Raw genomic sequence first — 56,321 nt, forward strand, 5'->3', positions numbered from 1 at the left:
TATGCGAGCCTGAGGATCGACTTTCGCGGCTCGGGCGAAAGCGAAGGAAAATGGGCTGACACCACCTTCTCCGGTCAAATCAAGGATGGCATCGCGGCTGTGGACTGGCTGAAGGCCAGCGACAAGATAGACAACTCCAGGATATCGATCCTCGGATGGAGCCAGGGCGGTCTCGTCGCGGCCCATGTGGCAAGGGCGCGACCGGAGGTCAAGTCGGTGACCTTATGGGCACCCGTGGTGACGCCGCTCTATACCTACGGCGGTCTCCTTGGCGCAGACAATGTTGCGAAGGGATTGACCAGCCCGCCGGACACCGAGATCACCGCCAAATTGCCTTGGGGCGCGGATACTACGCTGAAGGCTTCCTTCTTCAAGGAAATGCCGACCACCAGCACCATCGCGGCGATCGCGCATTACCCCGGCCCGTTACAAGTCATTGTTGGCAGCAAGGACACGACCGTCACTCCGCAACCGGCCTCCGGCCAGGCCCTATTGGACTATCACGATGGCGAAGAGCGCCTTGACGTCTTTGACACCGATCATGTTTTCAGCGCCTTCACCGGCCCGGAAGTGATCGATAACCACATGGTTCCAGCAACGCTGGAGTGGCTAAAGAAATTCAATCCTTGATGGGATCGCAGCCGTAAGCGGTTAATCAGCAGCGGCGAAGTCACCGCCGATGGCGTTATCAAGCTGTCGCTCGGCGAGAAGAAGCACATTCTAGTCCGGCCGGCCTTTTTGTGCACCAAATGCTGGTACGTTGTTCGCATTTGACAACCGGATAATATGCAGATGACCTTATCGAAATTGCACCTCTGCGTACAAAGCATAAACTTTGCGAAGTCTACGCGAACATGCAATCAAAAGTAACGAAACAACTAATGATTGTAGATGGCAATCAGAAGAATTTAGGTCTCAAAATGACGCCGATACAACCAGATGGAAAAGAGTTGCTCGCAGGTCTTGGGCATTTAGTTGCCAAGCGATTCGATATCACGATTCGAAATCTAAAACGCAAGCTCACCAATCGAGAGCATCCATCTGACGCTGCATTTCACGAGTATATGGATACTTTATCCAACGAAGAGAGACCTGTAAGGATTGCTCAATATGCTCTAGAAACGTTTCTCCACGACATGATGGCGTCCTTTGATGAGAGCGAAACGTATTTCATTTTTGCCAAAAAAGCTCAGGGCTTCGCAGTTAACTTGAAGGATTTCACTATCGATAGCCTCCACGCGGAGACGCTTGATTGGCTAGAAAATTTCAGTGAAGACAGAACAATACATGACATTATTTATGACATTTCAGAAAAAAATGGAAATGTTTGATATAAGCTTGGATGCGCAACTAGGCCGAGTTCGTCATCCAGAACGGGTTGCCGTTCATAATACCATTGCTTGCGAGAACTTAAGCTGAAGCAACTCGCACCATCCTGAAGGCCTCCTATTTGATGCCAAGGAGGGGTAAAGAGTTGCGGCAAAATTGATCTCCGCGTTAGGCTCCTCCGCCCATCAAAACTCAAAGATCTGCCTAAACACCCCTGGTGCGATGATCGACAGCGGATTGATCTGGATGCTCGATTTCTCCAGCGTACCCGTCACCCTGAAGGTGATGCCGATCAGGCCGCGGTCGCTGCCGTTGCCCAGGATGAAGCCTACGATCGGCACCTCCGCAAACAGCCGGTTCAGGCCATAGGCCGGCATGAACGTGCCGGTCAGATCCATCTTGCCGTTGGCGTCCTTGACCGTTCCCTGGAATGTCGCCCCGACCTGCACGCCCCGCACAACCCCGTTCTCAACCGACAGCGACCCATTTCGCATCACCAGCCGCGCAAAGCCTCTCTCAAAGCTTTGCGAGCGCGTATCGATATTCTGCTTCACGGCGGCATTCAGGCTTTTGCCGTTCTTGCCGCTCGGGGTCGAAACGATGGTCGAAAGCTTCTTCTCGTCGACGATGGCGAAGTTGCGGAGATCCAGCGATCCATCCCAGTCGTCCTGCCCGACGGAGCGCAGGGACAGATTGAGCAGGCCACCCTTCAGGTGCTTGTAGAGATCGGCAAAGCGAGCAACGGAACCGGCGTCTCCGCTGGTGATGCGGATGGTGCCGCCGCCGCTGCCCTTGCTCATCTGGCTGACGACAGCTTCTCCGCTGCGGGTGACGCCGGAAAAGTCCACCGCCGTCGTTTTGCCGCCTGCAATGGAATAGGTACCTTTGAGATTGCCGATCGATACGTCGTTGAATCCAATGACCTTGTCGAGATTGACACGTATCGTCGCGCTTGCCGAATCGTCGTCGTCGCTCTTCCCGCCGCCCGACGACGATGCCTTCAGCCGCGCCATGATCGGTCGTAAATCGGCCGAGTTGCCCGAGACCGAAACGTCATAGCCTCCACCCTTGCCACGCTTGAGCGTCAGCGCAAAATCATCGAGGGCCGAGAGTTTCACGCTGTCGAAACTCGCGGATGACAAGCTCCCCTTGCTGATCACAAGATCGCCGCTGACACCGAAGCCATCGCCCTTGAGCGCAAAGTTCTTGAGTGTCGTCTGGCTATCCGGTCCGGACGCTTCGAATTGCGCGGTTGCGGGAATGCCGCTGCCCTTCGACCACCCCACCCACGGAACCGTCAGCGCCGCCTTGCCGAGATCCACCTTGACGCCCTGGCGATCGTCATCGATGCGCATCAGCTCCACTTTGACAGGCCCATCGATGATATCGCGAAGACCCGGCATGACGGCATTGCGTTGAGCATCGCTGAGCGTCGCAGTAATGACGCGGCTGCGCTTGACGGTCGATTTGCTGTCGGTCGGCTCGGTCATATCGATCTGGGCGGGAATGCCGTCGATCTGCCCTTGAGCTTGCAGGTGCACCGATTGCGGATCGGCCGCGACCTCGCCGGTCAGGTTGTCGATCTTGCGATTGTTCATCGGCTTCAGCAAATCAACATTGGTGAGCTCCAGTTTCGCCTGCCAATCCGGCGGCGGCGGCTTCTGGTCGTTGATCAGGCCGATCCGGGCATTGACCTTGGCAACGATCTTGCCGTTGAAGTCCTCAGGTTTGAATTCCGTCCGTTGCAATACCTCCAGCGGTTTGTAGGTCAGCAATTCACCCACGGCGTCGCCTGTGCCGGATATTGTCAGAGCAAGCTCCGCCATCAGCGGTTTGTCGTAGGTTGCCGGTATCGAGAAGCGGCTATCGTTCAAGGTGATCGTGCGGCCTGTCGGGAAATATGAGGTAGCAGTCTCGATATTGATGACCATCGTCGGGCCGGTCAGATCGAAATGTGCTTTCGTATCCCGGAGCGGCGGAATTTGGCCCGGCACGTTGAGGCGAGCGCCGTCGATGTCGAACGCAATGTGCAACTCGTTCTGGCCGAGTTGCAGCTTGCCGGTCTGCGCCGCCTCCCGCAGCCTTCCGGCTGGAATGAACACGGATATCACCGCATTCGTCACCGAGCCGCCAAAGAGATTGTTCTCGACCCATACTCTCGGCTTCGAAGCCATCCAGAAGGGCCAAAGCTGTTTCACCACGGTGGTATCGAGTTTGTCCGCGCGGCCGCCGAAGCTGATTTCCGGCGAGCTGTCGCCGAGCTTCATGTGCAACGAACCGAACAGGGCGCCTTGCGGTGTCGATATGCCGATATTGTCGAACTGGAATTCCTTGGTCGCGGACAGAAAGCGCCCTGTCGCCTGGCCGTCGAAGCTGACCGGCTTCTCTCCGGATATCGATGAGGCTGCCGTACCATTCTTGATCAGGAAATCGATGCCGAAGCCTTTGCCCGCGTTGGCGTCTACACGGTCGAGATCGATCAGCGCGCCGGAGAATGGCGCGACGGTGTGGACGAATTGCGCCGTCGACGGCGCAATCTCGAGTGTCTGGTGATCGAAATTATAGGCGAGATTGATGTTGGCCTGCGTCAGATCCTGGGCGTCACGATCCATGTAGAGCACGCCGGGCTGAATGTTGATGGCGGTGTCCAGTTTAGGATCCGCACCTGAATCACCCCTGACAGCCGAGAGCGTCACATCGGCGAAACTCGTGAGGCCCTGACGCGGAGTACCACTCGCATCATAGGCCATCGTCAACGGCTTGAGATCGAGATTGGAGATTTTCGCGACCAATGAAGAACTGCGTCCAGCCTCCTGTTGGTCCGCCATTACATCCAGGCTCGCCACCGATCCGTTGACCGCGACTTGCCCATACAGATGCAACGAATTCGGACCGCCCCGCTCGAAGGTGAGACTATCGACCACCAGAGAGATCGGATCGCCTTCCTGACGCGCCAGCTTCACCGAAAATCCGGAAATACGCACCGAGTTCGTGCCGCCGCGCTGCACGAATCGCTCCAGAAAGTCGATATTGTCGAAGGCAGCTTTAAGCGCCTGCGGCAGCGCATCCACGCGTAGCGCCGTCAGATCGACGGGATCTCCCTGAGGCAGCAACGAAGTATCGAGCGCTATGCCTTCCGCCGACACATTGGCGACCTCTACTCGACCCTCGATGAGGGCGAACGGATCAAGCTCCATATTCACCGTCGACATGGTCGAGAGATGCTTGCCGCTCTCCTGATCGACCACATTGACGTCGCGCGCTTCCAAAGCCAGCCGCATGTCGGATGTGAAGCGGATCACGGTTCCGCCGACCTCGGCTTTGTAGCGCGGGCCGATCGCCCGATCGAGGGCTACCTGCGCTTTCTGAGACAGCGGCTCATCGAAAACGCCGCTTTCGATCGTTGCGATGACGGCTCCGAGGATGATGGCAAGAAAGGTGAAGAAAACCAGCGTCATGCGGCAAACATGCCAGACATGCGAGCGATTGCGGCTGGTACGCTCGGGCACATGCACGATCATGGGATCATCGACCTGGGCGGAAGGCAGATGATCGAGTGAAACGAGATCCTTTTTGCGGAATTTTACCTTTTCGCCTCGGATCACTCCTGTGCGTCCCTTTCATTCTCAGCAATTTTATTGGTGACGCTGCGTCCCATGTGGACGGCATACCTGAGCAGCATGTATGGCTCAACCTTAGTATTGTCTAAAAACCCGGCAAAAGAAAGTTTTTCCCATGACGGAAGTTTTCCCGATCGTATCGAATGTGGGCGACAAGGCACCCGATTTCGATCTGCCACGCGATGGCGGCGGCCATGTGCGCCTAGCCGATTTCGGCGGAAAACCGCTGGTATTGTTCTTCTACCCTAAGGATGACACGACAGCCTGCACGACCGAATCGATTTCCTTTACCGCGCTCGCAGCCGATTTCGACAAGGCCGACGTTGCCATCCTCGGCATATCGCCTGACACGGTGAAGAGCCATGATAAATTCGTCAGGAAGCACGCGCTTTCCGTGCCGCTCGCCTCCGACGAGGAAAAGACGATGGCGATGGCCTATGGCGTTTGGAGAGAAAAGAGCATGTATGGCCGGACCTATATGGGTGTCGTGCGCTCGACCTTTCTGATCGGCGCCGACGGCCGCATCACGAGGATATGGGATAAGGTAAAGGTAGCCGGACATGCCGAAGAGGTTCTGGCCGCGGCGAAGGAGCTTTGACGGCATGTCAGGCGACCCCGACACGATCACTTCGCTGCGCGGCGGCGCCATTGCCGCCATTCGTTCCGCCGATCTCGATCGCAAGACCGGGCTCGCCCAGGAATCGGCAACGCGCTGGTTTGCGCGCACCCTGTCATTGCGTTCGCCACTCGATCCGCCGCTGGCAGATCGACCCGGGCGGCCCGAACGGCCGGAGCTGGTTCCGCCAAAGCATATGGAGAAGCGCTCGCTGCATACGCTGAAGGGCCGCATCGCGTTGCTGCACGCCATCGCCCATATCGAGCTGAACGCGGTCGATCTTGCGCTCGACATCGTCGCACGCTTTGCGACTGAGCCGGTTCCCAATTCCTTCTTCGACGGCTGGATGCAGGTCGCCTTCGAGGAAGCGAAGCATTTCCGGATGGTGCGGACCCGGCTGCGCGAGCTGGGCGCGGATTATGGCGATCTGTCCGCCCATGACGGCTTGTGGCAGGCGGCCCATGCAACACGCACTGACCTCACCGCTCGCCTCGCCGTCGTGCCGTTGATCCTTGAAGCCAGAGGACTCGACGTGACGCCCGCCCTGCAGGCAAAGATGCGCGAAACCGGCGACATGGAAAGTGCTGCCGTGCTCGACGTTATCTACAATGACGAAAAAGGTCATGTCGCCGTCGGCGCCAAATGGTTCCGTTTTCTCTGCGCGCGGGAAAAGCGCGATCCGGCCCGCGCGTTTCAGGAACTGGTGCGCGCGAACTTCCGTGGTTCGCTCAAGGCGCCATTCAACGATATCGCCCGCGCCGAGGCTGGATTGACTCCTTCCTTCTACCGCTCGCTCACATCCACAAGTAACGCCTAAAATACTAATATAAAAGAACTTTTCCGTTTTCTAACAATCGCCCGGAAAGCATTCGTTAACCATAATCCCTTGTACTCCCATTGGGTGCCTGAGAGCATCGATTGGGAGATTCTCGGTGACAGCAAAGCCTCACAACCGGGTTTTCGGCAAACAACAGCGGTGTCACACCATCATCCTCGCAAGTGGCGAGACGGTGCGCCACATGACCGTGCGTCCATGGATGGCGGCACTGTTCGTCTGCCTCGCCGGTCTGTTTTCGATTGGTTACCTGCTGGCGACGTCCTACCTCGTCCTGCGCGACGATCTGATCGGCGCTACGATGGCCCGCCAGGCGCGTATGCAATATGATTATGAGGATCGCATCGCCGCGCTGCGTGCCCAGGTCGATCGCGTCACCTCCCGCCAGCTTCTTGATCAGCAGGTCGTAGAAGAGAAAGTCGACAAGCTTATCGAGCAGCAGCAACAGCTGTCGTCACGCGGCGGCAAGCTCAATGCATTGCTCGACAGGGCTGAAAACTCGGGCCTCACAGATAAAAGCCCACATACCGATGCGAACGCGGCGGCCGCAAAGAACGAGCATGTGCAGCTGACCGCGCCAAAGGCGATCGAAAAGCTTCTTTCCGGCGGCAAGCCCGCAGATGTCACCCCGGACAACTCCACCCTCGCCTACGTCCCCGCCCCGGAAACGGTCGCCGATCGCGCCGACCGCGTCTTTTCGAAGGTGACGCTGTCGCTGAAACATATCGAACAGGATCAGCTCACGCGCATCCGAAACCTCACCGCGGACGCATCCGGGACGGCGAACGACATTCAGACGATCATGTCTAATGTCGGGGTCAAGGTCCCGAACGAGGTCGCGGTCAGTGATAGCGAAGACGACGGCGGCGTTGGCGGCCCCTATGTGGCGCCGGAAAATGTCGATCAATTCGAGCAGTCCATGGCCGATCTCGATACCGCGCTGACACGCCTCGAAACGGTGCGTGGCGCGGCAGAAAGCCTGCCTTTCCGCAATCCAGCACCGGGCAAGCTCGTCACCAGCCCCTTCGGCAATCGCAAGGATCCCTTCTTCGGTACGCTCGCTCTCCATCCCGGCACCGATTTCCATTTCAGCCCCGGCGAAAAAATCAAGGCGACGGCCCCTGGCAGGATCGTTTCGGCGGGCTGGACAGGCGGCTATGGCAATATGGTGGAGATCGATCACGGCGATGGCATCTCGACGCGCTACGGCCATATGGAGGAAGTGCTTGTCAAAGTCGGCGATAAGGTCGCCACCGGTGACCCGATCGGCCTCGCCGGCAGCACCGGGCGTTCCACAGGCACGCATCTGCACTACGAAGTCCGGGAAAATGGACACCCTATAGACCCGATGTATTTCATCAATGCCGGTACAAGACTCGCAAGTTACATCAGCGGTATCGGCGCGATTTAACCGCCGGGATAGTGACAAACGAGCAACAAAGATGGCACTAATCCAAAAATTGCCTTATGAATGAACTTCGGGTCCGCAGAAGCGCCCGCTTTCCTTGACTCCATTGGTATTTGGTTCTATGTCGCGCTGCATTACGGCATGCTCCTGTGTGTCGATTCATGGTGTTCGACCGAACCAAGACGGAACTAGTTTTCCCTTTGACAACATTTGCTGACCTTGGCTTAAGCCAAAAAGTCCTTTCCGCGGTAACTGACGCGGGCTACACGACACCGACTCCGATTCAGGCCGGTGCCATCCCATTTGCGCTGCAGCGCCGCGATATCTGTGGTATCGCCCAGACGGGGACCGGTAAGACGGCCTCCTTCGTGCTGCCGATGCTGACGCTGCTCGAGAAAGGGCGCGCTCGCGCCCGAATGCCGCGCACGCTGATTCTGGAGCCAACGCGAGAGCTGGCCGCCCAGGTTGCCGAGAATTTCGAGAAATACGGCAAGAACCATCGCCTCAACATCGCCCTGCTGATCGGCGGCGTGTCCTTCGAGGACCAGGACCGCAAGCTGGAGCGTGGCGCCGATGTGCTGATTTGCACGCCGGGCCGCCTGCTTGATCATTTCGAGCGCGGCAAGCTGCTGATGAGCGCCGTCGAAATTTTCGTCATCGACGAAGCCGACCGTATGCTCGACATGGGTTTCATCCCCGATATCGAGCGCATCGCCAAGCTCATTCCCTTCACGCGCCAGACGCTGTTCTTCTCGGCCACGATGCCGGCGGAAATCCAGAAGCTGGCCGACCGCTTCCTGCAGAATCCGGAACGTGTCGAAGTCTCGGCGCCCGCGTCGACTGCAAAGACAGTCACGCAGCGCTTCGTCGCCTCGCATGGCAAGGACTACGAGAAGCGCGCCACGCTGCGCGATCTCATCCGAGCTCAGACGGACCTGAAGAACGCCATCATCTTCTGCAATCGCAAGGTAGATGTGGCCGACCTCTTCCGTTCGCTTGAACGCCACGGCTTCTCGGTCGGTGCATTGCATGGCGACATGGACCAGCGCTCGCGCACGACGATGTTGCAGAATTTCCGTGACGGCCAGATCCAGCTTCTCGTCGCTTCCGACGTAGCGGCACGCGGCCTGGACCTTCCCGATGTCGGCCACGTGTTCAATTTCGATGTTCCGATCCATTCGGAAGATTATGTCCATCGCATCGGCCGTACCGGTCGCGCCGGTCGTTCTGGCGCCGCTTTCACTCTCGTGACGAAGCGCGACACCAAGCACATCGACGCGATCGAGAAGCTGATCGGTGAAGATGTTCAATGGCTGAACGGCGACCTGTCGGCGCTGCCGCCGGCCGAAGAAGGTGGGGACGACAATCGTTCTCCTCGCCGCCGCGAGCCGAAAGGCAGAGGCCGCGAGCGTGATCGCAGCCCCAGAGGCCGGAGTGCCTCGAGTCATAAATCTGATATCGACGTCGAGGATAATGCCGTCGAAGTGATCGAAGCAGCACCAGCAAAGGCCGAGAGCGTGAGAAACGAGCGCAAGTCTGAGAACAACAACAAGTCCAACAACGGTTCTCGCAACAATCACCGGCCCTTCCCCGCTGCGAACGACGACAACCGCGAACGCCGCAGCCGTTATCGCGACCAGGATGACGGCCCGACACCGGTCGGCTTCGGCGACGACATTCCCGCTTTCATGCTTATCGTCGCGAACGCCAAGGGCTGATAAGTCCACATCCGAGCCGATACGCCGGAGTTAGCGGCACATTTCGGGATGTAGGCATGGGCAAACCCGGCATCGATTTCCCAGGATCAGGAACCGGTCTCGCAATATTGCGGGACGGGAAGGTTTTGCTCTACAGGCGCCTCAAGGCGCCCGAAGCCGGCTTCTGGAGCATCGTCGGCGGCAAGGTCGACCATATGGAGCCCGCGGCTAGGGCCGCCATCCGCGAGGCGGAAGAGGAAAGCGGCCTTTCCATCGGCCGGATCGAATACCTCTGCACAGAAGAAGTTATCGTCGAAGCGGATCGCCAGCATTGGATTTCGCTGATCTATGTTTGCAAGGATTTTTCCGGCGAGCCGCGCCTGATGGAGCCCGACAAGCTCTCCGATTTCGGCTGGTTCGGCCGCAACGAGTTGCCACAACAACTATCCGCTTTCGCCAAAGCGACGATTGCGCATCTGAGCGAAGACGATTTTCGCTGACGTCTATTTATCGGCGCGCAACGCGGCCTCGTAGGCCAGCCTTACCCAGCGCGCCATGATGTCAGGATCGTCGAAAGCATCATCGGGAACCGACCAGTAAGGCATATTGACGGCCTTGCCCTTCTTGCCCTCATAAGCCCAACGCCGCGCCCCGGCCGCCTCGAACTCCGAAGCACTGACGTCGTCTGCCTTCAAAAGTATCTCGTCATCCACTTCGAGCGCCAGAATCCGGCCCATGTGGTAGATCCCCTTGCCGCCGAACATCCGCTTGATCGCTACCGGCCCGAGCGACTGAAACATCTCTTCGATATCGTTATTGTCCATTCCCTATCCCTTTAAAACACCGCCGGCCGCGACGACGGCTTCGGGCGTATCGACGTCGAGATGCGCCGCCTCGCCGATATCGACGTCGACAACCGGAAGCCCGGATGTCTCGATGATATGCCGCGCCCCGACATCGCCCTCGAGCCGCATGACCGCGTTCAGCACCGCACGCGGCAATATGACAGGGTTGCCACGCTTGCCGCCCGATACCGCGCGCACGATCGCCTGGCCATTCGCCTCCCGAAACGCAGCGATCAAGGTTTTCAGGTCGTCGCTGGTGACGCCCGGCATATCGGCCAGCATGACGAGGACACCGTCCGCACGTTGCGCAGCCTGCGTGCCAACGCCTGCAACCAGCGAGCTTGCCATGCCGGATGCATAATCCGGATTGAACACCTGCTCAACGGCAAGATCGCGCAGCGCCGGTTCGATGTCGCCGCGACGGTGGCCCGTGATGACAATGACCGCAGATGCTCCGCCTGCCATGGCAGTTAAGGCCGATCGACGGACCAATGGGACGCCGTCGAACTCGGCCAGCAGCTTGTGCGAACCACCCTCACCCATGCGGCTCGCCCTGCCGGCGGCCAGCAGCACGACGGCAACCGATATCTGCGCCGCCGGCTTGGCGGCGACATCGCGCGGCCTTGGACGCGACTGTATTTCCATGAGCAATCCGCCAACGCCCATGCCGCTGATATCTTGCGGCGTCGGTTGTTCGCCGGCTAAGATACGATCCAGCACCCAGTCGAAACCGTTTTCCTTCGGGCTGCGGGCACATCCCGGTGCGCCGACGACATGGACATCGCCCACCTTGCCGAGCACCAAAAGGTTGCCGGGATCGACAGGCATGCCGACCTGAATGACCTTACCGCCCGCAAGCCGGATCGCCGCCGGAATGACGTCGCCGGCATCGATAACGGCGGAGGCGCCGAAAACGATCACCAGCTTCGGCAGTTGATCCGGTACCTCCAAAGCCTGACCGATCGCATCGGCGACCGCTTTCGCCCGGTGCGCGACGCGCTCCTCCCGTTGCAAAAAGCTGCCTGCAAGCTGAAGCCGTTGCGAGAGGATGCGCGCCGTCTTGTCCATGACACCAGTCTTCAGCGATGGCAGCTCCGTGGCGACGAGCGACACGGCATGCGGCAGGAACGGCTTGACTTCGAAAACCGGCATTTGCCGCAGAATGTTGACGCCGGCCGCCACCTTCAAACCCGAAACCGCCAGTGGAATGATCTTGAAGGTCGCCACCATATCGCCTGATCGCACCGGCACATGATCCGCAAGACAGGCAAGCGTGATTGCCGGATCGACGCTATTGAGCCGATCGACGGCGAGGCGATTTGCGACGAACAGGCCATCGACCGCACTGTGGATATTGACGCGTCCCGTCGTCGCCTCGGAAAAGGTCAGGTGATCGGGTGCAACCGCTTGCGCGAGCTGCTCGGCCGCCTCGTCTTCCATAAGATCGCCAGGTTCGATCCGCGCCGCGATGACGTGATCGATCCCGGCGGCGGTCAGTCGTTCGACATCGCCGTGGTCAAGCTTGTGCCCTTTGGCAAAACTACCATCGGAGAGCCGAACGGAATGTGCCAGAACCGCGCCCTCGGCATTTACAGTCGAAAATTCCCCGAAGATCATGGCTTCGCGCCCTTGGGCAGCGACACGTCGCGCTCGCGAAGGGCGCCGATGATCTCGGCCAGAATGGCGACCGCGATCTCGGCCGGGCTCGCCGCGCCGATCGGAAGACCGATGGGGGCGTGGATGCGAGCGAGATCCGCCTCGGTCAATCCTTCCCGCTTCAAGCGCTCCAGGCGGCCGGCATGCGTCTTGCGGCTGCCGAGCGCGCCGACATAGAAACAGCCCGTCCTCAGCGCCTGCGCAATCGGCTCGTCGTCGATCTTCGGATCGTGGGTAACGGCGACCAGCGCCATATAGCTGTCGAGCGGCCGTTCCTTCAGCGCATCCGCAGGCCAATCGGCAATCAAGTCGAGACCCTCGAAACGCTCCGGCGTGGCAAAGGCCGTGCGTGGATCGATGATGGTCACATCGAAGTCGGCAAGTGCTGCCATTCGCGCCAGGACCTGACTGATATGCACGGCCCCGATGACGACGATACGCGGCGGCGGCAGGTGAACATTCAGGAACAGACTCTGTCCTTCGATCGCGACCGGTGCCGACTTGCCCGAACGGAATGCGGACGCGACGGCATCGGCCAGAGCGCCTTCGAGCTCGTCGCCCTCGACGATCAGCCTGTCAGGTCCGCCCGACAGATCGGTGGCAAGAATCGCCGCCCGCCGCTCGCGCCGCAATTCATTCAGCTTCGCCAGTATCTGACGATCCATCAAGCAAGCCTCTCGACATAGACGCGGATTCGGCCGCCACAGGAGAGACCGACGCGCCAGGCGGTCTCGTCGGCAACGCCGAATTCCAGCATGCGGGACTTGCCGTTTTCGATAACGTCGAGCGCCTCGGTGATCACGGCACCTTCCACACAGCCGCCCGAAACGGAACCGTGGAAATTGCCCTCGTTGTCGATCACGAGGTGACTGCCGGCCGGGCGTGGCGCCGAACCCCAGGTATCGACGACGGTCGCCATGGCAACGCTGCGGCCTGCCGACGCCCATTCCTCCGCGATCACGAGCGGATCCAGACTTTCGGATATATTTGTCATCGGAGCCTCATTACTTGTAGAGAAACCGACGCGGATCGTAAGCGTCCGCGCGGCCGGCGGTGAGAGCCGATACGAGATCGGCCAGAGATAATAGATTGTGGACCGGACGGAATTCGTCAACATGCGGCAGCATAGCTTTTACACCGCGGGCGCGCGCTTCGAAGCCATCGAACCGCAACAGGGGATTGAGCCAGATCAGCCGCCGGCAGGAGCGATGCAGACGATCCATCTCCTGAGCGAGCAGTTCTACGTCCTCTCGCTCCAGCCCATCGGTGATCAGGAGCACGATCGCGCCCTGCCCGAGCACCCTGCGCGCCCAGAGCCGGTTGAATTCCTTCAGCGTCTCGCCGATGCGCGTCCCTCCGGACCAGTCGCGCACCGCAGCGGCGCATTCGTCGAGCGCCTGGTCAGGATCCTTATGGCGCATGGCCCTGGTGACGTTGGTCAGCCGCGTGCCGAAGAGAAACGTGTGCACGCGCCGACGCCGCTCGGTGAGCACATGCAGGAAATGCAGGAAGATGCGCGTATATTGGCTCATCGAACCGGAAATATCCGCCAGCACGACGAGCGGCGGCTGTATTTGCCTGGCTTGCCGAAAACGCGGCAGGATCAGCTCGCCCCCGGTGCGCAAGGCAGACCGCATCGTCGCGCGCGGATCGATCTTGACTGGTCTATGCGACGGCGCAAAGCGGCGCGTACGCACACGATCCAGCGGCAATCGCAGCTTTGCGAGCTCCTTCTTGGCGATGGCAATTTCAGCCGCCGACATCTGCGCAAAATCCAACCGGCGAAGGACTTCGCTGCCCGATGTCGTAAAGCGGGCATCGATCTCGATGTCAGGCGTCTCGCGGTGCGGACGCCGGTCGTCGCGATTATCAAGCAAGGCATCGCCCGCGCGGGTTTCGCCGGGCTTCGGTTTTTCCTTCTCACGATTGTCGGGCGCGACCGGCGACATCATCGCGATCATCTTTGCGACGAGATCGCGCGAGCGCCAGAACAGCCGGAATGCCTCGTCAAAAACTGCCAGGTCCTCATGCCGCTTGACGAAGACCGAACACAGAGCGGCGTAAAATTCCTCGCGCGAACCGATGCCGATTGCCTCTACCGCCTCGATGGCATCCGCAATCGCCCCGGGCCCGATCTTCAGCCCGGCCTTGCGGAGCGCACGCCCGAAAAAGACGATATTATCGGCAAGACGCCCGTCACCGGGCGGTGACGGCGCAACGGTGATGCCATCCTGCGCGCCCGGTTCCATGGTTCATCCCGTCGCAAGCAGTTCGGACTTTACCTCGTCCAACACCCGCTTGCCCTCGCCGCCCTGAATGCGGGCGATATCGTCCTGGTATTTCAGCAGCGTGCCCAGCGTGTCGGAAATCGTCTCCGGGTCGAGCGCCAGCCGATCGAGCTCCGTCAGCGCGCTCGCCCAGTCGATGGTCTCGGCGACGCCGGGGTTCTTATAGAGATCGAGAGTCCGCAGCTTCTGCACATAAGCAACGATCTGGCGCGACAGGGCCTCGTTGCAGCCTGGCACCTTGCGGCGGATGATTTCCAGCTCCTGCTCCGCCTGCGGATAGTCGACCCAATGATAGAGACAGCGCCGTTTCAATGCATCGTGCACTTCGCGCGTGCGGTTGGTGGTGATGATGACGATGGGCGGCTCGGTCGCGCGAATAGTGCCGAGTTCCGGCACCGTCACCTGAAAATCGGACAGCACTTCCAGAAGGAATGCTTCGAATGCCTCGTCGGTACGATCCAGTTCGTCGATCAGGAACACCGGCGCACGCCCGCCGGCACCCGACAGCGCCTGCAGTACCGGTCGGCGGATGAGATAGCGCTCGGAGAAGATGTCGGCCTCGATGCGATCGCGATCGGTCAGACCCGATGCTTCGGCAAGGCGAATCTCCAGCATCTGCGCCGGATAATTCCATTCATAGACGGCCGACGAGACATCCAGGCCTTCGTAGCACTGCAGGCGGATCAACGGCCGGTCGAGCGCCTTCGACAATACCTTGGCAATCTCGGTCTTGCCCACACCGGCCTCGCCCTCCAGAAAGAGCGGACGCTTCATCTTCAGCGCCAGAAACAGGACGGTGCCGAGCGCGCGCCCTGCCAGATAGTCATGGGCCGCGAGCAAGGCCATCGTCTCATCGATAGAGCTCGGCAGCGAAGTTGATAATTTTTGATCCGCCATGATAACTCCCTTAGAGGGGTTATAGCGTGTGATAGCCCCGGTTCATATACAGCAGTGCCGGCTTTGCCTCGCTGTAGCGTATGGCCATCACCTCGCCGAAGATGATGTTGTGCGTCGAAGCCTGCTTGATCTCGATCACACGGCAATCGAAGGCCGCGAGCGCGTCGGCGAGCACCGGCGCACCGGTCGCAAGCGTCTCGAATGTACCGGAGGCAAAACGCTCGTCGGTGGTCAGCAATGTCTTGCCGGAGAAGGCGTCGGCGAGCGACTGGTGATGCGCGCCGAGCGTATTCAGCGCGAAGATCCCGCTCTTGAAGAAGATCTCGTTCTTGACGTTGCTGTTGTTGAGGCAGATCAGAACCGTCGCGGGATCGTCCGAAACCGAGCAGGCGGCCGTGATCGTCACTCCGCGCCGCTCCCCTTCGAGGGCCGTGGTCACCAGCTGCACATGGCCCGCATAGCGGCTCATGGCATCGCGATAAAGCGCCGGGTCCATACGCTGCCTGTCTAGCACCACCGTCTCCTTATTCTTTCTCATATCCCGTCTTTCGCTCAATATGGCGGGCAGGCGTTAGCTTTTCTACAATAGCATTATTGAAAACAGAGTGATTTTGCTGCTTTTTCTTTTGACGATCCCCCTCAGACGGATAAAAGAGCAGGAAAATTGTCCGGGATAATCAATCGATGAACGTTCTGCGTCGCCTTCCGCTTCTGCTTGTGCTGCTTTCGGCGGCTGGCAGCAGCGACGCCGCAGGAATCCGTATCGGTGTCGTGGCGCCACAGGACGGCAACTTCGCAACGCTCGGAGCCGAGATCACGGCCGGCGCCAATTTCGAGATGCAGGCACAGAAGGATACGGCAACCGTCATCGACGACCCCTGCACCGAGGATGGCGGCCAGGCTGCTGCCCAGGCACTGATTGCCGCCAAGGTGCAAGTCGCGATCGGCTTTCTCTGCACCGAGACGCTGGAAGGCGCGTTGCCGCGCCTCAAGGATGCCGGCATTCCGGTCATCACCGTGTCCGTGCGGTCCCGCATCCTGATGGAAGATGTGCTGAAGAACGGCTGGCCGTTGTTTCGCCTCGCTCCGGTTGATAGCGCCGAAGCCTCCATGGCTATCGATACCATCCTGAAGTACTGGGCATCCGAGCCGATGGCGTTGATCGACGATGGCACGATCCACGGCCGCGAACTGGTCGGCGCGATACGCAACGCGCTCGAGGAAAAGGGATTGAAGCCGGTCTTCACCGATACCTACCGGCCCGGCCAGGATCAGCAGATCGCTCTTGTACGCCGACTGAAGAAGGCCGGCGCCACGCGTGTTTTCGTCGGCGGCGACCGCAGCGACGTGTCCGTGATCGCCCGGGATGCCAAGAGCGAGAACATCCAGTTGACGTTGATGGGTGGCGACGCCATGCGCGCCGCCGATCAGCCGGTGCCTCTATTGAACGGTGTCCAGGCTATCGCATTGCCTGAATATGCAACTCTGCCGGCCGCACAGCCGACTGTGCAAGCCATGCGCGCGAGCGGCATCGAGCCGGATGGCTATATCCTGCCGGCCGCAGCCGCGGCACAGATCGCCAGCCAGGCGGCTGAGAGCGCCAAGTCGGAAAACAAGCCCATCGCTGACAAGCTCGTCGCCACGACTTTCCAGACAGCGATCGGACCGATTACCTTCGGGAAGAACCATGAATTGACCGAGAACCCCTATCGGCTGCTGGAATGGCGCGACAATGCTTTCGTGCCGGCAACGGCGGCGTCGAACTGACACGATCCGCGCTTTCTGTTGTTTGCCTGCCGAAGCGGTGCTAATCCAAGCGCGAAAAAATCAGATGGAGCTCAGCTACCCATGACTTTGCCGATCCGCATTGCCCCTTCCATTCTCGCGGCCGATTTTGCCAAGCTCGGACAGGAAGTGAAGGATGTGACCGAAGCCGGTGCCGACTGGATCCACCTGGATGTCATGGATGGGCATTTCGTGCCGAACATTTCCTTCGGCCCCGATGTCATCAAGGCTTTGCGGCCCTATACGACGGCCACCTTCGATTGCCATCTGATGATCTCACCTGCCGATCCCTATCTCGAAGCCTTCGCCAAGGCGGGCTGCGATCGCATTACCGTGCATGCCGAAGCGGGCGTCCATCTGCATCGCTCGCTGCAAACGATCCGGCATCTCGGCAAGAAGGTCGGCGTCACCCTCAATCCGGCAACGCCGCTCTCCATACTGGAAAACGTGCTCGACGATATCGACCTGATCCTGATCATGTCGGTCAATCCGGGCTTCGGCGGCCAGAAATTCATCCCGGCCATGGCCGACAAGATCCGCAACGCCAAGTCTCTGATCGGTGACCGGCCGATCGAGCTTGAGGTCGATGGCGGCGTCTCCACCGACACAGCCGGCCTTATCGTCGCTTCAGGCGCCAATGTCCTCGTGGCTGGCTCGGCAATCTTCAAGGGCGAATCGGTCGATGCCTACAGGCAGACGATTGGTGATCTCCGAGCCGCGGCCGAACGAGGTCGCGTTGGATCAAACTAATCCGACCAGCACCATCATTGCGGCGGACCGAACGCGGACCGCCGCTTCGCATTGCCTCGAACTTTTGGGCGGCTCGATCTGCTGGGGCGTGGTTATGGCCGTCTCGGCACTTGCCGCGCTCTACCTGCGCAACGGCCTTCTGACGAGCCACCTGACCGCTCTTGCCCTTGTCTATTTCTTCGGCGGCGCGCTCTCCTGGCCGATCATGGTGCCGCTGACACGGCGCGTTGCCAGCCGTCGACCGCCGAGCGCGCGTTTCGCAGCGTTTTTCCTGGCGCTGTCGCTTGGCACCACGGCGATGACGGCATTTCTGTTCGCCATGGACTATCGCTGGTTCTATGCGCGCTGGCATGCGCCGTTCGGTTCGCTGATCTGGACGTTTCAATTCCTGTTCACCGGCGCCAGCGCCGTCTACCAATTCGCCGTTCTCGGCGTTACCTTGTTCCTGCCGTTCGGTTTGCTCTGCCTGATCGCCACCTCCGCTTATCTCGCGCGACGTGAGCGTTGAGCCGGACGAAAGATCGGTCGGACAAACATTGTGATTGCCGCCCGTCTTTGTTATGGGGGCGCCGAGGTTTCCTTTCCCGTTAGCCAAGAAAGCTTTGAGCCCATGATCCCGCGCTACTCCCGACCGGAAATGGTCGCCATCTGGTCGCCCGAAACCAAGTTCCGTATCTGGTTCGAGATCGAGGCGCATGCCTGTGACGCGCTGGCCGCTCTCGGCGTCATCCCGAAGTCGGCCGCGGAGACCATCTGGGAAAAGGGCGGCCAGGCGACTTTCGACGTCGACCGCATTGATGAGATCGAAGCCGTCACCAAACACGACGTCATCGCCTTCCTGACGCATCTCGCTGAAATCGTCGGTCCGGATGCGCGTTTCGTGCACCAGGGCATGACCTCCTCCGACGTGCTCGACACCTGCTTCAATATCCAGCTCGTGCGCGCCAGCGACCTGCTGCTGGCCGATATCGACAAGCTTCTGGAAGCACTGAAGCGTCGCGCCTTCGAGCATAAGGACACCGTCACCATCGGCCGCTCGCACGGCATCCATGCCGAGCCCACAACCTTCGGCGTCAAGCTGGCGCTTGCCTATGCCGAGTTCGAGCGCTGCAAGCAGCGTCTCGTCGCCGCCCGCGAAGAGGTTGCCACCTGCGCGATCTCCGGCGCTGTCGGCACCTTCGCCAATATCGATCCCCGCGTCGAGGAACACGTCGCCGCCGCTCTCGGCCTGAAGCCGGAGCCGGTCTCCACGCAGGTCATCCCGCGCGACCGCCACGCAATGTTCTTCGCCACCCTCGGCGTCGTCGCCTCCTCGATCGAGCGTCTTTCAACCGAAATCCGCCACTTGCAGCGCACCGAAGTCCTCGAGGCCGAGGAATATTTCTCGCCGGGCCAGAAGGGCTCTTCGGCCATGCCGCACAAGCGCAACCCGGTGTTGACCGAAAACCTGACGGGTCTTGCCCGCATGGTCCGCTCCTACGCCATGCCGGCCATGGAGAACGTGGCACTTTGGCACGAGCGCGATATCTCGCATTCCTCGGTGGAACGCATGATCGGCCCGGATGCGACCGTCACGCTCGATTTCGCGCTCGCCCGCATGACGAGCGTCATCGACAAGCTACTCGTCTACCCGGAAAATATGATGAGGAATCTGAACAAGTTCCGCGGACTTGTTCATTCACAGCGCGTGCTATTGGCACTGACCCAGGCCGGCGTTTCCCGCGAGGATTCCTATCGCCTCGTTCAACGCAATGCGATGAAGGTCTGGGAAGAAGGCAAGGATTTCCTTGAGGAGCTGCTGGCCGACCAGGAGGTCCGTGCGGCGCTTTCCGAGGCGGATATCCGCGAGAAATTCGACCTTGGCTATCACACCAAGCACGTGGACACGATCTTCAAGCGGGTTTTCGGCTAAGACTTGGCCGGACCGGCCTGATTGCGAGTTGAGGCGGTGCGGCTGACGCGCCGCTTTTTTCTTTTGTTCGCGGATTTGGCGACGATTGCGCGATTGCGCTCGACGCTTTCGCCCACATTGCCATTGTGCTGATTTTCGCTACGCTTGGCGGCCTTCCCCACAAGCCTATCCAAATGCTTCAGATCCTCTTCGTCGAGGTTTTCGATGCCGATGAAGCGGTTTTCAGCCGCGCTGGTCAGTATCAACTCATTGAGCTTGGCCTGAATGGCCCGCGTGTCACGCGTCTGCGCGTTCTGCAGCAGGAACACCATCAGGAAGGTTATGATGGTCGTGCTGGTGTTGATGACCAGTTGCCAGGTATCGGAGTAGTCGAAGATCGGACCGGTAGCGCCCCATAAGATAATGGAGAACAGCGCCAGGACGAAGATGGCCGGCTTGCCGGTCCATTCCGAAATCGTAACCGCAAAGCGGGTGAAGATGTGCGCAAGCCAAGCCATGATCCGCATCTCCTTGATGATGCGGATCAACGTGGAAACCCTGTTGCGGTTCCAACGATTGCGAAGAACCGCTGAAAGTCCGGACTTTTAGTCCTGAACCACCACCAGCTTGCGATAGAGATGCCAGGATGCGTGCCCGAGTATGGGCATGACCACGGCAAGGCCTGCGAAGATCGGGATCGTGCCGACGACGAGAAGTACTGCCACGATCAGGCCCCAGACTGCCACGGGCACCGGATTGATCAGCGTCGCCCGAATACTGGCATCGACCGCCGCCACGACGCCGACGTCACGGTCGAGCAGCAGCGGAAAGGTGACGACCGTGGTCGCCAGCACGACGAGCGCGAAGATGAAGCCGATGAGATCGCCCCAGAACATCATCGCCCTGCCCTCGGGGGTCGTCAAAATGTTCGACACGAAGGACCAGAGCGTGGGCGGTGCACCATCGCCGAAAAAGATGTAGTAGATGTTCTGCGCCGCGAATAGCCAGACGATGAATAGGCCGAACAGCATGAGGCCGGCGACGATGATCGACGGCAGCGCCGGTGAAAAGCGCACATCGAAAGCATGGCTCCACGACGTATCCTGCCCTCTTTCCCGCCGTCGACTGATTTCGTAGAGACCGATCGCCGCCAGGGGGCCGAGCAAGGCGAAGCCGGACATCAGCGGAAACAGCAGCGGCAGCAGATTCTCGCCGGAACTCCAGATCGCCAGAGCAATGCCGGCAATCGGATACATCAGGCACAAAAAGACGTAATGCGATGGCTTCTCGCTGAAATCGTCAAGCCCCAATTTGAGGGCGTCGACGAGGTCGGCGATACCGATCTTACGGATGGCGGGACGCGTAAAGGTGTGGTCCGCTCCTGCCATGACGTGAAAGGCCGTCATAATGCTCTCCTCCTCAACCGTGGTGCTCGGCAGGCGGTGCAAGATGGCGGCAAAACGGACGCCGACATCTTCATTCGCTACCGGCAACGGCGATGCTAGCAAATTTTGCCGCAATTGTCGCCTTTTTCCCTTGACAGTTGGGTTCACCTTTTCCACATCGGCGCATCATGAAAGTCTCCGACGCAGATATTCTCATCATCCCCGGTTACACGAATTCCGGCCCGGATCACTGGCAGACGCGCTGGGAGCAGAAGCTCTCGACGGCGCGGCGCGTGGAGCAGGCTGAATGGTCCAAGCCCGTTCGCGATGACTGGATCGCCCGCATTGCCGAAGAGGTCAATGCTTCCGAGCGACCTGTCGTGCTCGTGGCGCATTCGCTGGGCGTTCCCTCGGTGATCCATGCGATCCCGCATTTTCGCAACAAGGTCGCCGGCGCCTTCTTCGTCGCACCGCCCGATGTCGCCAATCCCGGCATCCGCCCGAAACATCTGATGACGTTCGGCCCCTATCCGCGCGATCCGCTGCCGTTTCCGTCGGTCACGATCGCAAGCCGGAACGACCCCTTCGGCAGCTATGAGCACGCCGATGATGTCGCCAGCAGCTGGGGTTCCCTTCTGATCGACGCCGGCGAGGCTGGTCACATCAACAGCGAATCTGGTCACGGCCCCTGGCCCGAAGGCACGATGGTCTTTGCCAAATTCCTCAGCCAACTGAAGCCGTGATACAATAAAGGCGGACTTGGGATGGATAGGCCCCGGCTCACTAGCCTGTGAAGTACCGGCCACCTTCATTCCATCGTCAGATAAAAGCCTGTAATACTGGGCATGACAGGATCCCGATTCTCGCATTGGCGCCCCGCCAAGGCCGGAATTCCGAGGTAAGGAGGCGCTGGCGGATTGTGAATTCGCTTCTTATCCGTTATGGGGACGCCCACATACGATCCACTTGCGCTATCCCGTGAGCGCCAAAGACAGAGAACAATACCAATGAACCGTCGCCGCCGTATCTACGAGGGCAAGGCCAAGATCCTTTATGAAGGACCTGAGCCGGGCACGCTGATCCAGTTCTTCAAGGACGATGCCACCGCCTTCAACAAGAAGAAACACGAAGTCATCGATGGCAAGGGCGTTCTGAACAATCGCATCTGCGAATATATTTTCAGCCATCTGAACAAGATCGGCATTCCCACCCATTTCATCCGCCGTCTCAACATGCGTGAGCAGCTGATCAAGGAAGTGGAGATGATCCCGCTCGAGATCGTCGTGCGCAACGTCGCCGCCGGCTCGCTCTCCAAGCGCCTCGGCATCGAGGAAGGCGTAGTGCTGCCGCGTTCGATCATCGAATTCTACTACAAGTCCGATGCGCTCGAGGACCCGATGGTCTCCGAGGAACACATCACCGCTTTCGGCTGGGCCAATCCCGCCGAGCTCGACGATATCATGGCGCTCGCGATCCGCGTCAACGACTTCATGACCGGCCTGTTCCTCGGCGTCGGCATCCAGCTCGTCGATTTCAAGATCGAATGCGGCCGCCTCTTCGAAGGCGACATGATGCGCATCATCCTTGCCGACGAAATCTCACCCGACTCCTGCCGTCTCTGGGACATCGAAACCCGCGAGAAGATGGACAAGGACCGTTTCCGCCGCGACATGGGCGGACTGCTGGAAGCCTATTCCGAAGTGGCCCGCCGCCTCGGCATCATCAATGAAAACGAACCCGTGCGCGGCACAGGCCCGGTTCTCGTCAAGTAAGTTCAGGAAGGACAATCGTGATCAAGGCTCGTGTAACCGTCACGCTGAAGAACGGCGTTCTCGATCCGCAGGGCAAGGCAATCGAAGGCGCGCTCGGGGCGCTCGGCTTTGACGGCGTTCATCAGGTTCGCCAGGGCAAGGTATTCGACCTGGAGCTTGAAGGCACCGACAAGAGCAAGGCCGAGGCGGATCTCAAAGCCATGTGCGAAAAGCTCCTCGCCAATACGGTGATCGAGAACTTCAGCATTTCGATCGACTGATTGTCCTCTTCCGCGGGCCGTTCTTCCTTTGCCGCAGGCAATGGAGTATGGCTCACGGAGCACATTCCAGCGATTACCCCTAGCCTATTGCGGGAACAGCATCATGAAATCAGCAGTCGTCCAACTCCCCGGCCTCAATCGTGATCGCGACATGATCGCGGCGCTGACCAAGATTTCCGGCCAGGCGCCCGTGACGGTCTGGCAGACCGAGACGGAGATCCCGGACGTCGACCTGATCGTCATTCCCGGCGGCTTCTCCTATGGCGACTATCTGCGCTGCGGTGCAATCGCGGCTCGCATGCCGATCATGCAGGCGATCAAGGATAAGGCCGACAAGGGCGTCAAGGTTCTCGGCGTCTGCAACGGTTTCCAGATCCTGCTGGAAGCCGGCATGCTGCCCGGCGCGCTGATGCGCAACGCCTCGCTGAAATTCGTCTGCCGCGAAGTGAAGCTGGAAGTCGTCAACGCAGACACGGAGTTCACCAGCGCCTACGCCAAGGGCCAGGTCATCCGCAGCCCGGTGGCGCATCACGACGGCAACTATTTCGCCGATGCCGAGACGCTGGCAGCGATCGAAGGCAACGGCCAGGTGGTCTTCCGTTATGCCGAAGGCACGAACCCCAACGGCTCTGTCAACGACATCGCCGGCGTGATGAACACCAAGGGCAATGTGCTCGGCATGATGCCGCATCCGGAAAACCTGATCGAGGCGGCGCATGGCGGCAACGACGGCCGCGGCCTCTTCGCCTCAGCACTCGGCGTGATCGCAGCCTGATAGATCGTCGGGCTTGGCTCCGAAATCTTAAAATCGACGTCTTTGCACAAAACAGCAGGGGCGTCGTTACCGTTGCCTCCGGCAACCCTCGGGCAAAGAGCTGCCCTAACCGCTTCGTTGGAAAGAAATTGATGCGCCCTCGCCTCCTGACAGGATTTTACTCCGCCGCTGCCATCACGATGCTTGGGCTTCTGGTCACCTCATGCGGCCCGCGCCCGCCGAGCATCAGCGCTACGGATCACAGCGCCCTGTCGACGATGGAGCGCGTCATGATCAATTCCAACGCCTGCTGGTTCAAATCGGCCGATCCGGCCTTTGCCGGCTATCAGCTCGCTCCGGAGCTCAATTCCTTTACCGGTCGTCCGCGCATTCTCGTCGTCGACAAGAAGCATCCGACCGGCCGCCCGTCCCTGGTTGTCCAGGCGGAAGGCAATCCGGCCCAATTGCAGGCCTTCGGTCCGATGATGAACGGCGCTTCCGGCGGCCGTATCACGGGCGACGTCAATCGCTGGGCTGCGGGTTCGAAGAACTGCAGTTAGGCCGATGGCCTGAAGAAGCTCCGCTTCCACTCAGACACCGTAGCCGATGCGTGACGTACCCTCAATTTCAGGGATCATTGTCATGAATAGGTTTGTCATTCTTTCAGGCTGCTCCGGCGGCGGCAAATCGACCTTGCTCGAAGCGCTCAGGCTTCGTGCGCATCATGCGGTCGAGGAGCCCGGTCGGCGCATCGTCACGGAGGAACTGGACAGTGGCGGCTCGGCGCTGCCGTGGGTGGACACCACGGCATTCGTACGCCGGGCGATCGACATGTCGCTAGCCGACCGCGAGGCGGCAGCGGCATTTCCGGGCATCGTCTTCTTCGACAGGGGATTGATCGATGCCGCATCAGCCCTCGAGCACCTGACGGGCGAGCCAGCTTTGACCTCCTACGGCCATCTGCACCGCTACAACAAGCATGTCTTCCTCGCGCCGCCCTGGCCGGAAATATATGTCGGCGACCGCGAGCGCAGACATGATCTGCCCGAGGCGGTCGCTGAATACGAGCGGCTGAGCGTCGCCTATCCTTCGCTTGGCTATGAAGTCCATGTCCTGCCGAAAATCGGCGTCGAAGAACGTGCCGATTTCGTCCGTTCGATTCTGGACCTGAGCTGATTGTACACGTTTCGGCTAGGCGGGCGTGGGCGTGTGCCGCTCAACCCCAGAAGAACGACTTGCTGACCTCGGTCCTCGCCTCGCTTCGCGTCAGTCCGATATCGCAAAGCTGATCATCCGTCAGGTCCCGCAAGACCCAGCGGCTTTCGCGTTTCTGCATCCAAAGAACGAACGACGTCCAGAGCCGATACGCCGGGCGCGACTTTGGCTGCGCCGCCCTTGTATCCCGGCCCGCGGCGAAAGCTTCCTTGGCTTCGGCTGGATAGATTGTATCTATTGTACTCATTTCAATGCTCGCTTGATGGTGACATTTCTCGACGTACCGAGCCAAACGATACGATTGTCACTTAGTATTGACTCCATGCGCGATGCAATATAGCAAATTGTCATTATGACAAATTGGCTCCCTGACATTTCCAGCGGCAATGGGCCGGTCTATATCCGCGTTGCCGACAGCATCGAGAACGCGATCACGCACGGCGTTCTGCCGCCCGGCACGAAGCTGCCGCCGCAACGCAACCTTGCCTATGATATCGGCGTCACCATCGGCACGGTGAGCCGGGCCTATGCGCTCGTGCATGAGCGCGGCCTTGTGGCTGGCGAAGTCGGCCGAGGCACCTATGTGCTGGAGCGTTCGAACGGCAAGCAGATCGAACAGGTGGATCCGATCACGCAGGCGCTCGCCGGCACCCGCGGCCTGAATGCTCCCGATGCCCGGATACGCTTCGATACGACGGCCGCCCCGGATATCGGCCAGGGCGAGATCATCGGCAAACTGTTTGCGGATATCAGCAGGGAGCATCAGTCGGAGATTTCCTCCTACTCGCGGAATTTCCCGACGAGCTGGTTTGAGGCGGGACAGATCTGGCTCGCCCGCAACGGCTGGCAGCCGGCGATCGAGACCGTCGTACCGACGTTGGGCGCCCATGCCGGCGCCATCGCCGTCATCTCGGCCGTCACCTCGCCCGGCGACAAGATCGTTTTCGAAAACCTCACCTATACGCAGATCAGCCGCGCTACACGCCTCCTCGGGCGCCGTTCGGTATTGGTGGATTCCGATGAGCACGGCATCAACCCCGACGATTTCGAGCGGCTGTGCCAGCAGCAGCATCCGCGTTTGGCCTTCCTGATGCCGACTGCGCATAATCCCACGCTGGTGACAATGCCGGAGGCGCGGCGCCGAGCGATCGCCGCCATCGCACGCCGTCACAGCGTCTGGCTGATCGAGGATGATCTCTATGGCGGCATGACAGGCGACCAGAACCCGCTCATGGCGTCCATCGCGCCGGAGCGCACCTTCGTGGTCAGCAGCCTGTCGAAGTCCGTTACGGCAGGCGTGCGTGGGGGCTGGGTCGCCTGCCCGCCGCATTTCGCCCAGCGAATCAAGGTCACGCATAAGATGACGACCGGCGGCCTGCCTTTCATTCTGGCGGAAACCTGCGCCCGGCTCGTGCTGGATGGTCACGCGCTGGAGCTGCGCCGCAGGTCGGTCGAGGAAATCAGGGCCCGCGAGCAGCTGGCGCGGGACGCCCTGTCAGGATTTGAGTTCAACTCGCATCCGCATCTGCCGTTTCTTTGGCTGAAGCTACCCGAACCATGGCTATCAGGCACATTCAAGAATGCCGCCATCGCCGACGGCGTGCTCATCGACGATGAGGATGAATTCAAGGCCGCGCGCATGGAGAAGGTCTATCATCGCGTTCGCGTCGCATTCTCATCGCCGCGACAACGAGAAGATGTCGCCGCCGGCTTTATGACGTTACGTCGGTTGCTGGAAAACGGCTCGGCCGGTTACGACAGTCACATTTAAGCCAGCCTCGTCGTTTTTATCGACAGCGATCTTGCGAAATCCCGGCTCTGCTATCTCGACACCTAGCACCCTACCATTCTATGTATGGGACACGATTCGCCCGCCATACCAGGGGGAGTGCATGGCAATTGATAGCGTTTCAGCAAGCAATTTGAGCAAGCGTTTAGTTACGAGTTTTCTGGCAATCAGTTCCGTATTCATCGTAGGTCAATCCGCCGCAATTGCGGCAGACACGGTTGCGGCCGCACCCGCACCTAAGATTTTCGACGAACTGCGCTTCGGAGCGAGCGGCTCCATCCAGAGCGGTTACGACCACGAAAAGGGTGTGTTTCCGGATATCCAGGTGCTTTTCAATCCGTTCGGCTACAATCCGACCGCCGATTGGAAGGATCAGCTGGCCCATCCGCGCATTCATTTGGGAACCTCGATCGGCACAGCCGGCTCGGCGACCCAGGTTTATGCCGGTCTTTCCTGGACGCTGACGCATAGCAACGGCATCTTTACCGAAGCAGGCTTCGGTGGAACGGTACATTCGGGCAATCTCGATGATTGGACCGAGCACGGTCCGATGCTCGGCTGTCGCTTGCTTTTCCACGAATATGCCGGGATCGGCTACAATTTCGACAGCCATTGGAACATGATGGCGCAGATCGCGCACTCTTCGCACGCCAATCTCTGCGATGGTCCGAATGGCGGCATGACGCGTGTCGGCGTTTTGGTCGGCTATAAATTCTAGTGATCCGGGAACGGCCGCGAATGGCCGTGCTCGCGACTTGCCTGTTATGAATGCCGGCGTGCTGTGAACGCCGGCGATTTTCCTGTCGCACGACAGGTTGACTTGCGCTAAAGAGACCTCGATCCCCTGACCGGCCTTCAAACCCCTTACAGGCAAGGACCCTCGAGCGCCCATGACCATTTCCAATTCGATCCAGATCACCCCCCAACTGATTGCCGCCCACGGCCTGAAGCCGGATGAATATCAGCGCATTCTGGATCTGATCGGCCGCGAGCCTTCCTTTACAGAGCTCGGCATCTTCTCGGCCATGTGGAACGAGCACTGCTCCTACAAATCCTCCAAGAAGTGGCTCCGTACCCTGCCGACCAAGGGTCCGCGCGTCATCCAAGGCCCCGGCGAGAATGCCGGCGTTGTCGATATCGATGACGGCGATTGCGTCGTCTTCAAGATGGAGAGCCACAACCACCCCTCCTATATCGAGCCATACCAGGGTGCCGCGACCGGCGTCGGCGGCATTCTACGTGACGTCTTCACCATGGGCGCGCGCCCGATCGCGGCAATGAACGCGCTGCGCTTCGGTGAGCCGGATCATCCAAAGACCCGTCATCTCGTTTCCGGCGTCGTTTCCGGCGTCGGCGGCTACGGCAATTCCTTCGGCGTTCCGACGGTCGGCGGCGAAGTCGAGTTCGATGCGCGCTACAATGGCAATATCCTAGTCAATGCCTTTGCCGCTGGCCTGGCCAAATCCAACGCCATATTCCTGTCGGAAGCCAAGGGCGTCGGCCTGCCGGTCGTCTATCTCGGCGCCAAGACCGGTCGCGACGGTGTCGGCGGCGCCACGATGGCATCGGCGGAGTTTGACGAATCGATCGAAGAGAAGCGCCCAACTGTTCAAGTCGGCGACCCCTTCACCGAAAAGTGCCTGCTGGAAGCCTGCCTGGAACTGATGCAGACCGGCGCCGTCATCGCCATCCAGGACATGGGTGCAGCCGGCCTCACCTGCTCTGCCGTCGAAATGGGCGCCAAGGGCGATCTCGGCATCGAGCTGGACCTCGACAAGGTGCCCGTGCGCGAAGAACAGATGACGGCCTACGAAATGATGCTGTCGGAAAGCCAGGAGCGCATGCTCATGGTGCTGCAGCCGGAAAAGGAAGCCGTCGCCAAGGCGATCTTCGTCAAGTGGGGCCTGGATTTCGCCATCGTCGGCAAGACGACAGACGACCTGCGCTTCCGCGTCATCCATCAGGGCGAGGAAGTCGCCAACCTGCCGATCAAGGATCTCGGCGATCAAGCTCCGGAATACGACCGTCCTTGGCGGGAAGCAGACAAGCGCGCCGCCCTGCCCGCCGATCTGGTAGCCGCTCCTGAAGATTACGGCCAGGCTCTGCTATCGCTGGTCGGCTCCGCCAATCAGTCGAGCCGCCGTTGGGTTTACGAGCAATATGATACCCTGATCCAGGGCAACTCGCTGCAGCTCCCGGGCGGCGACGCCGGCGTCGTGCGCGTCGAAGGCCATCCGACCAAGGCGCTGGCCTTCTCGTCTGACGTAACACCGCGTTATGTCGAAGCCGATCCGTTCGAGGGCGGCAAGCAGGCCGTCGCCGAATGCTGGCGCAACATCACGGCAACCGGCGCCGAGCCGCTTGCAGCGACCGACAACCTGAACTTCGGCAATCCGGAAAAGCCTGAGATCATGGGCCAGCTTGTCGGCGCGATCAAAGGCATCGGCGAAGCCTGCCGCGCGCTCGATTTCCCGATCGTCTCGGGTAACGTCTCGCTCTATAACGAAACCAATGGCGTCGGGATTCTGCCGACCCCAACCATCGCCGGTGTCGGTCTTCTGCCGGACTGGAAGGCGATGGCCCGCATCGGCTCCGCTTCCGAAGGCGACCACGTGCTGATGATCGGCGTAGACGGCAGCCATCTCGGCTCTTCGATCTATCTCCGCGATATTCTGGGCTCGACCGATGGCCCCGCTCCGGAAGTCGATCTTTTCGCCGAGCGCCGCAACGGCGATTTCGTCCGCTCGGCCATCCGCAACGGCCAGGTCACGGCCTGCCATGACATCTCATCGGGCGGCCTGGCGCTGGCGCTCGCCGAAATGGCCATCGCATCCCGCAAGGGCCTGCGTATCGACCTGACTGAAAGCAAGACCCAGCCGCATGCAGCACTTTTCGGTGAGGATCAGGCTCGTTACGTCATCGCCGTTCCCGCCGATGTCGCCGATTTCGTCTGCATCAATGCGGCAAGCGCCGGCGTGCCGTTCCGCCGCCTCGGAACCATCGGCGGCGATGCGCTCGTCATCGATGGCTTGCTGTCGCTTCCGGTTGAGCAGTTGCGCGACGCGCATGAATCGTGGTTTCCTGCCTTCATGGATGGCAGCGCCCTCGCTGCCGCTGAATAGATCGAGGTATACCACCAATGCCAATGAACCCCGGCGATATCGAAGACATGATCAAAGCCGGCATTCCCGGAGCCAAGGTGACAATTCGCGACCTGGCCGGGGATGGCGATCATTATGCCGCTGAAGTTGTCGCGGAAGCCTTCCGCGGCAAGAGCCGCGTGCAGCAGCACCAGATGGTCTATGATGCCCTGAAGGGCAATATGGGCGGCGTGCTGCACGCCCTGGCGCTGCAGACCTCAGCGCCCGATTGAGACTGCCTGCAACTCGCTGCCGGAGTTGAATGTCAGCTCCGGCATGTTGTTCGCCGAAAACTCAGCAAAGCGGGAGGCTGGCAACGGGCCAGCCGTCATCAACGTAAAATCGAAGAATGCCTGTACGTCCGGCCCGAGCACATATTGCCGATGGACACGCAGGAAATCGCGCTTGATCTTGGCGTAGTGCTGGGCTGTCAGCATTTTCTTGAAACGCACGAATAGGATCGCCGGCTGCTTGGCGTCGGCATGCCCGCAAACCGCTACAACCTTTGTCTTGTAGAAATGGATCGCGTCGGTGAGACAGTGAACGTCCACCCAGAACATCTCCTTGCAGCGCGCGAGCAAGCCAACACGTGAGCGCAGCACCGCCGCCGGCCGCATGAGGGCGCATTGCAGGATGGCGCTGCCCAGGGTCGTAAACACCACGCGCTTGTCACGAAAAACCTCAGGCTCCCGCTCGAGCAGGAGACCGATCACATGCGCCGCCACGGACGAACCCATGCTATGCGAGGAGATGACGAATTCATCGACGCCGGGCTCATCCAGCGCCTGACGCACACTGATCGCGCAGGTCTCCAGCCATTGCTCGTTGCCGATACCGTTCAACCCCGCCATCTCCACGGCCATTTCCCAGTCGGAAAAGAGATGCAGCGTATGCAACCTCTCGGCCTGCGGCAGGAAAGCATAGACGAAGAAAGCGACGGCCAAGGCGATGCTGCCGATATGGCTCCATGCGCCGAACCCCAGCATGAACGGCAAGAATGCGATCGACAGGCTGAGCAGCAGCCCGACAAGCATAAGCAGAAACGGAAATATGAAAAACAGGCCGAAACGCCATGCATGGCGGAAATAGCCTGTCATCCCTCCGGAGACGATAACCCTTGCGGCAGCGAGATAGCCCTGTGCCAGCCGCGTGAAGAAAGGCCTGCCATTCAACGCCGCAACCAGATCGTTGTGATCGATGACATGAATACGGCTTTGCGTCCGCCAATCCGCAGCTTCGGCAGTCACATCGAAATAGGGTGCCCTGCCGAAATTCTTCAGCTCGTCCACGGTGACCGAATAATCCCACACGGCAGCGCTTTGCCTAGCCGAGCGCTCGTAGCGAGCCCGATGCGCCGCCGCATCCAGCGGCTCAAAGCCAGGGAAGTGGAGAACCACCCGCTTCTTGATACTATCCATATTGTCGTTGGTCCCCGGCGCGTTTCAGCGGCAGATACACGTAAGCGACCGCCAAGACCATGGCCTGCCGGCTTTTTCATGGCAGCGCAATGCAAAGCTATTCCCTCGCCTCACTGTTACAGCGAGTGAAACTCCCATCGTCCGGGGCTTGAAAGCGCGAATCAGATCAGCATTCCCGGCCGGGATAGGGCGAGATGTCAGAACATCGATCCGCCGGCGGCGCAGTCATGATCTTTTCGACGACCGAAGCCACGGGCGGTTGCGGCGTCGGTGCGGTCGACGCGCGATAGCCAAAGGCGATGCTTAGAATCAAAACGATGGCGCTCACGGTAACGGTACTGTTCAATATCGAGGCTTTTGGCGTGCGAACGTGTTCGTAATATTCCCGCTCGCCTTCACTGGTCTCTTCAGAACCGTAAAACTCGCGCTCCTCACCAACCTGGCCCTCGGTATAGTGATGATGGTGGCTCATGGTGTCCGCTCCCTCATATGCAATGCAATCTTCGCAAAGGACCGATACGCGCCAAATCGCATCAATCGACTAACTCTAACAAACATACCGGTCACCTGTAAAATCAGTAGCAACCTAATATTAATCAACCCTTGCTTCTATTTTATGTGTGTTGTTCAGCCTTCAAGTTGAAGGGCCTATTTCAAAACGCACTGTTCAAGAAAAATCGCTAATTGACGGATTCGGCCGTCTTCCTTAACAGCTGATGCCGGAAATCCATTCATGCGATGAAAAAGACGCATGGTACGTTTTGCGGCTGGAAATCGAGCCGGTCGCTTGCTATTTAAGAAGCAGATTTAACGCTGTGGGCCTTGACCCCGCATGTGAAAGGACTGGAAAATGAGCGGCATTCACGAATTCATCGCCAATGAAGTAAAAAACAATGACGTTGTTGTCTTCATGAAGGGCACGCCCCAGTTCCCGCAATGTGGTTTCTCGGGCCAGGTGGTCCAGATCCTCGACCATATCGGCGTCGACTATAAGGGTATCAATGTCCTTGCTGATGCCGAGATTCGTCAGGGCATCAAGGAATACTCCAACTGGCCCACCATCCCGCAGCTTTACGTGAAGGGCGAATTCATCGGCGGCTGCGATATCGTACGCGAAATGTTCCAGGCGGGTGAGTTGCAGCAGCACTTCCAGGAAAACGGCATCAGCGTTCGCGCCGCCTCCTGATCGGTCACCGGGCTCCTCGTCCGGTTTCCATAGTCCAATTCGATCGAAAAGGCGCTGCCACCGGGCAGCGCCTTGATATGTTTATGGGAATAAAAACCGTGACGACTACATCCCAGGCTATGTCCCATGGGCAACTACCCATGGGCAAACGCGAGTTCATCGTGCTCGCGGCCTTCCTGATGGCGATCAATTCATTGGCCATCGACATCATGCTCCCCGCTCTCCAACAGATCGGCTCCAGTCTCGGCGTCGAGAACGAGAACCATCGGCAATATGTGGTAACCGCCTATCTGATCGGATTTGGCTCGGCGCAGCTTATCTACGGTCCGTTGTCGGATCGCTTCGGCCGCCGCATCCCCCTGCTGATCGGCATTGTCGTCTATGTCATCTCCGCCTTCGGCATTGCCCTTATTCCGTCCTTCGCCGGCCTGCTCGCCCTGCGCTTCATTCAAGGGCTGGGTTCGGCAGCGACGCGCGTCATCACCATTTCCATCGTCCGCGACGTTTTCGGCGGCCGCCTGATGGCGGAGGTGATGTCGCTGATCATGATGGTCTTCATGATCGTTCCGGTCATCGCGCCGGGAAGTGGCCAGATCATCATGCTGGTCAGCACCTGGCACATGATCTTCGTCTTCATCGGCACGATGGCGACACTCGTGGGCATCTGGATGTATTTCCGGCTGCCGGAGACGCTGAAGCCCGAGAATGTGCGCCCGCTGACCGTCAGGTCGGTTGCATCCGGCTTCGGTATGGTTCTGACGAACCGTGTCGCGCTCTGTTACACGATCGCCAGCACGTTCCTCTTCGGCGCGCTGTTCGGCTTCATCAACTCGGCCCAGCAGATCTACAGCGGTATTTATGGACTTGGCGTCTATACCCCCGTCGCCTTTGGCGGCGTGGCGCTGTTCATGGCGCTGTCATCCTTCATCAATTCGCAGCTCGTCGGCCGTTTCGGCATGCGGCGGCTGTCGCATGCGGCCCTGCTCGGCTTCTCTTTCATTACCTTCGTCTGGCTGATGGTGCAGCTTTACGGCCCCGCGCCGATGCCCTTCCCGCTGTTCATGATCTTCTTCGCGCTGGCGATGTTCCAGTTCGGCTGGATCGGCTCCAATTTCAACTCGCTCGCCATGGAACCGCTCGGCCATGTCGCCGGTACGGCCTCCTCGGTACTCGGTTTCATGAGCACGGTCGGCGGCGCGTCGATCGGCGCCGGCATCGGCCAGTATTTCAACGGCACGGCGACGCCGATGGTCGTCGGCTACTTCACTGTCTCGCTGATCGGCTTGATGTTCGTGCTGATTGCCGAAAAGGGTCGCCTCTTCCGCCCACACAATGCGCCACCGCCGGCCGATCAATCCCTCGCTTTGCATTGACAGGCAAATCCATATGACCCCGCCTCAAGAACGCACGCCGGCGCAATCCGGCTCCAATCGCATCGGCCTCGGCATCGTCGAATTCATCATCACGATCGCTCTGATGACAGCCAGCATCTCCATGGGCATCGACAGCATGCTGCCGGCCCTTCCGAACATCGGCCAATCGCTTGATGTCGCCAACCCCAATGACACACAGCTGATCATCGGCGTCTACTTCCTCGGCTTCGGCATCTGCCAGCTCTTCTTCGGCAGCCTGGCGGATACTTACGGCCGGCGGCGCATTCTACTCGGAGGCCTGGCCTTTTATACGGTGACGCTCTTTGCGGCGGCCTGGAGCGGCAGTCTCTTCGCGCTGCTCGCTCTGCGCTTCGCGCAGGGTGTCGGCGCCGCAGCCGTGCGCATCACCACGCTTGCCATCGTCCGCGATTGCTTCGGCGGCCGTGAGATGGCGCGCGTCATGTCCTACGTGATGATCGTCTTCATGATCATGCCGATGGTCGCACCTTTCGTCGGCCAGGTGATCGTTGCCTATTCCAACTGGCAATGGATCTTCATTCTGATCGGTATAGTCAGCGCCGGCCTTTTCCTGGTCGCGTTCTTCCGCATGAAGGAGACGCTTCCGACAGAAGAACGCCTGCCGCTTTCGGTCGCCTCGGTCCTGTCCGGTTTCAAGACGGTCCTGACCAACCGCATCACCTGCGGCTACATGATCGGCCTCACGCTCTACACGGGTGTGATCTGCGCCTATATCGTCTCGGTGCAGCAGGTATTCGGTGAGGTCTATGGCCTCGGGGACTCGTTTCCGATCGCCTTTGCGGCGACGGCGGCCGGCACTGCCGTCGCGCAGTTCGCCAATGGCTATTTCGTCCGCAGCTTCGGCATGCGGCGCATCTCCCATGCCGCCATGATCGTCTTCACCGCCCTGGGCGCTGTCGGCTACGTTGTCGGCATGTTCGGTCAGCCAAGCTTCACGTTCATCTATGTGCTGATCTCGATAATGCTGATGATGTTTGCGGTCATTACCACCAACTTCATGGCCATCAGCCTGGAGCCGATGGGACACCTGGCGGGCACGGCGGCGGCCATCACCAGCTCGGTCTCCACCACGGTCGGCGTCCTGCTCGGCGGCATCGTCGGCCAGATGTTCGATGGCACCGCTCAGCCGCTAATCGCCGGCTTCACCATATTCGGTGCGCTCACGATCCTGGCAACGCTATGGGCCGAACGCGGCAAGCTCTTCACCCATCCCGGCGATACGCCGGCGCTGGAGCCCGGCATGGGGCACGTCTGAACAACGTGCCTCTCAGGCGTCGCTACGCGAACGGCTGACCCAACGCAGCGCCGCGGCGATTGCAAGTCCGAAGAGTGGCCACATCGCCCAAGGCGTGCCCTGCCAAGTGAAAAGATTGATCGCGGCAATGCCGATACCGGTGATGACAAGGCTGGCGATCGCCATGTCGACCTGCTTGTTGCGACGAATTAAGCGGTATGCGTTGACCCAGAGAATGATGAGTATCGGCCATTTCGCCCAGAACTCACCATCCCAGGTCAGTCCATTGAGCACGGCAAGGCCGATGCAGATGATCAACGGCGTTCCGTAATTAAGTCGCCAATCCTGCAACAGGGAGTTTCTCGCCGCCACCTCCGGCGCCCGTGCCGGAGCCGGCTGCGGGTTGGACCGATAGTCGGAGGTGGTGGTGTCCACCACCTGCACGCCACCAACGCGCACGGCATAGCTCGGCACGCCGCCCTCGATATTCTTGACCTCGAGCTGACCGAGGAAATCGAAGCCAACCGCGACCTTGTTGCGGACCTGGTCGTAGACCGTATTGGAGATAACGATACCGCCAGGAGTGGCGCGCGACTGAAGCCGCGCGGCGATATTGACACCATCGCCGTAGAGATCATTGCCATCGGCGATCACGTCGCCGAGGTTCAGGCCGATGCGAAAGAGCATCTGCTTTTCGGTATCCATGGCGGCATTGTAGCCAGCAAGTTCGTTCTGGACATCGATTGCTGCCCGCACGGCTTCGACAACGCTTGGAAATTCGGCGAAAACACCATCGCCCCAGGTATTGATCACCCGGCCACCATGCGCCTCGATTAGCCGCGTCATGGCATCTCGATAACGCCGAAGGGTCGCAAGCGTCCCCTCCTCGTCCCTGCCCATAAGACGCGTGTAATCCTGCACGTCAGCGCAGAAGATGGTGGTCAGCTTGCGGCTCGTCTCGGACATCTGCCTCATCCTCTCGGCAAGCGCCGACGGTGGCCCTTGCCTGCTGCTGCGAAGATAGTCTTCCCGACGCGACTTTCCAAGTGGTCGCGTCGGCTGCTGACCCGGCTCGATGCGACAGGTTATACGGTGAAAACCTCGCGTCGCAGCAGTTCCCAGGAATCCTTGTCCACCGCGACCAGCAAGCCGCCGTCGAGATGATGCGGCAGATAGGGTGAGCCGTCGAAGCGACGCACATAAGCGCCCGCTTCCTGCGAGATCAGCGCGCCGGCCAGATGGTCCCAGGGCATCAGCTTGTTGTACATCAGATAGTGGACGTGGCCGCCGGCGAGAGTGCGATACTCGTGCGCCGCGCATCGATAGTTGGTGGAGTAGCGCACCTTGGCGAGATTGCCCATGACTTCCGCCCGCTTGTCCTTCGGCAGGAAGCCGGTCGATGCCATGCCGACCATGTCTTCCAGCGCGACCGGCTGCGTCGCCCTCATGCGCAGGGTCTCGCCGTCGGGACGGCGCAACCATGCGCCGCTGCCGCGCTCCGCCAGCACCCAATCGTCGCCCATCGGATCGAAGATGATGCCGGCGACCGTCTCGCCTTTGGAGATCACCGAAGCCATGACACCGAAGGCCGGGATGCCGGAGGCGAAATTGAACGTGCCGTCGACGGGATCGACGATGATGGCCAGATCCGCATCCGGCAGCTTGTCGAGCAGTGCCGGATCGGCCGCGACGGATTCTTCGCCGACGAAGAGCGCCTCGGGCCAAAGCCGCTCCACCTCGGCCTTCACCATCCGCTCAGCACGCTCGTCAGCTTCGGTCACCAGATCGGTCGCTTCGCTCTTCGCGCGGACGTCATCACTGCCAAGTCTGCGGAAGCGCGGCAGGATCTCCATCTGCGCGGCGCGGCGCAACACATGAGCAAGGGTGGTAACGTCAACGGGCGATGTCATGATATGGTCCTTTCGTGTCAGACGCCGATAATTTCGCGGCGGATCATTTGCCAGCTATCCTCATCCGGCGCAGAAATAATGCCGCCCGTCGTTTCGCCCGGCCGGTAGGGTGTGCCATCGAATTTGGCCGTATAACCGCCGGCCTCCTGATGCGCCAGTACTCCGGCAAGATGATCCCAGGGCATCAGCTTGGAATGACCGATGAAATGCCATTTGCCCGATGCCACCATCCAGTATTCGTAGGCGGAACAATTGAGCGAGAAAGTCATGCGTGTCTTGGCGAGATTGGCACAGATACGCGACCTCTCCGGCTCGTCCATGTGTCCCCAGGATATGGCGCCGGTCATGGCGCCCAGGGGAGCGGATGCGGCAACGGAAAGCCGCCTCGCCTGCCCCGCACGGCGACGCAGGAAGGTGCCCCCGCCACGCATCGCGGTAATGGTGTCTCCGAGTACCGGATCATAGATGACGCTGGCAATCGTCTCGCCATTGGCGACAACGGCGACGATCGTGCCAAACACCGGCAGCCCTGCCGCAAAATTGAACGTGCCGTCCACCGGGTCGATGGTAAAGGCCAGTTCCGCATGCGCCAGTGCCGGCACAACCGACCGGTCGGCCTCATAGGCCTCCTCTCCGACGATAAGAGCGCCTGGAAAGCGGGCCTTCAGCGCGGCAGTGATATATTGCTCGGCAAGCAGATCTGCCTCAGTCACCAGATCGATGGCCGACGTCTTTTCCGATATGTCGCCATCACCCAGATTGCGGAACCGCGGCAGGATTTCCTGCGCCGCCGCCTCGGCAACGATCGTCATCAGATGGTCGAAGTCTGTATCGGAGAAAGTCATCGGAGGCCTTTTGTCTTGGGAGGGACCTCCTCTTATGACCGATTCGATGACGCTGGTGTGGCAAAAGCGCCTAATCGGCGTCGGTTTGTCCAGTCATCAGACCGGCAAAATCGAAGAGCTTGGGATCGAGCAGATGCGACGGATTCACATGCGCCAGCGCGCGCAGCATCGTATCCTTGCGGCCCGGCATGCGCCGCTCGATATCAGCAAGCATGTCCTTCATCGCATTGCGCTGCAGCCCATCCTGCGAGCCGCAGAGATCGCAGGGAATGATCGGAAACTGCATGGCGGCGGCGAACTTGGCGAGATCGTCCTCGGCGGCATAGGCGAGCGGGCGCAGCAGCATCAGATCGCCCTCATCATTGAGAAGCTTTGCCGGCATCGAGGCCAGGCGGCCGCCATGGAAAAAGTTCATGAAGAAGGTTTCGAGAATATCCTCGCGGTGATGGCCGAGCACCAATGCATCACAACCCTCTTCGCGCGCAATACGATAGAGATTGCCGCGGCGCAGGCGCGAACAAAGCGAACAGTAGGTCGCGCCCTCGGGTACCTTTTCCTTCACGATGGAGTAGGTGTCGCGATACTCGATGCGATGCTCAACGCCAATCTTCGCCAGATAGTCCGGCAGCACATGCTTCGGGAAGTTCGGCTGGCCCTGATCGAGATTGCAGGCAATCAGTTCCACCGGCAACAGGCCGCGCCATTTGAGATCAAGCAGGATCGACAGCAGCCCGTAGGAATCCTTGCCGCCGGAAAGGCCGACCAGCCAGCGCCTTTGCCCCTTCAGCATCTGGAAATCCTCCAGAGCCTGCCGCACCTGCCGCAGCAGGCGCTTGCGAAGCTTGTTGAAGGAGACAGACCGAGGCACATCGGAAAACATCGGATGCACGCCAGAGACGCCGTCCTCAGCCTCGATATCGATCTCGTCCATTACCGTCGTTGCGATATTCATTCCGTCGTCCTCAGTGCCTCGCCACGCTGATAGCAGAAAGCGTCGAAAGAAGACACCGCATCAATCGCCGAACACCGACCAGCCCGTGCGCGCAGCCAGCATTTCCAGCGCCACCGCGCCGAGCTGCGAATTGCCGACCTTGTTCAGGCCCGGCGACCAGACGGCGATTGATCCTATACCCGGCGCCACGGCGAGAATGCCGCCGCCGACGCCGCTCTTGCCGGGAAGACCGACATGATAGGCGAAATCGCCGGAGCCGTCATAATGGCCGCAGGTCAGCATCAGCGCATTGATGCGCCGCGCCCGCTTCGGCGAAACGACGGAATGGCCTGTGATCGGATTGCTGCCGCGCGCCGCAAGATAGAGCCCAGCCTTGGCAAGCTGCTGGCAGCTCATCGAAAGAGCGCATTGGTGGAAATAGACGCCGAGCACATGCTCGACCGGATGGTCGAGGTTGCCATAGGCACGCATGAAATTGGCGAGCGCGAAATTGCGAAAGCCCGTCTGCGTCTCAGAGCGCGCTACCCTGTCGTCGATGGTGATCGACTCGTCATCGGCGACATAGCGCACGAAGCGCAGGAGCTCGCCGATCGCCTCGCGCGGCGCATGGCCAGACAGCACGACATCGCTGACGGCGATCGCGCCGGCATTGATGAAGGGATTGCGCGGAATGCCTTCTTCACGCTCGAGCTGGACTATGGAGTTGAAGGAGGTGCCAGACGGCTCGCGTCCCACGCGCTTCCAAAGGCTTTCGCCGATCTTGCCGAGCGCCAGCGTCAGCATGAAGACCTTCGAAATACTCTGGATGGAAAAGGCAATGCCCGCATCACCGACGCTGTGAACCTCGCCGTTGACGGTGGCGATCGTCATGCCGAACTGCTTTGGATCGACCTTGGCGAGTTCCGGAATGTAATCGGCAACCTTACCCTCGCCGATACGCGGCGAAAGCTCCGTATAGATGCCGTCGAGAATTGCCTGCAGATCGGTCATAGGGCGCTCCAAAGACAAAAAAAGCCGCTCGAAAGGAGCGGCTTTTCCATCATGAAAAATATCCGCTTGTTAACGCGAATAGAATTCGACGACCAGCTGCGGTTCCATGACGACTGCGTAGGGCACATCGGCGAGGGTCGGAACGCGAGCGAAAGTCGCTACCATCTTGTTGTGATCGGCTTCGATATAGTCCGGAACGTCGCGCTCGGCGAGACCGATCGATTCCAGAACGATCACGAGCTGCTTCGACTTTTCGCGGACTTCGATGACGTCGCCAGCCTTGCAGCGGAACGAACCGATGTTGACGCGAACGCCGTTCACCGTGACGTGGCCATGGTTGACGAACTGACGGGCTGCGAAAACGGTCGGAACGAACTTGGCGCGGTAGACGATCGCGTCGAGGCGCGATTCGAGCAGGCCGATCAGGTTTTCCGAAGTGTCGCCCTTGCGGCGGTTGGCTTCGTCGAAGGTGGCACGGAACTGCTTTTCACGCAGGTCGCCGTAGTAGCCCTTCAGCTTCTGCTTGGCGCGCAGCTGCACGCCGAAGTCGGAGAGCTTGCCCTTGCGGCGCTGGCCGTGCTGGCCCGGGCCGTATTCGCGACGGTTAACCGGGGACTTCGGACGGCCCCAGATGTTCTCGCCCATACGGCGGTCAATTTTGTACTTGGACGATTCGCGCTTGCTCATCGCATTTCCTTTCAAACTATTTGAGCGGCCCGTTGCCGAACCGCGAAGGAAACACGCCCTCCTCTGAACTCCATTTTCGAGCTCTGACAGGCCTCTCACATTAGCGAACGGAGAAAGCCACGGGACATGTCAAATGAAACACCGGACATTTCTGCCCGGCGTTGGCGCGGTCTGTAAGGGGTCGTCATGAAAATGTCAACAGCGGGATCGAAGGAAGTGCCAGCTATTCCGCAGCCGCTTGCTCTGTGCCATGCAAATCAGGCGCATTGGCGTCGCCCGGCGCTGTCTGGCAGTCGATATCCGGGAACGCCACAACGCGGCGACCGGAGAAATCGGTATGGACGACGACGCTGCCCTGTTCCTCGAAGTAGCTGAGCAAACGCCGGGCGCGGCGGGCGGAGTGGGTACCGTAGGCACGGGCGATCCGCGCATCGGAGGGGCAAGCTTCGCCACCGATGGCAGCCTTGGCAAGCATCAGGAAAACACCCTGCAGATCGTCGGTGACACCAGCCGAAAGCGAAAGAGCCGTCGCCCATGCCTCCGTCGCCATCGTCGCCTCGTCCGCGCCGGAGCGCACCACCGCCACGCGGCGACGGAATTCGGACAGGCTCATCGGCGCACCAGGCACGCGGCGCATGCGCAACCGCACGAGAAACTCCTGGTAGAGGACGGAATCCGTGCGGAAGGCCGAGGCCGGATCATCCAGGATTTCCGAAAGCACTGCGGTCACCCGCGCTTCGCGATCCTCGTTCGACAATTCTGGCTGGTTCGGCTTCGGCTCTGCCGCAGCCGTGTTCGTCGCAGGGGCGGAACGCGACAGCTCGGCCAGGATATCCGTCGTCGGGCGCGGCGCGGGTGTGGCCCGACGAACCATCGGCTTGGAAAACTCTTCCGGATCCGGTGTGAAGATCAGATCCTCGACATCCTGAGGTGCATCCGGCAGCGGCATCAGCTTCGGGCTGGAGGAACGCGCCGAGGTTTCCACGGAACCGATGGTGATCGGCAACGGCCGCCGCGAGAGCGCCGGACCGAGAGCGACAAAATTGCCGCGCTTCAGATCGCGGAACATTTCCGCCTGCCTGCGATCCATGCCGAGAAGATCGGCGGCGCGCGCCATGTCGATATCGAGGAAGGTGCGGCCCATCAGGAAGTTGGAGGCCTCGGCCGCGACGTTCTTGGCAAGCTTCGCCAGGCGTTGTGTGGCGATCACGCCGGCAAGGCCGCGCTTGCGGCCGCGGCACATCAGATTGGTCATGGCGCCGAGCGACATCTTGCGTGCATCTTCGGAGACATCGCCGCCGACGGAAGGCGCAAACATCTGCGCCTCGTCGACTACGACCAGCACCGGATACCAGAATTCGCGATCGGCATCGAACATGCCGTTGAGGAAAGCGGCGGCGGCGCGCATCTGCTGCTCGATATCGAGCCCTTCCAGCGTCAGCACGCAGGAAACGCGATGCTGGCGAATGCGGTTAGCGATGCCGGCAAGCTCGGCCTCGGTGCGTTCGCCATCCACAACCACATGCCCGAACTTATCGGCCAGCGTGACGAAATCGCCTTCCGGATCGATAATGACCTGCTGCACCCATTGCGCTGATTGTTCCAGCAGACGGCGCAGCAGATGCGATTTTCCGGAGCCGGAATTGCCCTGCACGAGCAGACGGGTTGCCAGCAGCTCCTCGATATCGAGCTGGGCGCTGGTCCCGCCGGACGCCGTTCCCATGTCGATGCCGACCTGCAATGCACTTCCCCTGTCATCAAGAATCAAATGCGGATGCGTCCCATCTTTCTGAAAGGACGCGCCTTCGTCTAGCAAAGATTTCCAGGCTATGCGCCCGCGGATTGAAAAAACCCACAGGCGATTGTGATGTCAGCGGAACCGCAGATTGGCGCGTGACAATTGGTCGACCGAGGTGCAGCCCATCAGCTTCATGTCGCGCTCGATCTCGGTGCGCAAATGCCGTAGCGCACGCTCGACGCCCGCCTGGCCGGCAGCCGCCAGCGGATAGAGGTAGAAGCGGCCGAGACCAACGGCCTTGGCGCCGAGCGACAGGGCCTTCAGCACATGCGTGCCGCGCTGGATGCCGCCGTCCATCATGACATCGATGCGATCGCCGACGGCATCGGCGATTTCCGCCAGCTGGTCGAATGCCGCTCGCGAGCCGTCCAATTGCCGACCGCCATGGTTCGAAAGCACGATGCCGGTGCATCCGATATCGACGGCCCGCTTGGCATCCTCGACCGACATGATGCCCTTCAGGCAGAACTGCCCGTCCCAATGCTTCACCATTTCGGCGACATCGTTCCAGTTCATCGACGGGTCGAGCATCTCGGTGAAGTATTTGCCGATCGACATCGCGCCGCCGCTCATGTCCACATGCTCATCGAGCTGCGGCAGACGGAATTTCTCGTGCGTGAGATAGTTCAGCCCCCAGGCTGGCTTGATGGCGAATTGCGCAATGCCGGCGAGATTGAGCTTGAAGGGAATGGAAAACCCGGTGCGCAGGTCGCGCTCGCGATTGCCGCCGGTGATGCTGTCGACGGTGAGCATCATCACGTTGACGCCGGCATCCTTTGCCCGTTGCATCATCGCGCGGTTCAGTCCGCGATCCCTGTGGAAATAGAATTGATAGACCTGCGGCCCCTGATGCTTCTTGCGCACCTCCTCGAGGCTGACCGTGCCAAGCGAGGAGACACCGAACATGGTGCCGATGGAAGAGGCTGCCGCCGCAACCGCATTTTCACCCTCGTGATGAAATAGCCGCTGCAGGGCCGTCGGCGAGCAGTAGAAGGGCGTGGCGAGCTTTTGTCCCATGACGGTGACAGACATATCGACCTCGCTGACGCCGCGAAGGACGTTCGGAACGAGATCGCAGCTCTCGAAGCTCGCCGTGTTGCGCCGAAGCGTCACTTCGTCGTCGGCGGCACCATCGATGTAATTGAAGATCGGACCGGGAAGACGGCTCTTCGCCAGAGCGCGGAAATCATGGAAGTTATGGCAGTCACGCAGGCGCATGGCTCGCCTCGGCATTGAAACTGCAACCATTTTCAAAAGACATCAAATATCGTCCTCCCAATATCCCGCCGCTTAGTCCGACCTTGCGCTACAGCCGATGCAGCCGTGCTTCCCATTTGTAAAGCACGTCCGGCTCCTTCTCCTCATTGCCTGCCCCGTCCGACTCGTCAACAACGAAGAAGCCGTGTTTTTCGTAAAAGCGGCGCGCCGGCGCATTTCGTTGAAATGTCCAGAGCGAAAGCACCGGATAGGCGGATTTGGCGACATCGAGCAAACGGCTGCCGATGCCATGCCGCTGTGCTTCGGGCAGAACGTAGAGTTGATCAATCCAATCTTCGAGAAAGGCGATGACGCCGACCAGGCGACCACCCTCTTCGGCACCCCAGATCTGGCAATCCTTATAGACGACGGCACTCCAGAAGCCGACATCTTCCTCCGTCGTATGAAGTCCGGAAAGCGTCGGAAGCCGCTCGTCGAAGGAGGCGCGGTGAACGGCTGCCGCTGCCGGCATGTCCGCGAGATCGAGTTTACGCAACGAAACCTTGCCTGCCATCATCAAGCCCTAAGCCCAAAACCCTGCATCAGCCGGCGGGTCGGAAAATCCGGCGCGCCTGACGTGAACATTGCAAAGTCGAAATTGTCGGGATGGACGGCATCGACAGCCTGCGGCACCAGGCTGCGCGCACGGCGCGCAATCGCCTCGGCCGGATCGAGCCAGTCGACCGGCCAGGGCGCAAGCCTGCGGAAGATGTTGGCCATGAAAGGATAATGCGTGCAGGCCAGCACGACGATGTCAGTCTTGCGGCCGTCCTTCTCGACGAAGCACTGATCGATCTCTGCAAGTACCGCCTCGTCGGACACCGCATCACCGCGAATATAGGCTTCCGCCAGACGCGCCAGGTTTTCCGAGCCGACGAGCCGGACATGGCATTGGGTGGCGAAGGACTGGATCAGGTCACGGGTATAGGCGCGCTTCACCGTCCCCGGCGTCGCTAGTACCGAGACCAGACCGGAGCGGGTTCGCTCCGCCGCCGGCTTGATCGCCGGCACCGTGCCGATGAACGTCATCTGCGGAAATGCGGCTCGCAGATCTGCGCCCACAAGCGTGAAAGCCGTATTGCAGGCGATGATGCAGACTTCCGGATCGTGTTCGGCGAGCAACTTTCCGAAAAGATCGACGATGCGATCCTTCAGTGCCTGTTCTTCCCAGCCGCCGTAGGGAAAGCCGGCATCATCGGCGACATAGATGAAACCGCGTTCCGGCATCAGCACCCGCGCCTCGCGCAGCACGGTCAGGCCACCGATGCCAGAGTCGAAGACCAGGATGGGTTTCAGCTCATTCGCCACTGCTGTCATCGTTCGTGGTTTCCTTGGATGCGCTGGACGATCGGGGATGGGAACCGCTGCCGCGGGGAGATTTCCGCGTGAAGCGGTCGAGAGACGAGATCACGCCGCGCAAGACGCTGATTTCCTGTTCGGTAAACGCCCGGCGCGAGAGGACAGCGCGGAGATTGTCGATCATTTTCGGCTTTTTCCCGGCGGGATGGAAATAATTGCGGGCATCCAGCGCCTCCTCGAGCTGGTCGAAGAGACCGAAAAGCTGATCCTTCGTCGAAGGCCGCTGCTCGATCGCCTGGAAAGGCACGGCGCCGAGATCCTCCATGCCGGACTTCATCCACTCATAGGACATCAGCAGCACGGCCTGGGCGATGTTCAGCGAAGCGAAAGCGGGATTGACGGGAAACGTCACGATCTCGTCGGCGAGCGCCACCTCCTCATTCGTCAGGCCCCAGCGCTCGCGCCCGAAGAGGATGCCGGTGCCCTCGCCGGCCTTGAATCGCGCACGAAGCGTCTCTGCCGCCACGACAGGTGAACGGACCGGCTTGTAGCCGTCGCGCTCGCGTGCCGTCGTCGCATAGACGAAATTGAGATCGGCGACCGCCTGCTCCAGCGTGTCGTAGACCTTCGTCGCCTCGATGATGTGATCGGCCTTCGAAGCGGTCGCTTGCGCTCTCTCGTTCGGCCAGCCGTCGCGCGGATTGACAAGACGCAGCTCGGCCAGGCCGAAATTCGCCATGGCCCGCGCCACCATGCCGATATTCTCGCCCATCTGCGGCTCGACCAGAATGACGGCCGGCCCTTCGGCCAGAAGTAGACGCTCGCTGTTCGTGCCTGCCATGACGCTTTATCTCCGCGCGCGAACCCTGTCCGCGCAAATCACGGTCGCAATAGCGAGACACCAGCCGATCGGCAAGGTTTTTGAGCGCCGGCGCCGCGACGAACCCTCCCCGACTATTGCGGATTGGCCGGCTTCTGCTGATCGGAAGGCTGCTGTTGCTGCTGCTTGACGAGATCCTGCATAACTGACTTCAGCGAGCTCGGATTGCCATTGTCGTCGATCGTGATGATGTCGTCGATGACCGGTCTTCCGGCCTCCTGGATGACTTCGAAGCGGACCGTGGTCGTCTTCTGGTAGTCGGCGTCCGATCCCATGCAGGTGGCTTTCTTGAATGTCGCCAGCACTTCCGTCACATCGCCTTTCGGCGGCTGTCCAGCAAGCTTCATGTCCTCCAGCGGACAGGCATCCTGCGCGTTGACGATGACGTCATAGTCGAACGGCGAGATCCCGTCCTCGTCGGCTGCGGGAAACTGCGCCGCCGCCTGATATTTGGCAGCAAAATCCTTGCTGTAGAGATCCTTGAGCTTGCTATCGTCGAAAATATCCTGCCAGTCGCTGTCCCCGCCTGCCCAGTTCGAGACGGTGGCATCCATGATGATCTTGACCGGAGCCGTCGCATCGGCCGCAAGCGCCATATTCGCCCCGAACGAGACCTGAAGGAGTGTGAAGACAAGCGCGGATGCGGCAAATTTCTGCATGATATGATTCCGTTGCGACAGGCAAAACATGGGCGACATTAGACGCATCCACCGCTTTGGCAATGGTCCCGATTTTGAAAACCACCCGTCGGACTGAAGCTGCACTGATAAGATTATGACGATTTCAAATGCCGTCTTTGTGGGCGTTCTCGGCTTATATATTCTTTTTATAAGCAAGGCCGGGTCTTCATATCGAATAGATATATGCGGTTTGCTATCCGATATGCGGCGAAGACAATTTCGCCGAGGGGGACATCATGTCGCGTGGCCTGTTGGTATTCGTGCTGCAGACATTTGTCTGCCTCGCAGTTGCATTGCTCGGCGCATGGACATTGTTCCGGCCCAAAAGCTTTCAGGCCTTCGTGCACGAAAATTTTGGAATTTTTCCAAGCGTAAAGCCAGGTATTCAATCGATAACTATCCTCATAAGGCTCTCTTCGGCTTTTTTTCTGTGGTACGCCTATATGCTGGCGCAGGCCTTCGGTGCCGAAATTCTCTTTCTCGTTCATATTGTTCAACACCTGGCTGGTTGACCCTGACATCGAAAAGTCGACCGCTCACCGGAAGGTGCCATGAAGCGGATGTGATGAGCAAAAACGCCGCCTTAGCGCCGCTTTGGCTTTGCGTTCGGAACTTGCGATGCTATAGCGCTCGAGACTTCATATCACTCACGGGGACATGCGCCCCCATCAGCTTAAACGAGGCAGAAGCATGAAGAAGATCAAGGTCGCTAACCCCGTTGCCGATCTCGATGGCGACGAGATGACTCGCATCATCTGGCAGTTTATCAAAGACAAACTGATCTACCCCTACCTCGATATCGATATCGACTATTACGACCTCTCGGTCGAAAACCGCGATGCGACCAACGACCAGGTCACCGTCGACGCCGCCAACGCCATCAAGAAGCACGGCGTCGGCATCAAGTGCGCGACGATCACGCCGGATGAAGACCGCGTCAAGGAATTCAACCTCAAGCAGATGTGGAAGAGCCCGAACGGCACGATCCGCAACATCCTCGGCGGCGTCATCTTCCGCGAGCCGATCATCTGCAAGAACGTACCCCGCCTGGTTCCGGGCTGGACCAAGCCGATCGTCGTCGGCCGTCATGCCTTCGGCGACCAGTACCGCGCCACCGACTTCAAATTCCCCGGCAAGGGCAAGCTGACCATCAAGTTCGTCGGCGAAGACGGCACGGTCATTGAAAGGGACGTCTTCGACGCCCCCGGCGCCGGCGTTGCTATGGCCATGTACAACCTCGACGAATCGATCCGCGAATTCGCTCGTGCGTCGATGATGTACGGCCTGATGCGCAAGTGGCCGGTCTATCTGTCGACCAAGAACACCATCCTCAAGGCCTATGACGGCCGCTTCAAGGACATCTTCGAAGAAGTCTACCAGAGCGAATTCAAGGCTCAGTTCGACGAAGCCGGCATCACCTATGAGCACCGTCTGATCGACGACATGGTCGCCTCCGCGCTGAAATGGTCCGGCGGCTATGTGTGGGCCTGCAAGAACTACGACGGCGACGTCCAGTCCGACACGGTTGCTCAGGGCTTCGGCTCACTCGGCCTGATGACCTCGGTTCTCTTGACGCCTGATGGCAAGACGGTTGAAGCCGAAGCTGCGCACGGCACGGTCACCCGCCACTATCGCCAGCACCAGAAGGGCCAGGAGACATCGACCAACTCGATCGCCTCGATCTTCGCCTGGACCCGTGGTCTCGCGCATCGCGCCAAGCTCGACGACAATGCCGAACTCGCCAAGTTCGCCGCAACGCTCGAAACCGTCTGCGTCGACACGGTAGAATCCGGCTTCATGACCAAGGATCTGGCCCTGCTCATCGGCCCGGATCAGCCGTGGCTGTCGACCACCGCCTTCCTCGACAAGATCGACGAGAACCTCCAGAAGGCCATGGCCGCTTAAGCCTCGCCGACATCGGAACCTGCGAAAACCCGGCCTCAAAGCCGGGTTTTCTTTTGCCTTGAACTTGCTGCCGAACTAGACCGATGGCAAGAATGCACCGACCAAGGGAGGGTCTTATGACTGAGGAACTCGTTTTCTACACCAATCCCATGTCACGCGGCCGCATCGCCCGCTGGATGCTGGAGGAAATCGGCCAGCCCTATCGCACCGAATATCTCGATTTCGGCACGACGATGAAGGCGCCCGATTATCTCTCGGTGAATCCCATGGGCAAGGTGCCGGCGATCAAGCACGGCGATACCATCGTCACCGAGGGCGCGGCCATCTGCGCCTATCTGGCAGAGACCTTTCCGCAGGCCGGTCTCGCGCCGACGGCAGCCGAGCGCGGCCGTTATTTCCGCTGGATGTTCTTTGCAGCCGGGCCATTTGAAATGGCGGTCACCAATCGCGCCCTCGGCTTTGATATCCCGCCGGAACGCCTGCGCATGGCCGGCTGCGGCAGCTTCGCCAATGTGCTGGATACGATCGAGCAGGCAGTCTCAGCATCGCCTTTCATCGCCGGCGACCGTTTCACGGCCGCCGACGTCTATGTCGGCTCGCATGTCGGTTATGGGCTGAATTTCGGGACGATCGAAAAGCGGCCGGCCTTCATCGACTATTGGACCCGCGTGACCGATCGCGACGCCTATCGCCGCGGCAATGAGATCGATAACGCCGCAATGCCGAAGCAGGCAAATGGCTGAAAAGCCAAGGCTCTACAGCCATTCTCTCGTGTGAAGCATCATGCCGCTATTGAAGCGGCATATAGATATCGGTCAGCAATTCCGTTGGCGGCACCTCGCGCGGATTGTTGAGATATTCCTCGAACATGACAGCGTCGCGCAGTTGCCGGCCGGAGGCCGGCAGCCATTCTGCATAGAGCCACTGATATGCCTTGTACATATCGGCATAGGGTCCCTTGTGCCGCAATACGGCATATTCGCCACCATCGACGGTCCGTCGCTCCAGCGGAGCCTCGGCGGCAAACTCCTCGCTCGCATTGACGCAGGCGTAGGAGTGCAGTTTCTCGGCCGCAACGACGTCCGGATCGTCGAGATAGACACCGATCATCCGCATATCGGGCTTGGCGAGGCCGCGAGCATAGAGCGTGCCGAACAGGGTTTCGAAAGCCTGGCCGATCTGCATGTAGGGGCCGGTATGGGAAACCCCTATCAGCGAGAGCGAGGGAATGGTGCGAAGCGTAACGTCGAACATGAGCCTGATCCTTCCTTGGGTGCTGGGTTCGAAGATCGTGTGGCTTCCCTCATTCCGATATCGCGCCGGCGGCATGCCGTAGACGGATTTGAAGATGCGATTGAACGACTGGAGATTGGGATAGCCCGACCGCTTTGCAATGTCGCTGACGACAAGATCGGTGTTGACGAGATCGCCGGCGGCACGGTGTAGCCGCAACCGCTTGACGGTCGCGGCCGCCGTCTCGCCGTAGATCGCCCGATAGATCCTGTGCCAGTGATAGCTGGACATGCAGGCGATCTCGGCAAGTCTCTCCATGTCGAGCTCTTCATCCAGATGCTCGTGGATATAGGCAGAAACCCGCCGCAGACGGGTTTCATAAAGCGCCCATGCCGTTTCGCCGTTCATCTCAGCCCCCTTGCAAATCGATCGGCCCCAAGGAACCATATCCCGATTTGACAAATCCTGCGGAGTTGGATGGATGCGGAACTATTCGGTGGGGGTGGATACGCCCCGACGGTTGATGAGCTCAACTAGTTGGTAAGCATAGAGTTTGGTGCCTACTTGGCTGACGAAGAACTCGGAATCTCCATAGAACGGTCTGTTGATCTTTGCGAACCAACTCGTCTTCAGTTGCCTTGCTTTATCCTCACGGATCTTCAACCGGACGCCCTCGCTCCTTTTGAAGTATTGAACCTTCGCACCGACGATATCATTCCAGGGAATACGTTCCTTCCCGATATCTGAGGCGATAAGGCCCTCGGGAGAAAAATCAAACGCCAAGCGCCCGTTAAGCGCCTTGGATACGCAAACGGGCACCAACACTAGAAATATCGCAGTCCCCAGAATTCCGATAAAAAGAAGATAGCTGCCTAAACCTTCGCTACAATAACCAAGGTACGCCAAGAACGCCATAAAGGCGCCTCCCCCAAAAACAAAGAGCAATCCTTGAATAGCAGATGAGCGCGAGCGGTATAATATCACGTTCACGAAGCTCCTGTGCCGCTGCCGTTGGGCCAACGGCCCAACCTAGCACGACTGCAACCCTTAAGAGAGTGCAGCAGCAACCGCCTCGATCGCCTCATCCGCCTTGGCACCATCCGGGCCGCCGGCCTGCGCCATGTCGGGACGACCGCCGCCACCCTTGCCGCCAAGAGCGGCAGAGGCGATGCGGACGAGATCGACGGCGCTGAAGCGACCGGTCAGATCCTCGGTGACGGCAACGACGGCGCTGGCCTTGCCATCCTCGGAAACGCCGATCAGCGCAACGACGCCGGAGCCGAGGCTTGCCTTGCCCTCATCCGCCAGCCCCTTAAGATCCTTGGGGTCGACGCCGGAAATGGCTTTGCCGAGGAACTTGACGCCACCGACATCGCGCACCGCATCGACAGAACCGCCCTGACCGCCGCCCATGGCGAGCTTGCGCTTGGCATCGGCCAGTTCACGCTCCAGCTTGCGGCGCTCGTCCATCAAGGTTTCGACGCGCGAAACGACATCACCAGGCTGAACCTTCAGTGCCGAGGCGAGGCTCTTCACGCGCTCGTCCTGCTCGGCAAGATAATCACGCGCGGATTCGCCTGTCACGGCTTCGATACGGCGCACGCCGGCGCCGACGGCGCTGTCGCCAAGAATGCGCACGAGACCGATCTGGCCGGTGGCAGATACGTGCGTTCCGCCGCAAAGCTCGATGGAATAGGGCTTGCCGGCCTTGGCGCCGCGCACGCCCTGCCCCATGGATACGACGCGAACTTCGTCGCCGTATTTCTCGCCGAACAGCGCCATCGCGCCTTCCGCGATCGCATCGTCGACGCTCATCAGGCGGGTCGTAACCGGCGAATTCTGCAGAACGATCTCGTTCGCCATATCCTCGACGATCTTCAGCTCGTCGGCAGACATCGGCTTCGGATGCGAGACGTCGAAGCGCAGTCGCTCAGGCGCGACCAGCGAACCTTTCTGGGCAACGTGGGTGCCGAGCACTTCGCGCAGGGCCTCATGCAGCAGGTGGGTCGCCGAATGGTTGGCGCGCAGGCGCGAGCGCCTTGCGTGATCGACCGTCAGCACGACAGCGTCGCCCACCTTGATCGTGCCTTCCGAAACCTCGGCGGCATGAACGAAAAGGCCCTCGCCCTTCTTCAGGGTGTCGCCGACATCAAGCTTCGCGTTGTCGCCGGAGATGACACCGGTATCGCCCATCTGGCCACCGGACTCGCCGTAGAACGGCGTCTGGTTGACGACGATCTGCACCTTGTCGCCGGCAGAAGCACTGTCGACGGCAACGCCATCCCTAACGATCGCCTGGATGACAGCCTCGGCAGATTCCGTATCGTAGCCGAGAAACTCGGTGGCGCCGAACTTTTCCTTGAGCTCGAACCAGATGGTCTCGGTCGCCTTGTCACCTGAGCCGGTCCAGTGCGAACGCGCCTCGGCCTTCTGCCGCTCCATGGCATCGGTGAAGCTGGAAATATCGACACCGATGCCGCGAGCGCGCAGCGCATCCTGCGTCAAGTCGAGCGGGAAGCCATAGGTATCATAGAGCTTGAAGGCGGTTTCGCCGTCCAGGCTGTCGCCCTTGTGCAGGTCCGACGTCGCGTCCGACAGAAGCGACAGGCCGCGCTCCAGCGTCTTGCGAAAGCGGGTTTCCTCGAGCTTCAGCGTCTCGGAGGTCAGTGCTTCGGCGCGTACCAGCTCGGGATAGGCGCGGCCCATCTGCTGGATGAGCGTCGGCAGCAGCTTCCACATCAGCGGCTCCTTGGCGCCGAGCAGCTGAGCATGGCGCATGGCGCGACGCATGATGCGGCGAAGCACGTAGCCACGGCCTTCATTCGACGGCAGCACGCCGTCGGCAACCAGGAATGCCGAGGAACGCAGATGGTCGGCGATGACACGATGGCTGGCGCGATGTTCGCCCTCCGCCTTCACGCCGGTCGCCTCTTCCGAGGCTTCGATCAGCGCGCGGAAGAGATCGATGTCGTAATTGTCGTGCTTGCCCTGCAGCACGGCGGCAACGCGCTCGAGACCCATGCCGGTGTCGATCGACGGACGCGGCAGGTCGACCCGCTCCTGCTTGCTGATCTGCTCGAACTGCATGAAGACGAGATTCCAGATCTCGATGAAGCGGTCGCCATCCTCTTCGGCCGAGCCGGGAGGGCCGCCCCAGATATGATCGCCGTGGTCGTAGAAGATCTCCGAACAGGGACCGCAGGGGCCGGTATCGCCCATCGCCCAGAAATTGTCGCTGGTGGCAATGCGGATGATCTTGTCGTCCGAGAGGCCCGCGATCTTCTTCCAGAGATTATAGGCGTCGTCGTCGGTGTGGTAGACCGTGACAAGCAGGCGCTTGGCATCGAGGCCGAATTCCTTGGTGATTAGGTTCCAGGCAAGCTCGATGGCGCGCTCCTTGAAATAGTCGCCAAAGGAGAAATTGCCGAGCATTTCGAAGAAGGTATGATGGCGAGCTGTGTAGCCGACATTGTCGAGGTCGTTATGCTTGCCACCGGCGCGCACGCATTTCTGCGCCGTCGACGCCGTCGTATAGGGCCGCTGCTCCAGTCCGGTGAAAACGTTCTTGAACTGCACCATGCCGGCATTGGTGAACATCAATGTCGGATCGTTGCGCGGCACCAGCGGGCTCGACGGCACGATCTCGTGGCCGTTTTTCTTAAAATAGTCGAGGAAGGTCGACCGGATTTCATTCACACCGCTCATATTGGGCCCTTCAGTACTGCCATCAGCAACTTGCGTCAAAGTCAGTGGCTTTTATCGTTCGCTCCCGGCCCTGTCCAGCCGCACGAACAAAACCGGCCGCACATCCCTTGGACAATGCGGCCGGTTTTGAATTTTGGTCTTATATCAGGCCCGGGATCGCTCCCGGAAATCGCTATTCCGCAGCGGCGTCGCCATCATCGGCATCAGGGCCGGCATTCTGCAGGAAGCGATCGGCGATCAAGCCGGCATTCTGGCGCAGTGACAACTCGATCTCGCGGGCGAGATCCGGATTGTCGCGCAGAAAGAGTTTTGCGTTCTCACGACCCTGGCCGAGGCGCTGGCTGTTATAGGAGAACCAGGCGCCGGACTTTTCGACGATGCCGGCCTTGACGCCGAGATCCACCAGTTCGCCGGTCTTGGAAACGCCCTCGCCATACATGATGTCGAATTCCACCTGCTTGAAGGGCGGTGCCATCTTGTTCTTGACGACCTTGACGCGGGTCTGGTTGCCGACCACCTCTTCGCGCTCCTTGACAGCGCCGATGCGGCGGATGTCGAGGCGGACCGAGGCATAGAACTTCAGCGCATTACCGCCCGTCGTCGTTTCCGGCGAGCCGAACATGACGCCGATCTTCATGCGGATCTGGTTGATGAAGATCACCATGGTGTTGGACTTCGAGATCGAAGCCGTAAGCTTGCGCAGCGCCTGGCTCATCAGGCGGGCCTGCAGGCCCGGCAGGCTGTCACCCATCTCGCCCTCGATTTCGGCGCGCGGCGTCAAAGCCGCGACGGAGTCGATGACGAGAACGTCGATAGCGCCGGAGCGCACCAGCGTGTCGGTAATTTCAAGCGCCTGTTCGCCGGTGTCGGGCTGCGAGATAAGCAGGTTCTGCAAATCGACGCCCAGCTTGCGGGCATAGACCGGATCGAGCGCGTGTTCCGCGTCGACGAAGGCGCAGATGCCGCCCTTCTTCTGGGCTTCGGCGATGGTCTGCAGCGCCAGCGTCGTCTTACCGGAGCTTTCCGGACCATAGATCTCGACGATACGCCCCTTCGGCAAGCCGCCGATGCCCAGCGCGATATCGAGGCTCAGGGAGCCGGTGGAAACCGTTTCTATTTCGACCACATTCTCGTTGGAGCCGAGCTTCATGATCGAGCCCTTGCCGAACGACCGCTCAATTTGAGAGAGTGCCGCTTCAAGTGCCTTGCTTTTATCCACCGATTTGTCCTCTACAAGCCGCAAAGAATTCTGAGACATTCGATCCACCTTTAGGTTATTGAAGCCGCTCTAGCAATGTCGCCGCCGATGAGAATTCTGTACTCTATTTGTTCCATCATCGCAAGAGCACAACAAGCAATTGAAAGAAAAAGATAAAATGAATTCCGTTCTACTTTTGTTTTCTTCTTTCTTCCCAGATACTTACGTGTCTGGGACGATCGGATCGGGCATGTTATCGGCTGGCCCGATTCGCCTTTTCGATTGCTGAGGAAAACCATATGGCGAAGAAGATTCTCGTTCTTGGCGGCGCTCATGTCGACCGTCGCGGCCGCATCTTCGGTGAGACGGCGCCGGGCGCCAGCAATCCGGGAGCATGGTTCGAGGAGCCCGGCGGCGGCGGCTTCAATGCAGCCCGCAATCTGGCCCGCCTAGGCTTCGACGTAAAGCTGATCTCGCCCCGCGGCGGCGACCCCTCCGGCGAGATGGTGGCGGAGGCTGCCAGCCACGCGGGCATCGACGACAAGCCTTTCGTGTTCCTCGACCGCAAGACACCGAGCTACACCGCGATCCTCGAGCGCGACGGCAATCTGGTCATCGCGCTTGCGGATATGGAGCTCTACAAGCTGTTCGTCCCCAGGCGCCTGGCTATTCGCGCCGTTCGCAATGCATTCGAGGCGACCGACCTCGTTCTTTGCGACGCCAATCTGCCGGCCGAGACGTTGAGTGCCGTCACAGCAAGGGCGTCCTTCTGCGGCAAACCCGTCGCTGCCATCGCGATCTCGCCCGCGAAGGTGGTGCGGCTGAAGCCGTGCCTTGCCGGCATCGATCATCTGTTCCTCAACGAAGCCGAGGCCGCGGCGCTAACGGAGAGCCGTCCGGACGACCCGCGCGAATGGGTGAGCGAATTGCGCGCACTTGGTCTGCGCAGCGGCGTGATCACCCGTGGCAAGCGCGAACTGATCGCGTTCTCGCGCGATATCATCATCAGCCTGCAGCCGCCCGTCGTCGATAATGTCGCCGATGTCACCGGCGCGGGAGATTCGCTTGCCGCAGGAATTTTGGCCGCCCTGCTCGCCGGCCATGACCTTGGCGAAGCCGTCCGTCACGGTGCTGCTGCGGCGGCAATCACCGTGCAGTCGCCCTTCGCCACCGCCGAAAATCTCACACCCGAGCTGCTAAAGACGATGTTGGCCCTTGTTCCAGAGGCCGCTATTCTGTCATGAAGCCTGCTCAAATCGCCTCTACTGTTTCAGTCAATTGGACACGACAATGACCCAGCCCATCTCGCCACTGCTTCCGATCTCCTATTCGAAGGAAGTCGCCGCGGCAAAGTTGCGCGGCGCCCCGCTCGTCGCGCTGGAATCGACCATCATCACCCATGGCATGCCCTACCCGGGCAATATCGAGATGGCCCGCAGCGTCGAAGCGATCATCCGGCAGGAAGGCGCTGTACCGGCAACCATTGCCGTCATCCACGGCGTTTTGCATATCGGCCTTGAGCCGGAAGAGCTGCAGGCGCTCGCCAAGACCGAAGGCGCCATGAAGGTGTCGCGTGCCGATCTCGCCTTCGCGATCGCCGAGCGCCGCACCGGTGCGACCACGGTCGCCGCCACGATGATCGCCGCCGCCCGCGCCGGCATCAAGGTTTTCGCCACCGGCGGCATCGGCGGCGTGCATCGCGGCGCAGAGGAAAGCTTCGATATCTCGGCTGACCTTGAAGAGCTTTCCCGCACCGGCGTCATCGTCGTCTGCGCCGGCGCCAAGGCGATTCTCGATATT

At 60.0% G+C, this 56,321-nt stretch carries 58 protein-coding genes (2 of these 58 cut by a window edge); 29 read left to right on the forward strand and 29 right to left on the reverse strand.

Annotated features, from left to right (window positions below):
- Together JTP94_RS22480 and JTP94_RS22485 are read left to right on the forward strand one after the other, a co-directional pair.
- Positions 1-630, forward strand: the 3' portion of a protein-coding gene (locus tag JTP94_RS22480) for a S9 family peptidase (protein ID WP_246755191.1). Its footprint begins 261 nt before the window's first position; 630 of the gene's 891 nt are visible here — the last part of the coding sequence; the start codon falls outside the window, past its left edge; it ends in the stop codon at positions 628-630.
- Between the two features lie 251 nt (positions 631-881).
- Positions 882-1,331: a hypothetical protein gene (locus tag JTP94_RS22485; protein ID WP_204852663.1), complete on the forward strand. Its 450-nt coding sequence runs from the start codon at positions 882-884 to the stop codon at positions 1,329-1,331.
- 183 nt (positions 1,332-1,514) lie between these two features.
- Here JTP94_RS22485 and JTP94_RS22490 read toward each other — a convergent pair whose 3' ends face one another.
- Positions 1,515-4,934, reverse strand: a complete 3,420-nt coding sequence (locus JTP94_RS22490) for a DUF3971 domain-containing protein (RefSeq protein WP_204852664.1) — start codon at positions 4,932-4,934, stop codon at positions 1,515-1,517.
- Between the two features lie 130 nt (positions 4,935-5,064).
- Between JTP94_RS22490 and JTP94_RS22495 the strand changes: the two genes are divergently transcribed.
- The 5 genes from JTP94_RS22495 to JTP94_RS22515 all read left to right on the forward strand — a co-directional run bounded on the left by JTP94_RS22495 (position 5,065) and on the right by JTP94_RS22515 (position 10,005).
- Entirely contained in the window at positions 5,065-5,547 is a 483-nt protein-coding gene (locus tag JTP94_RS22495; protein ID WP_204852665.1) for a peroxiredoxin, read from the forward strand.
- A 4-nt stretch (positions 5,548-5,551) separates the two neighbouring features.
- Positions 5,552-6,382 carry a ferritin-like domain-containing protein gene (locus JTP94_RS22500; protein WP_047638221.1) on the forward strand — a complete coding sequence of 277 codons (831 nt, stop codon included), beginning with the start codon at positions 5,552-5,554 and terminating at the stop codon, positions 6,380-6,382.
- A 115-nt stretch (positions 6,383-6,497) separates the two neighbouring features.
- Positions 6,498-7,811: a M23 family metallopeptidase gene (locus JTP94_RS22505; RefSeq protein ID WP_204852666.1), complete on the forward strand. Its 1,314-nt coding sequence runs from the start codon at positions 6,498-6,500 to the stop codon at positions 7,809-7,811.
- 197 nt (positions 7,812-8,008) lie between these two features.
- Entirely contained in the window at positions 8,009-9,526 is a 1,518-nt protein-coding gene (locus tag JTP94_RS22510; protein ID WP_204852667.1) for a DEAD/DEAH box helicase, read from the forward strand.
- A gap of 56 nt (positions 9,527-9,582) precedes the next feature.
- Entirely contained in the window at positions 9,583-10,005 is a 423-nt protein-coding gene (locus JTP94_RS22515; RefSeq protein ID WP_204852668.1) for an NUDIX domain-containing protein, read from the forward strand.
- Positions 10,006-10,008: 3 nt separating this feature from the next.
- On the opposite strand, the gene JTP94_RS22520 is transcribed toward JTP94_RS22515, so the two are convergent.
- The 7 genes from JTP94_RS22520 to JTP94_RS22550 are packed head-to-tail and all read right to left on the reverse strand — an operon-like array spanning position 10,009 to position 15,729.
- On the reverse strand, positions 10,009-10,329 hold the full coding sequence (locus JTP94_RS22520) for a TfoX/Sxy family protein (protein WP_034504861.1): 321 nt from the start codon (positions 10,327-10,329) through the stop codon (positions 10,009-10,011).
- A 3-nt stretch (positions 10,330-10,332) separates the two neighbouring features.
- Entirely contained in the window at positions 10,333-11,967 is a 1,635-nt protein-coding gene (locus JTP94_RS22525; protein WP_204852669.1) for an NTP transferase domain-containing protein, read from the reverse strand.
- Positions 11,964-12,671, reverse strand: a complete 708-nt coding sequence (locus JTP94_RS22530; RefSeq protein WP_204852670.1) for an XdhC family protein — start codon at positions 12,669-12,671, stop codon at positions 11,964-11,966. The genes JTP94_RS22525 and JTP94_RS22530 overlap by 4 nt, the downstream gene beginning before the upstream one ends.
- Positions 12,671-13,000 carry an XdhC family protein gene (locus tag JTP94_RS22535; RefSeq protein ID WP_204852671.1) on the reverse strand — a complete coding sequence of 110 codons (330 nt, stop codon included), beginning with the start codon at positions 12,998-13,000 and terminating at the stop codon, positions 12,671-12,673. The genes JTP94_RS22530 and JTP94_RS22535 overlap by 1 nt, the downstream gene beginning before the upstream one ends.
- A 10-nt stretch (positions 13,001-13,010) precedes the next feature.
- Complete coding sequence (locus JTP94_RS22540; RefSeq protein ID WP_204852672.1) at positions 13,011-14,255, reverse strand: VWA domain-containing protein; 1,245 nt, start codon at positions 14,253-14,255, stop codon at positions 13,011-13,013.
- A 3-nt stretch (positions 14,256-14,258) separates the two neighbouring features.
- Positions 14,259-15,191 (reverse strand): MoxR family ATPase, encoded by a 933-nt coding sequence (locus JTP94_RS22545; protein WP_204852673.1) that lies wholly within the window; start codon positions 15,189-15,191, stop codon positions 14,259-14,261.
- A 19-nt stretch (positions 15,192-15,210) separates the two neighbouring features.
- Positions 15,211-15,729 (reverse strand): flavin reductase, encoded by a 519-nt coding sequence (locus JTP94_RS22550; protein WP_204852674.1) that lies wholly within the window; start codon positions 15,727-15,729, stop codon positions 15,211-15,213.
- A 146-nt stretch (positions 15,730-15,875) separates the two neighbouring features.
- On the opposite strand from JTP94_RS22550, the gene JTP94_RS22555 reads away from it, so the two are divergent.
- From JTP94_RS22555 to purB, 4 genes are all read left to right on the forward strand, one after another.
- Positions 15,876-16,958 carry an ABC transporter substrate-binding protein gene (locus JTP94_RS22555; RefSeq protein ID WP_204852675.1) on the forward strand — a complete coding sequence of 361 codons (1,083 nt, stop codon included), beginning with the start codon at positions 15,876-15,878 and terminating at the stop codon, positions 16,956-16,958.
- Between the two features lie 81 nt (positions 16,959-17,039).
- Complete coding sequence (rpe, locus tag JTP94_RS22560) at positions 17,040-17,726, forward strand: ribulose-phosphate 3-epimerase (RefSeq protein WP_204852676.1); 687 nt, start codon at positions 17,040-17,042, stop codon at positions 17,724-17,726.
- Between the two features lie 16 nt (positions 17,727-17,742).
- Complete coding sequence (locus tag JTP94_RS22565) at positions 17,743-18,234, forward strand: hypothetical protein (protein WP_204853075.1); 492 nt, start codon at positions 17,743-17,745, stop codon at positions 18,232-18,234.
- A 102-nt stretch (positions 18,235-18,336) separates the two neighbouring features.
- Positions 18,337-19,638, forward strand: coding sequence for an adenylosuccinate lyase (gene purB, locus JTP94_RS22570; RefSeq protein ID WP_204852677.1), 1,302 nt, complete (start codon positions 18,337-18,339; stop codon positions 19,636-19,638).
- Here purB and JTP94_RS22575 read toward each other — a convergent pair.
- Both JTP94_RS22575 and JTP94_RS22580 read right to left on the reverse strand, forming a co-directional pair.
- On the reverse strand, positions 19,635-20,135 hold the full coding sequence (locus JTP94_RS22575; protein ID WP_204852678.1) for a low affinity iron permease family protein: 501 nt from the start codon (positions 20,133-20,135) through the stop codon (positions 19,635-19,637). The genes purB and JTP94_RS22575 overlap by 4 nt on opposite strands.
- Before the next feature lie 87 nt (positions 20,136-20,222).
- Positions 20,223-21,023, reverse strand: coding sequence for a DUF2189 domain-containing protein (locus JTP94_RS22580; protein WP_204852679.1), 801 nt, complete (start codon positions 21,021-21,023; stop codon positions 20,223-20,225).
- A gap of 167 nt (positions 21,024-21,190) precedes the next feature.
- Here JTP94_RS22580 and JTP94_RS22585 point away from each other — a divergent pair, with 167 nt between their 5' ends.
- The 6 genes from JTP94_RS22585 to JTP94_RS22610 all read left to right on the forward strand — a co-directional run bounded on the left by JTP94_RS22585 (position 21,191) and on the right by JTP94_RS22610 (position 24,964).
- Positions 21,191-21,745 carry an alpha/beta hydrolase gene (locus JTP94_RS22585; RefSeq protein ID WP_034504847.1) on the forward strand — a complete coding sequence of 185 codons (555 nt, stop codon included), beginning with the start codon at positions 21,191-21,193 and terminating at the stop codon, positions 21,743-21,745.
- Between the two features lie 264 nt (positions 21,746-22,009).
- Complete coding sequence (purC, locus tag JTP94_RS22590) at positions 22,010-22,774, forward strand: phosphoribosylaminoimidazolesuccinocarboxamide synthase (protein ID WP_034504846.1); 765 nt, start codon at positions 22,010-22,012, stop codon at positions 22,772-22,774.
- A gap of 17 nt (positions 22,775-22,791) precedes the next feature.
- Positions 22,792-23,034 carry a phosphoribosylformylglycinamidine synthase subunit PurS gene (purS, locus tag JTP94_RS22595; RefSeq protein WP_037202350.1) on the forward strand — a complete coding sequence of 81 codons (243 nt, stop codon included), beginning with the start codon at positions 22,792-22,794 and terminating at the stop codon, positions 23,032-23,034.
- A 103-nt stretch (positions 23,035-23,137) separates the two neighbouring features.
- The gene (gene purQ, locus JTP94_RS22600) at positions 23,138-23,809 is read left to right on the forward strand and encodes a phosphoribosylformylglycinamidine synthase subunit PurQ (protein WP_034504841.1); all 672 of its coding nucleotides are present in this window, start codon (positions 23,138-23,140) and stop codon (positions 23,807-23,809) included.
- Between the two features lie 131 nt (positions 23,810-23,940).
- Entirely contained in the window at positions 23,941-24,348 is a 408-nt protein-coding gene (locus JTP94_RS22605) for a hypothetical protein (protein WP_034504839.1), read from the forward strand.
- An 82-nt stretch (positions 24,349-24,430) separates the two neighbouring features.
- Complete coding sequence (locus JTP94_RS22610) at positions 24,431-24,964, forward strand: AAA family ATPase (protein ID WP_204852680.1); 534 nt, start codon at positions 24,431-24,433, stop codon at positions 24,962-24,964.
- Positions 24,965-25,004: 40 nt separating this feature from the next.
- Here JTP94_RS22610 and JTP94_RS22615 read toward each other — a convergent pair whose 3' ends face one another.
- Entirely contained in the window at positions 25,005-25,250 is a 246-nt protein-coding gene (locus JTP94_RS22615; protein ID WP_204852681.1) for a DUF1127 domain-containing protein, read from the reverse strand.
- Between the two features lie 105 nt (positions 25,251-25,355).
- Between JTP94_RS22615 and JTP94_RS22620 the strand changes: the two genes are divergently transcribed.
- From JTP94_RS22620 to JTP94_RS22635, 4 genes are all read left to right on the forward strand, one after another.
- A complete protein-coding gene (locus JTP94_RS22620; protein WP_204852682.1) occupies positions 25,356-26,774 on the forward strand; it encodes a PLP-dependent aminotransferase family protein in 1,419 nt (472 codons plus the stop codon).
- A 121-nt stretch (positions 26,775-26,895) separates the two neighbouring features.
- A complete protein-coding gene (locus JTP94_RS22625) occupies positions 26,896-27,510 on the forward strand; it encodes an acyloxyacyl hydrolase (protein ID WP_246755194.1) in 615 nt (204 codons plus the stop codon).
- A 172-nt stretch (positions 27,511-27,682) separates the two neighbouring features.
- On the forward strand, positions 27,683-29,914 hold the full coding sequence (purL, locus tag JTP94_RS22630) for a phosphoribosylformylglycinamidine synthase subunit PurL (RefSeq protein ID WP_204852683.1): 2,232 nt from the start codon (positions 27,683-27,685) through the stop codon (positions 29,912-29,914).
- Between the two features lie 17 nt (positions 29,915-29,931).
- Positions 29,932-30,165 (forward strand): BolA family protein, encoded by a 234-nt coding sequence (locus JTP94_RS22635; RefSeq protein WP_004108912.1) that lies wholly within the window; start codon positions 29,932-29,934, stop codon positions 30,163-30,165.
- Here the strand turns inward: JTP94_RS22635 and JTP94_RS22640 are convergent.
- Both JTP94_RS22640 and JTP94_RS22645 read right to left on the reverse strand, forming a co-directional pair.
- Positions 30,151-31,350 carry a hypothetical protein gene (locus JTP94_RS22640; RefSeq protein ID WP_204852684.1) on the reverse strand — a complete coding sequence of 400 codons (1,200 nt, stop codon included), beginning with the start codon at positions 31,348-31,350 and terminating at the stop codon, positions 30,151-30,153. The two genes, JTP94_RS22635 and JTP94_RS22640, sit on opposite strands and share 15 nt — an antisense overlap.
- Positions 31,351-31,516: 166 nt before the next feature.
- Positions 31,517-31,822 (reverse strand): hypothetical protein, encoded by a 306-nt coding sequence (locus JTP94_RS22645; protein WP_204852685.1) that lies wholly within the window; start codon positions 31,820-31,822, stop codon positions 31,517-31,519.
- Between the two features lie 378 nt (positions 31,823-32,200).
- On the opposite strand from JTP94_RS22645, the gene grxD reads away from it, so the two are divergent.
- From grxD to JTP94_RS22660, 3 genes are all read left to right on the forward strand, one after another.
- Positions 32,201-32,536: a Grx4 family monothiol glutaredoxin gene (grxD, locus tag JTP94_RS22650; protein WP_204852686.1), complete on the forward strand. Its 336-nt coding sequence runs from the start codon at positions 32,201-32,203 to the stop codon at positions 32,534-32,536.
- 140 nt (positions 32,537-32,676) lie between these two features.
- Positions 32,677-33,909 (forward strand): multidrug effflux MFS transporter, encoded by a 1,233-nt coding sequence (locus JTP94_RS22655; RefSeq protein WP_204853077.1) that lies wholly within the window; start codon positions 32,677-32,679, stop codon positions 33,907-33,909.
- A gap of 13 nt (positions 33,910-33,922) precedes the next feature.
- Entirely contained in the window at positions 33,923-35,203 is a 1,281-nt protein-coding gene (locus tag JTP94_RS22660; protein ID WP_204852687.1) for a multidrug effflux MFS transporter, read from the forward strand.
- Between the two features lie 12 nt (positions 35,204-35,215).
- On the opposite strand, the gene JTP94_RS22665 is transcribed toward JTP94_RS22660, so the two are convergent.
- The 12 genes from JTP94_RS22665 to JTP94_RS22720 all read right to left on the reverse strand — a co-directional run bounded on the left by JTP94_RS22665 (position 35,216) and on the right by JTP94_RS22720 (position 46,396).
- Positions 35,216-36,148, reverse strand: a complete 933-nt coding sequence (locus JTP94_RS22665; RefSeq protein WP_204852688.1) for an adenylate/guanylate cyclase domain-containing protein — start codon at positions 36,146-36,148, stop codon at positions 35,216-35,218.
- A gap of 119 nt (positions 36,149-36,267) precedes the next feature.
- Positions 36,268-37,092 carry an inositol monophosphatase family protein gene (locus tag JTP94_RS22670; RefSeq protein ID WP_204852689.1) on the reverse strand — a complete coding sequence of 275 codons (825 nt, stop codon included), beginning with the start codon at positions 37,090-37,092 and terminating at the stop codon, positions 36,268-36,270.
- Between the two features lie 17 nt (positions 37,093-37,109).
- A complete protein-coding gene (locus JTP94_RS22675) occupies positions 37,110-37,937 on the reverse strand; it encodes an inositol monophosphatase family protein (RefSeq protein WP_204852690.1) in 828 nt (275 codons plus the stop codon).
- A 70-nt stretch (positions 37,938-38,007) separates the two neighbouring features.
- Positions 38,008-38,889 carry a tRNA 2-thiocytidine(32) synthetase TtcA gene (ttcA, locus tag JTP94_RS22680; RefSeq protein WP_204852691.1) on the reverse strand — a complete coding sequence of 294 codons (882 nt, stop codon included), beginning with the start codon at positions 38,887-38,889 and terminating at the stop codon, positions 38,008-38,010.
- 60 nt (positions 38,890-38,949) lie between these two features.
- Positions 38,950-39,879, reverse strand: coding sequence for a glutaminase (locus JTP94_RS22685; RefSeq protein WP_204852692.1), 930 nt, complete (start codon positions 39,877-39,879; stop codon positions 38,950-38,952).
- 69 nt (positions 39,880-39,948) lie between these two features.
- Entirely contained in the window at positions 39,949-40,566 is a 618-nt protein-coding gene (gene rpsD / locus JTP94_RS22690; RefSeq protein WP_034504816.1) for a 30S ribosomal protein S4, read from the reverse strand.
- Positions 40,567-40,789: 223 nt separating this feature from the next.
- Entirely contained in the window at positions 40,790-42,307 is a 1,518-nt protein-coding gene (locus JTP94_RS22695) for an ATP-binding protein (RefSeq protein ID WP_204852693.1), read from the reverse strand.
- Positions 42,308-42,436: 129 nt separating this feature from the next.
- The gene (locus JTP94_RS22700) at positions 42,437-43,582 is read right to left on the reverse strand and encodes an alpha-hydroxy acid oxidase (RefSeq protein ID WP_204852694.1); all 1,146 of its coding nucleotides are present in this window, start codon (positions 43,580-43,582) and stop codon (positions 42,437-42,439) included.
- Between the two features lie 88 nt (positions 43,583-43,670).
- Positions 43,671-44,135: a GNAT family N-acetyltransferase gene (locus JTP94_RS22705; RefSeq protein WP_204852695.1), complete on the reverse strand. Its 465-nt coding sequence runs from the start codon at positions 44,133-44,135 to the stop codon at positions 43,671-43,673.
- 2 nt (positions 44,136-44,137) lie between these two features.
- The gene (murI, locus tag JTP94_RS22710) at positions 44,138-44,938 is read right to left on the reverse strand and encodes a glutamate racemase (protein ID WP_204852696.1); all 801 of its coding nucleotides are present in this window, start codon (positions 44,936-44,938) and stop codon (positions 44,138-44,140) included.
- Positions 44,919-45,761, reverse strand: a complete 843-nt coding sequence (locus tag JTP94_RS22715) for an RNA methyltransferase (protein ID WP_204852697.1) — start codon at positions 45,759-45,761, stop codon at positions 44,919-44,921. Before JTP94_RS22715 ends, murI begins: the two co-directional genes overlap by 20 nt.
- Before the next feature lie 113 nt (positions 45,762-45,874).
- A complete protein-coding gene (locus JTP94_RS22720) occupies positions 45,875-46,396 on the reverse strand; it encodes a hypothetical protein (RefSeq protein WP_409456629.1) in 522 nt (173 codons plus the stop codon).
- Positions 46,397-46,716: 320 nt separating this feature from the next.
- On the opposite strand from JTP94_RS22720, the gene JTP94_RS22725 reads away from it, so the two are divergent.
- From JTP94_RS22725 to JTP94_RS22735, 3 genes are all read left to right on the forward strand, one after another.
- Positions 46,717-46,992 (forward strand): hypothetical protein, encoded by a 276-nt coding sequence (locus JTP94_RS22725; RefSeq protein ID WP_204852699.1) that lies wholly within the window; start codon positions 46,717-46,719, stop codon positions 46,990-46,992.
- Positions 46,993-47,170: 178 nt separating this feature from the next.
- The gene (locus JTP94_RS22730) at positions 47,171-48,385 is read left to right on the forward strand and encodes an NADP-dependent isocitrate dehydrogenase (RefSeq protein WP_204852700.1); all 1,215 of its coding nucleotides are present in this window, start codon (positions 47,171-47,173) and stop codon (positions 48,383-48,385) included.
- A gap of 116 nt (positions 48,386-48,501) precedes the next feature.
- On the forward strand, positions 48,502-49,128 hold the full coding sequence (locus JTP94_RS22735) for a glutathione S-transferase family protein (RefSeq protein ID WP_204852701.1): 627 nt from the start codon (positions 48,502-48,504) through the stop codon (positions 49,126-49,128).
- A 46-nt stretch (positions 49,129-49,174) separates the two neighbouring features.
- On the opposite strand, the gene JTP94_RS22740 is transcribed toward JTP94_RS22735, so the two are convergent.
- The 4 genes from JTP94_RS22740 to recA all read right to left on the reverse strand — a co-directional run bounded on the left by JTP94_RS22740 (position 49,175) and on the right by recA (position 54,581).
- Positions 49,175-50,026: a GyrI-like domain-containing protein gene (locus JTP94_RS22740; RefSeq protein ID WP_204852702.1), complete on the reverse strand. Its 852-nt coding sequence runs from the start codon at positions 50,024-50,026 to the stop codon at positions 49,175-49,177.
- Positions 50,027-50,107: 81 nt separating this feature from the next.
- Positions 50,108-50,533 (reverse strand): hypothetical protein, encoded by a 426-nt coding sequence (locus JTP94_RS22745; RefSeq protein ID WP_204852703.1) that lies wholly within the window; start codon positions 50,531-50,533, stop codon positions 50,108-50,110.
- A gap of 132 nt (positions 50,534-50,665) precedes the next feature.
- Positions 50,666-53,323, reverse strand: a complete 2,658-nt coding sequence (alaS, locus tag JTP94_RS22750; RefSeq protein WP_204852704.1) for an alanine--tRNA ligase — start codon at positions 53,321-53,323, stop codon at positions 50,666-50,668.
- A gap of 172 nt (positions 53,324-53,495) precedes the next feature.
- Positions 53,496-54,581, reverse strand: a complete 1,086-nt coding sequence (recA, locus tag JTP94_RS22755) for a recombinase RecA (RefSeq protein ID WP_034504800.1) — start codon at positions 54,579-54,581, stop codon at positions 53,496-53,498.
- A 239-nt stretch (positions 54,582-54,820) separates the two neighbouring features.
- Here recA and JTP94_RS22760 point away from each other — a divergent pair, with 239 nt between their 5' ends.
- Together JTP94_RS22760 and JTP94_RS22765 are read left to right on the forward strand one after the other, a co-directional pair.
- Complete coding sequence (locus JTP94_RS22760; protein ID WP_204852705.1) at positions 54,821-55,765, forward strand: carbohydrate kinase family protein; 945 nt, start codon at positions 54,821-54,823, stop codon at positions 55,763-55,765.
- A 46-nt stretch (positions 55,766-55,811) separates the two neighbouring features.
- On the forward strand, positions 55,812-56,321 hold the 5' portion of the coding sequence (locus JTP94_RS22765; RefSeq protein ID WP_204852706.1) for a pseudouridine-5'-phosphate glycosidase. 417 nt of this gene lie beyond the right edge of the window; the window shows 510 of its 927 coding nt (coding positions 1-510); it begins with the start codon at positions 55,812-55,814; the stop codon falls past the right edge of the window.

Origin of the sequence: Martinezella lusitana (assembly GCF_016901135.1) — a bacterium.
Lineage (GTDB): Bacteria > Pseudomonadota > Alphaproteobacteria > Rhizobiales > Rhizobiaceae > Rhizobium > Rhizobium lusitanum_D.

Coding starts and splice junctions, on each gene's coding strand:
- JTP94_RS22485 (WP_204852663.1), top strand. CDS start 882: ATGATTGTAGATGGCAATCAGAAGAATTTAGGTCTCAAAATGACGCCG.
- JTP94_RS22495 (WP_204852665.1), top strand. CDS start 5,065: ATGACGGAAGTTTTCCCGATCGTATCGAATGTGGGCGACAAGGCACCC.
- JTP94_RS22500 (WP_047638221.1), top strand. CDS start 5,552: ATGTCAGGCGACCCCGACACGATCACTTCGCTGCGCGGCGGCGCCATT.
- JTP94_RS22515 (WP_204852668.1), top strand. CDS start 9,583: ATGGGCAAACCCGGCATCGATTTCCCAGGATCAGGAACCGGTCTCGCA.
- JTP94_RS22520 (WP_034504861.1), bottom strand. CDS start 10,329: ATGGACAATAACGATATCGAAGAGATGTTTCAGTCGCTCGGGCCGGTA.
- JTP94_RS22525 (WP_204852669.1), bottom strand. CDS start 11,967: ATGATCTTCGGGGAATTTTCGACTGTAAATGCCGAGGGCGCGGTTCTG.
- JTP94_RS22530 (WP_204852670.1), bottom strand. CDS start 12,671: ATGGATCGTCAGATACTGGCGAAGCTGAATGAATTGCGGCGCGAGCGG.
- JTP94_RS22535 (WP_204852671.1), bottom strand. CDS start 13,000: ATGACAAATATATCCGAAAGTCTGGATCCGCTCGTGATCGCGGAGGAA.
- JTP94_RS22540 (WP_204852672.1), bottom strand. CDS start 14,255: ATGGAACCGGGCGCGCAGGATGGCATCACCGTTGCGCCGTCACCGCCC.
- JTP94_RS22545 (WP_204852673.1), bottom strand. CDS start 15,191: ATGGCGGATCAAAAATTATCAACTTCGCTGCCGAGCTCTATCGATGAG.
- JTP94_RS22550 (WP_204852674.1), bottom strand. CDS start 15,729: ATGAGAAAGAATAAGGAGACGGTGGTGCTAGACAGGCAGCGTATGGAC.
- JTP94_RS22555 (WP_204852675.1), top strand. CDS start 15,876: ATGAACGTTCTGCGTCGCCTTCCGCTTCTGCTTGTGCTGCTTTCGGCG.
- rpe (WP_204852676.1), top strand. CDS start 17,040: ATGACTTTGCCGATCCGCATTGCCCCTTCCATTCTCGCGGCCGATTTT.
- purB (WP_204852677.1), top strand. CDS start 18,337: ATGATCCCGCGCTACTCCCGACCGGAAATGGTCGCCATCTGGTCGCCC.
- JTP94_RS22575 (WP_204852678.1), bottom strand. CDS start 20,135: ATGGCTTGGCTTGCGCACATCTTCACCCGCTTTGCGGTTACGATTTCG.
- JTP94_RS22580 (WP_204852679.1), bottom strand. CDS start 21,023: ATGACGGCCTTTCACGTCATGGCAGGAGCGGACCACACCTTTACGCGT.
- JTP94_RS22585 (WP_034504847.1), top strand. CDS start 21,191: ATGAAAGTCTCCGACGCAGATATTCTCATCATCCCCGGTTACACGAAT.
- purC (WP_034504846.1), top strand. CDS start 22,010: ATGAACCGTCGCCGCCGTATCTACGAGGGCAAGGCCAAGATCCTTTAT.
- purQ (WP_034504841.1), top strand. CDS start 23,138: ATGAAATCAGCAGTCGTCCAACTCCCCGGCCTCAATCGTGATCGCGAC.
- JTP94_RS22605 (WP_034504839.1), top strand. CDS start 23,941: ATGCGCCCTCGCCTCCTGACAGGATTTTACTCCGCCGCTGCCATCACG.
- JTP94_RS22610 (WP_204852680.1), top strand. CDS start 24,431: ATGAATAGGTTTGTCATTCTTTCAGGCTGCTCCGGCGGCGGCAAATCG.
- JTP94_RS22615 (WP_204852681.1), bottom strand. CDS start 25,250: ATGAGTACAATAGATACAATCTATCCAGCCGAAGCCAAGGAAGCTTTC.
- JTP94_RS22620 (WP_204852682.1), top strand. CDS start 25,356: ATGACAAATTGGCTCCCTGACATTTCCAGCGGCAATGGGCCGGTCTAT.
- JTP94_RS22625 (WP_246755194.1), top strand. CDS start 26,896: ATGGCAATTGATAGCGTTTCAGCAAGCAATTTGAGCAAGCGTTTAGTT.
- purL (WP_204852683.1), top strand. CDS start 27,683: ATGACCATTTCCAATTCGATCCAGATCACCCCCCAACTGATTGCCGCC.
- JTP94_RS22635 (WP_004108912.1), top strand. CDS start 29,932: ATGCCAATGAACCCCGGCGATATCGAAGACATGATCAAAGCCGGCATT.
- JTP94_RS22640 (WP_204852684.1), bottom strand. CDS start 31,350: ATGGATAGTATCAAGAAGCGGGTGGTTCTCCACTTCCCTGGCTTTGAG.
- JTP94_RS22645 (WP_204852685.1), bottom strand. CDS start 31,822: ATGAGCCACCATCATCACTATACCGAGGGCCAGGTTGGTGAGGAGCGC.
- grxD (WP_204852686.1), top strand. CDS start 32,201: ATGAGCGGCATTCACGAATTCATCGCCAATGAAGTAAAAAACAATGAC.
- JTP94_RS22655 (WP_204853077.1), top strand. CDS start 32,677: ATGGGCAAACGCGAGTTCATCGTGCTCGCGGCCTTCCTGATGGCGATC.
- JTP94_RS22660 (WP_204852687.1), top strand. CDS start 33,923: ATGACCCCGCCTCAAGAACGCACGCCGGCGCAATCCGGCTCCAATCGC.
- JTP94_RS22665 (WP_204852688.1), bottom strand. CDS start 36,148: ATGTCCGAGACGAGCCGCAAGCTGACCACCATCTTCTGCGCTGACGTG.
- JTP94_RS22670 (WP_204852689.1), bottom strand. CDS start 37,092: ATGACATCGCCCGTTGACGTTACCACCCTTGCTCATGTGTTGCGCCGC.
- JTP94_RS22675 (WP_204852690.1), bottom strand. CDS start 37,937: ATGACTTTCTCCGATACAGACTTCGACCATCTGATGACGATCGTTGCC.
- ttcA (WP_204852691.1), bottom strand. CDS start 38,889: ATGAATATCGCAACGACGGTAATGGACGAGATCGATATCGAGGCTGAG.
- JTP94_RS22685 (WP_204852692.1), bottom strand. CDS start 39,879: ATGACCGATCTGCAGGCAATTCTCGACGGCATCTATACGGAGCTTTCG.
- rpsD (WP_034504816.1), bottom strand. CDS start 40,566: ATGAGCAAGCGCGAATCGTCCAAGTACAAAATTGACCGCCGTATGGGC.
- JTP94_RS22700 (WP_204852694.1), bottom strand. CDS start 43,582: ATGCGCCTGCGTGACTGCCATAACTTCCATGATTTCCGCGCTCTGGCG.
- JTP94_RS22705 (WP_204852695.1), bottom strand. CDS start 44,135: ATGGCAGGCAAGGTTTCGTTGCGTAAACTCGATCTCGCGGACATGCCG.
- murI (WP_204852696.1), bottom strand. CDS start 44,938: ATGACAGCAGTGGCGAATGAGCTGAAACCCATCCTGGTCTTCGACTCT.
- JTP94_RS22715 (WP_204852697.1), bottom strand. CDS start 45,761: ATGGCAGGCACGAACAGCGAGCGTCTACTTCTGGCCGAAGGGCCGGCC.
- JTP94_RS22720 (WP_409456629.1), bottom strand. CDS start 46,396: ATGGCGCTTGCGGCCGATGCGACGGCTCCGGTCAAGATCATCATGGAT.
- JTP94_RS22725 (WP_204852699.1), top strand. CDS start 46,717: ATGTCGCGTGGCCTGTTGGTATTCGTGCTGCAGACATTTGTCTGCCTC.
- JTP94_RS22730 (WP_204852700.1), top strand. CDS start 47,171: ATGAAGAAGATCAAGGTCGCTAACCCCGTTGCCGATCTCGATGGCGAC.
- JTP94_RS22735 (WP_204852701.1), top strand. CDS start 48,502: ATGACTGAGGAACTCGTTTTCTACACCAATCCCATGTCACGCGGCCGC.
- JTP94_RS22740 (WP_204852702.1), bottom strand. CDS start 50,026: ATGAACGGCGAAACGGCATGGGCGCTTTATGAAACCCGTCTGCGGCGG.
- JTP94_RS22745 (WP_204852703.1), bottom strand. CDS start 50,533: ATGGCGTTCTTGGCGTACCTTGGTTATTGTAGCGAAGGTTTAGGCAGC.
- alaS (WP_204852704.1), bottom strand. CDS start 53,323: ATGAGCGGTGTGAATGAAATCCGGTCGACCTTCCTCGACTATTTTAAG.
- recA (WP_034504800.1), bottom strand. CDS start 54,581: ATGTCTCAGAATTCTTTGCGGCTTGTAGAGGACAAATCGGTGGATAAA.
- JTP94_RS22760 (WP_204852705.1), top strand. CDS start 54,821: ATGGCGAAGAAGATTCTCGTTCTTGGCGGCGCTCATGTCGACCGTCGC.